This is a genomic window from Dyadobacter sediminis, assembly GCF_005860765.1.
Classification (GTDB): domain Bacteria; phylum Bacteroidota; class Bacteroidia; order Cytophagales; family Spirosomataceae; genus Dyadobacter; species Dyadobacter sediminis.
Genome location: NZ_VCEI01000011.1, coordinates 115,344 through 173,014 on the forward strand (window position 1 = coordinate 115,344; position 57,671 = coordinate 173,014).

Below are 57,671 nucleotides of genomic sequence, written 5' to 3' on the forward strand. Positions count from 1 at the left end.
GTGGACGGCGTGACATTTACCCGTGAAGTCTTTTCTTCATTTCCGGATCAGGTCATTGTTGTGCGGCTGACTGCCGGCAAGCCGGGAAAACTGACTTTTTCAGCATTCTATTCCACGCTCCATAAACAGCCGAAAATTGAAATAGCGCCTGACGGAGAACTGACGCTTGCCGCCACGGCAGCGGATCATGAAGGCGTTAAGGGAATGGTGAAATTCAAGGCCATTACGCGCATCCAAACGGATGGCGGCAGCGTTTCGGCGAATGACAGCTCGCTTGTTGTGAAGGAAGCGGATGCTGCGACTATCTACATTTCTGTTGCGACCAGTTTTAAAAATTATCAGGATGTCAGCGGCGATGAGCATGCATTGGCCGGTGGGTATCTGAAAAAGGCCGCTGCCAAATCCTATGCCTCTATGCTGAAAACGCATGTTGCTGCCTACCAGAACTATTTCAGCCGCGTCAGGCTGGACCTTGGCACAACCGATGCGGCGAACTTTCCTGTTGATGAACGCATCAAGAATTTCCGTCAGGCAAATGACCCTGCGCTGGTTGCATTGTACTATCAGTATGGCCGTTATCTGCTGATTTCCAGTTCGCAGCCCGGCGGGCAGCCGGCCAATCTGCAGGGAATCTGGAACAACAAGATGCAGCCGCCGTGGGACAGCAAATACACGATCAACATCAATGCGCAGATGAATTACTGGCCGGCTGAAAAAACCAATCTTTCGGAACTGCACGAGCCTTTTCTGAAAATGGTTACCGAGCTTTCCGAAACCGGACGGGAAACGGCGAAAGTAATGTACGGCGCAAGAGGCTGGATGGCGCATCACAATACCGACATCTGGCGGGCAACCGGCGCGATCGACGGGGCGTTCTGGGGCATGTGGATCGCAGGCGGCGGCTGGACAAGCCAGCATTTGTGGGAGCATTACCTGTATACCGGCGACAAAAATTTTCTTGCCAGAATATATCCGGTACTGAAAGGTTCGGCCACATTTTACGCAGATTATCTCGTAGAGCATCCCAAGTATCACTGGCTTGTGACCAATCCGGGCAGTTCACCCGAAAATGCACCCGCCGCGCACGAAGGCTCGTCGCTGGATGCCGGTACGACCATGGATAACCAGATTGCCTTTGATGTTTTCAGTTCGGCGATACGGGCAGCGGAAATCCTGAAAAAAGATGCTGCTTTTACGGACACGCTCCGGCAGATGCGCAAGCGGCTGCCGCCCATGCATGTCGGACAATACGGGCAGTTGCAGGAGTGGCTCGACGATGTGGACGATCCGGAAGACCAGCACCGCCACGTTTCCCATTTGTACGGATTGTTCCCGGCGGTACAGATTTCTCCATACCGCACACCCGAACTGTTTGCAGCAGCCCGCACTACGCTGACGCACCGCGGCGATGTGTCCACAGGTTGGAGCATGGGCTGGAAAGTAAACTGGTGGGCACGGTTGCAGGATGGAAACCATGCTTACAAACTGATTCAGGATCAACTGAGCCCGCCAAGCAAGCGGGGCGGCGGTACTTACAACAACCTTTTTGATGCGCATCCGCCTTTTCAGATCGATGGCAATTTTGGATGCACGTCCGGCATTACCGAAATGCTCATGCAAAGTGCCGACGGCGCACTGCATCTGCTGCCTGCGCTGCCCGATGTATGGCCGGGCGGAAGCATCGGCGGACTGCTGGCGCAAGGCGGCTTCGAGCTGGTGAATATGCAGTGGAGCGGGTCCAGACTGACGAAAGCAGAAATACGGTCCAAGCTCGGAGGGAACCTTCGATTGCGCGTACCCAATGCATTGAAGCTGGCGAACGGCGGAACGCTGCAAAAAGCCTCCGGTGAAAATCCGAATGCATTTTACAAAACGGAAGTAACCGCCGAACCGGTTGTTTCACCCAAAGCAACCAAAGTACAGCCGGCACTTAAGGAGACACTGCTTTATGATCTGCCTACGCAGGCCGGGAAAGTATATCGTTTTGTAGCTGAATGACTTTTGTCTGAAAATCAATTCACCCTTTTTTCGCTGAAACCATGCAAAGATTTTTCCTGCCCGCCATCAGTATGCTGCTGTTTGCTGTCACCGCTTTGGCGCAAAAAACGCCAATGGAAATGCCGGAAGGGTATGACACCTTGCGGGAAGGCGCTGCCGCCGGTAAGATCGATACGGTAAGTTACCCGTCGAAAACGGTCGGCAATGCGCGGAAAGCGTTGGTTTACACGCCTCCCGGTTTTTCCAGGAAGAAAAAGTATCCGGTGCTGTATTTGTTGCATGGCATTGGCGGCGATGAAAAGGAATGGCTGAAAGGCGGAAACCCGAAGTTGATTCTGGATAACCTGTATGCCGAAAAGAAGATTGAACCGATGATCGTGGTGATGCCCAATGGCCGCGCCATGAAAGATGACCGGGCTACGGGCAATATCATGGCAGCCGACAAGGTCGAAGCTTTTGCCACGTTCGAAAAAGATCTGCTGACAGACCTGATCCCTTTTATCGAGAAGAAATATCCGGCACTCACCGACCGCGAACACCGCGCGATCGCGGGATTGTCCATGGGCGGCGGTCAGTCGCTGAACTTTGGATTGGGAAATCCGGACCGGTTTGCGTGGGTAGGAGGGTTTTCCTCTGCCCCCAATACCAGAAAGCCCGAAGAATTGATGCCCGATCCGGAAGATGCAAAAAAGAAGCTGAAACTGCTCTGGCTGTCCTGCGGTGACAGCGACCGGCTGATCACGTTCAGCAAGCGCACGCACGATTATCTGTTTGAGCATGAGGTTCCGCATGTGTATTATGTGGAACCCGGCGGACATGATTTCAAGGTATGGAAAAATGGTCTGTACATGTTTTCGCAGTTTTTGTTCAAACCGGTGGATGTGGCTTCCTTGCCCGGGTACACTATATTAGGAACGCCGGCTTCAACAAATATCCGGTCGGCACAATACCCGCAGATCCTGCCCGATAACCGCGTTGTGTTCCGTACCAAAGCCCCGAATGCGCAGAAAGTGCAGGTCGATCTCGGCAAGAAATACGATATGGTGAAAGATACGGCCGGTTTCTGGACAGTGACAACGGATTCGGTCGGAAAGGGCTTTCATTACTACTCACTGCTGATCGACGGCGTAGCGGTTGCAGATCCCGCAAGCGAGACGTTCTACGGAATGGGACGAATGGCCAGCGGCATTGAAATACCTTACCGGAAAGGCGGCTACTATGCACTGCGCGACGTGCCGCACGGCGAAATCAGGATCCGGCCGTATTTTTCCAAAGCTACCAACTCTTGGCGGGAAATGTATGTCTACACACCGCCGGGCTACGACGCTGCAGCAGAAAAATATCCGGTATTGTACCTTTTACACGGCGGAGGCGAAGATCAGCGTGGCTGGGCTACACAAGGAAAAACCGGCCTGATCCTCGATAACCTGATTGCCGCAGGCAAAGCAAAACCCATGCTGATCGCCATGCTGGACGGGAACATCGGAATGGCCGGAGGCATTGCGGGTTTTAACGAGAACGCTTTGAAAATGTTTGAAAATGAGCTGAAAGCCGGTGCGGTTCCTTTTGTGGAAAGTAACTTCCGTGCAGAAACCGGTCCGCAAAACCGGGCATTGGCCGGACTTTCAATGGGCGGGCTGCAGACGTTGTATGCAGGTGTTAAAAACAACGATCTATTCGCCTATCTGGGCGTGTTCAGTTCCGGCTGGTTTGGCAACAATGCAACCCTGTCGGCATCACATTACGACTATGCAAAAACAAATGCGGCAACGATCAATTCCAATCTCAGGCAGTTCTGGATATCCATGGGCGGCGAGGAAGATATAGCCTACAAAAACTGCAAAATCATGCTCTCCAGATATGATGAAATGGGGATCAAGTACAAATACAGCGAATATCCGGGCGGCCATACCTGGCCGGTCTGGCGGCACGATCTGTTTGAATTTTCGCAGTTGCTTTTTAAATAAATATAGCTTAAAGGTATTACTTCTATCAAAAAACAATGAAAAAATCAACTGTACTGAGTATGCTGATCTTTGGTTTTGGCCTGCCGGTTATGCTGCCGCATGCTGTAAACGGACAAGCTAAAAAGACTCTAAAAGAGGCTTACAAAGATTATTTTCCGATCGGTGTGGCGGTGTCTCCAAGAAGCCTGACCGGCCCTGACGCTGAACTGATTACCCGGCAATTCAGCAGCGTGACGCCGGAGAATGCCATGAAAATGGGCCCCATCCATCCCGAAGAAAACCGTTACAACTGGCAGGATGCGGATGCAATTGTGGCTTTTGCGCAAAAGAACGGCATGAAAGTACGAGGCCATACCTTATGCTGGCATAACCAAGCGCCCAAATGGTTTTTTACAGACACGGAAGGAAAACAGGTAAGCCGAGAACAGCTGCTGGAACGTCTGAAAAAGCATATTGATGAAGTAGCCGGCCGGTACAAAGGCAAAGTATATGCGTGGGATGTCGTAAACGAGGCTGTGCCGGACACCAGCACAAGCATTTACCGGAAGTCGAAATTTTATGAAATCATCGGGGAAGATTACATTGAAAAAGCATTTGAATATGCCCATGCCGCTGACCCGGATGCCAGGCTGTTTTACAATGATTACAATACCGAAAACGCCGAAAAAAGGGAGAAGATATTTCAGCTTCTGAAAAAACTCAAGTCTAAAAATGTTCCGGTTCACGGCGTGGGGCTGCAGGGGCACTGGTCTATTAATGAACCTACTGCGGCGGAACTGGAAAAATCCATTTCGCAGTTTGCCAGTCTGGGACTGGAAGTGCAGATTACGGAACTGGATGTTTCCGTGCATCCGAAAGAACATGAGCGGCGTGAAAAAAAAGCATCGGACAATGGTGTACTGACGCCCGAAATGGTCACCAAACAAACCGCCCAGTACAAAATGCTTTTTGATGTTTTCAGAAAATACAAAGGCACGCTCACCGGCGTTACGTTCTGGAATGTGTCCGACAAAACCACTTGGCTGGACAACTTTCCGGTGCCCGGACGCAAGGATTATCCGTTGTTGTTTGATCAGGACTACCAATCCAAACCGGCATTTGACAAGGTAATCGACTTTTAGATGCAGTTCGAATTGCGCCCAGTTTTTACGGAATTATGCATGAAAATTACCCAGCTATTCCGTAAAAATCCTTTAACCCTGTCTGGCAATTAAATAGCTTCCAGTCTGTAATAATCAAAAAATATCATAAATTTATTATGGCCTGTTTACTGAGTCCGCCACGATGGAGTCAGGTTCTATTTGGGTCTGCGTTTTATCAAGACTGCTTGAATCCATGCTTTCACTGATGCCATCATCATGCTTGCTGCTGTTGCATGAAGCCTGACCTAAAAGCAAACCTGCGCCCACCAAGAGAAATAATATTTTGCTGAGTTTCATCATTGTTTTTATGTTTAGATGGCTGGATATTAATTATATAAATATTATTCCATTACCGGTTCAGCCAGCAGGAGTAATATTACATAGCTGAATATTTCTTGGGCTTTAAACCGGTATACTGCTCGAACACTCTTGCAAAATGACTGAGGTTGGTAAATCCAAGCTGATAGCCAACTTCCGAGACCGTCAGCCGTTTTTCTCTGAGTAATTGTGCTGCTTTTTGCATTCTGCTCCACTGGTAATACTCAAAAACGCCTTTACCGAATGTCTGTTTAAAAAGCTTCCGCAGTTTGGGTTCGCTCATGCCTGCTTCTCGCGCCAGTGCTGCAATATGGGGCGGCTGATCCGAATGCATTTGCAAATGAGCCTTTACGGCATACAAGGCTTTAATGTCTTGGATGTGCATGGCGCTGGCGGGAACGGCCTCGCGCTGCATCAGTATCGCAAAGATATAACAAAGCAGTTCCTCGCATTTCAGCCTGTAATATTGCCTTTCCATGCTTTCCGGAACCGGCTGATGAAGGAAGTCGCTGGCGGCATTGATGATTTCCGGGGAAATGCCTGATTCCAATACAAAGTTTTCCCGGGCTTCCAGAACGCTTGCTACAACCGGATGATCAATATGCCCGAACAACTGGTTGAGGTATTTTCTGGATGCGGCAATTGTCACACTTCCGAATGCAGTATGGGAAGGCATGGCCATAATGGTGGAAACAGCATGCCTGCAGATCAGCATATGGGCTTGTTCGGCCCGTAACGGTTCTTCCGGAAGTACCGGCGAAGGAAAAATTCCGCCCAGCATGAAAATAACGTCTTCCTGACCTTCGGCCAGTTCATTGGTCCGCTCAATAAAAATAGCCTCTTTGAGATGATAGTTCCGGATCATCATGCGGAGGTCGCTTCCCCATGAAAATCCTGTCAGATAACCCGCTCCTTTACTTTCGGGAATATGGATAAACCGTCCGTTTACGGTGGCGCCTATAGCCATCGCAAATTCCTGCGTGATTCCGGTTCCTTTGTCTGTAATAGCTATTTTCATTTACGACTTTTTTTTGTAACAGTTGTGGCTATTTTATACTCAAAAGTATGCAGAATTTTGTCAGAGTTATAAAAACAACAGAACAGAGAAGCATATGTTACTGGAAAATAAACAAGTGGCCATAATAGGCGGCGGCCCGGGCGGTCTGACGCTCGCCAGACTTTTACAGCAGCAAGGCTGCATGGTGAATGTGTATGAACGCGATAGCGGACCGTATGTGCGCCAGCAAGGTGCTACGCTGGACCTGCATTACGAATCCGGGTTAAGAGCATTGGCCGAAGCCGGACTGATGGAAGCATTCAGGAAAAATTTCAGACCCGGTGCAGAAAGGGTTACCATCACGGATAACCATGCAGTAATTCACTATACCGAGCGCAACGAAGCGCCTGTTCAGGATTTAGAAAATGAACAGGCACGACCGGAAATTGACCGTGGCCCGCTCCGTGACTTGCTCATTGCATCCCTGAAAGAAAATACCGTGGTGTGGAATTCAAGATTTGAAGCACTCCAGGCGAATGGAAAGGGCTGGGATATAATTTTTGAAAACGGGACTACGGTTTACGCGGACCTCGTCGTTGCGTCCGACGGAGCCAATTCCAGAGTCAGAAAGTACATAACCGATATAGCGCGTATCTATTCCGGTGTTACCATTATCGAAGGCAATCTTTACAATGCTGCCGTCCATGCGCCGCATTTGTGGGAACTTACGAATGGAGGAAAAGTTTTTGCACACTGGAACGGCAAAACGATTGTCCTGAGTGCAAAAGGCGAAGGTTCGCTTTCCTTTTATACGATTACGGAAGAGCCGGAAGATCTGCTAAAAACATCCGGCATTGATTTTACCGACCGCACGCAGGTTTTCAGCTGGTTCCGGCAGCGCTTCGCCGACTGGAGCGGGGACTGGCACGAAGTATTCTCTTCCAGTGATTCCTACTTTGTTGCCCGTCCGCAATATTACTTTCCCAAAGATCAGTCGTGGCAAACGGTTCCGAACCTGACTGTCATCGGCGATGCGGCACATCAAACGCCGCCTTCCGGGGACGGCGTCAATCAGGCGATGCTTGATGCGCTGGAATTATACCAAGTACTTTGCCTGCAGGATTTTACATCCGTGCAGGAAGCACTTGCCTCGTATGAAAAAGAAATGCTCAGCAGAACTTCGGTAACGACGGAAGATGCTTCACAGCTCATACAATCCATGCTTTCGGAGAACAGTTTCCAGATTATGCTTGATTTCTTTGACAAGATAAAGGCAAGTATGTAACGGTGCTATTTCCCTGAGCTGGATAGTATGATTGCTAGCGCCCGCGATTTTCACGCCCGTTGTACCGTCGGCAACCGAGCCCGAAATTTTCAGGGCAGCGGCCTGAAGGTGAAAAATCAAAAAGAGAGAAAATAAAGGTTCTGGTTACAGCTTCCTGTTTTGGAGTGAACAGCACCGGAAATCAAACGGTCTTCAGGTACAGGCTTTCAAGTTCATTGGCAGAGATGGAAGCAGCCTCAATCACCGACTGCAGGTTGCCTTCCTTCATGATCCCGATCCGGCTGGCGACTTCTTTGGCCCTGAAAATATCATGGGTCGCCATCAGGATCGCCGTACCGTTTCCGGCAAGAGACCGGATGATCCGGGAAAATTCATTGGACGCTTTCGGGTCAAGGCCGCTGGTGGGTTCATCAAGCAGCAGTACTTTGGCTTTTTTAGCCACGGCAATGGCAATGCCTACTTTCTGCCGCATGCCTTTGGAGTAACCCGCCAGCCTTTGACCGAATGCCTTCGATTGCAGGCCTGCAGTTGCAAGCAGTTCGCCCAGTTCCTTTTCTGAATAATCAAAACCTGCCAGTGATGAAAAATATTTCAGGTTTTCAAGTCCGGTCAGGTTCGGGTAAAGCATGACTGTTTCCGGAATGTAGGCCAGGTACTTTTTGATTTCCTGGGGGTGTCCGGCAACGGATATGCCGTTAATCAATGCTGTACCTTCGGTTGGCTCTGTAAATCCCAGAAACAAATTGATCGTTGTGGTTTTTCCGGCTCCGTTCTGGCCGAGCAATGCAAAGATTTCTCCGGGTTGTATTTTCAGGTTCAGGCTGTTCAGGGCCGTGTGGCTTCCGTATCTTTTGGTAAGGTTTATGGCTTCAAGCATTTGGAATGTCTTTGATCTGGATAAAGTTTCTTTGAAATAAAATCAGGGCAATCACCAGTGTACCCGCTGCCCAGCACAGGATTGCCAACAGGCCGCTGCGTACGGATTCATCGGTATACCGGACTGGCTCATAAGCCGGATAGCCCGCCCAGTCAATGCTTTCCGTTGGCGTTTCTTCAAAGATGAACGGATAAAAATATTCACGGATCTGCCGGTGATGCACTTTTACGGATTGCAGGTAGCGGATATGGCTGGTGAGGTCTGTATTGGCAATCTTGTTCAGGGACTGCTGTGCCGCAATGACCGGGTTGAAACCGCCCATGCGTTCAGAAAGCGTTTGTCTTTGCCGTAATTTGTCAAAAAGCTTTTCAGAGGAACGGGCAGACTCCATGTCTCCCGAAAACTGCATGGCATAGTACCAGCCCGGCGAATAGCTGTCATCCGGTACCGGGTACTTGCGGTACTGCGGATACACGGCATAAAACTTTTCCATGGTCGGTTTTTTAGGTTCATCCCATTTGGCATGATAACCTTCCCGTTGCCGGATGGCTGTTTCTGTCGCTTCCGGCACGGGTATGCTGTTGTTGACCCAAATGTTTGCTGCTCCCGGAAAAAGGATGGCCAGGAAAATCCAGATGCAGACCAGCGCAGTGGCGTTAAACGCCGAGCTTTTCCCAAGGGCAACGACCATCATGGAAATCATAAACCAGAACAGTACATAAAGCATCAGCACGCTCAGCAGCTTAAAGGTCTGCAGGGAAACAGGAAGCTGCAATGTAATCGCAGCCATTGCAAATACCAGCAGCGTAATGACCAGAATGGTAATCAGTCGGACCAGCAGTTTGCCCGCAATGGCTGCACGGATGCTTCTGGTCGTAGTCCGGACCATTTTCCATACGCCGTTTTCCTGTTCTTCCGAAAACGCGTTGTAAGTGAATGCAATAATCAGCAGCGGGAAAAGGAATAAAAAGACAAAGGATGCATCCAGGTTTCCGGCCAGCAAGGTAAGCGGGTTGGTCAGTTCGGAGTCGTAAAGCTGCCCTTCAATGGCCAGCATCTTGACTTTCAGCGTAAAAGGATTTACATCCCGTTGTCCGATCGAGAATTCAGCCCAGGGCGAAGCAGGATGGGTGGTGTAAAAAAACGGATAATAGGCCGTGGTTCCGGCGGCTTTCCCTGTTCCGTGTTCAACGATCTGCTGCAGATGGATTTTCTGGACGGCCGGTACCGAAGCAATGGTCTGCCGCTGACGGTTGATTACATGATGGCCATGGTAAAAGCTGTAAATGCCGATGAGCAGCAAGCTGGCAGCTCCGGTCAGCACGGTATTTCCCAGCAGGAAATTCTTGATTTCCAGTAGTAACACTTTCAGGTGGATGTTCATAATTGATACGCACGTTTGGAAGAAACATAGGTCAATGCGCCAAAACCTGCTGCTACCCAAAGCAGGAGCGCAGCCAGACTGAGGCTGGCATCAGAAAGGTTTCTGCTGACAGGTACCGGCTGGAAAGTAAAATCGGGTTGTTTCTGCCAGTTTTCCGCGCTGACTTTCTGCTTGCTGTCGTTCTGGTATTTGATCCGGGTCAGATGGATTTCGTTGAGTTTTTTTGTTCTCTCAAACCTGTATTTTTCTGTCTGCTTTTGAAATGCGGTAAAACTGTCGAAGTCGGTACCCGAAAGGTTCATCGAAAGATTGCGGATTGCCAGGTACGGATCAATCAATGCATGAATCGACGATACGGTGTTCTGAGATTTGTAAATGCCGATCAGATTATCAAAATGTTTGTTGAAAATCCCGGATGAAATCGTTTCCCCTTCCTGCATCACAAGCGCACCGTAATTGACCGGGAGCGCAGCGATGGAGTCCACGCCGTACTTCCTTAATGTTGCAGCTTTCAACTGTGAAAAATGCGGATCGTCCGGATCATGCGAGTCGCCCTGTTTGCTGACATCTGCTTCAATGGCCTGTTCAAAAGCAATCTTGTCTGGAGCCGTATGCAGGCTGCTGCCGAGCGTCTGGGCGGTTTTCGGAATCACAATAAAAAACAGCATCCAGATGAGGACAAGCGTCATCAAAGCGTTTTTGGAAGATTTGCTTAGGGCCGATACGGTTACAACCAGCATGGTAATGATCAGGAAGTAAAGGGCATATAAAATGGTCAGCAGTACGATGCGCGTCAAAGCATCCGCGTTGATTCCGCCCGCAATGAGCAGGTTTCCTGCCATCAGGCATAAAAGCAGCAGGGGTAAGAACAAAATCCAGACAACGCCAGTGATCCCGGCAGTTTTACCCAGAAGGATGTCCAGAAAGGATGCCCGCTGGCAAAGCATTATTTTCAGCACGCCATTCTGTTTGAGCCCGGCCACGGTCTGAAAACCGATGAAAATGATAAAAAGCGGCACGAGCAGCTGCAACACCATGGCCATACTCAGTTCGCCAAACCGCAGCATACCGTTGGAAAAGCCCGCCTCGCTCATGTTTATCGTATTTTGTCTGTGTGCTTCCAGAAACACCGCATTGCCCACGTAGCTGTCCAGCCCGAAATCAAAAAAGCTGAGCGGCGATTTCTCTCTGAAAACCATATAGCCGTAATGCGCTACCCGGTGCGGATGCCGGTTGGGCTGGTTCATCCATTGGTCAAGTACCTCCTGATGAGCCGTTTTTTGCTGATGATTGAATTTTCGGACATACTGCCAGCCGGTAAAGGTCGCCAGCAGGCTTACGAGCAGTAAAACAGTAAAAAGTGCCAGCGGGATTTTACTTCTGAAGATGGAAGTCCATTCCTGCCGGGCAATGATGGTGATAAAATTGAAATGCATCCTGTATGTAGGTTTGTCTTGCTTTTCGTTGTGACGATCGTCAGAATACCATGAATCATCGGCTGACCAGGTTCGGAAGCGGTCACTCACGTTTGATATGTAAATGCAATAATGTTGCAAATAACAAAACAAAATGTACTTTGCAACAACGTTGCATGAAATTTTCGGATGTTTTCTTTTTACGAAGGCATCTTAAAAGCATCAAACGACTGCTTACCCGCAACTGTGTCAGGAACTTATTTTAAACAGGCTTTTGACAAACGGAGCAATAAAATGTTTTGCTTTCAGACTGAGCATGATTTTCAGATCGTCCCGGGCGGTACTTTCGGAATCCAGAAATGCAAAGATACTGTTGGCGTCTACATGCGTAAACAGATCGCTGAATATCTGGTGGCCCGGATACACATGCTGATCCAGAACCTTCAGGATCGTACTATCGAGCAATTGGTGCTTTTCACTGATATTTTCCTTTTTGAAAAAGGGATGGCCTTTTTCCCGGAATGAAGCCAGTATTTTTGAAACTGTTTTTTGAGTATTCGTGAAAGTGTATCCCGACGAGCCCCTTGTATCGCCGCCGGCCGTACCGATGTTCATGACAGGACCGTTTTTTCTGCTGAACCTGAAATCCGTCATGGGAATAATTCCGAATTCATGTTCAAGAATCTCGTATTCCGTAATCTCAAGCACTTCGTTCAGGTACTGCTTGATTTTGAGGTCGTATGTGCCGTCTTCCAGCAGTTTCTTGGAAAAAACGGTATATTCGATAAAAAGCTGATCCTGCGCGACAGGCAGCACATAAAAAAACGTGGTGCCGTTTTCCTGCGTGGTCCTGAAATCCATCAGGTGCATTTCCGAAGGATTGCCGCTGAACTGCTTCGTTTGGATCATTATTCCTTTGAAATGCTGTAAAAAGTACTGATCCCATGGCTTCAGTTGCGGCTTGCTGAACGTTGAATTAAAGACATATTTCGCCTTGTAAGCAGCATCCCGGGTCTGAACGGTCCCGGCATGGGGTGCGTTTTCTATGGACAGGATTTCGGCCTGGACAAACGTTACCTGCGGGCTTTGACGAAGAAAGGAAAGTACAAACTGATAAAAATCAATGCTCCGGATCATATGGTAAGCATAGTTTCCATTGTTCAGCGGAATTTGCCTTCCTTCATTGGTAAAGAAAAACAGGTTTTTCCAGGAATGATAAAAAACTTCCTGAAAAGGGGATTTCTCATTTGCATGCTGCCAGAAGCACCATGTCCGGTCATTTTTATTTTTGATATCCTTATCGACAATGAGTATGCTTTCATTTTGCCATATGCCTTCACGAAGCCCGCGATAAGCCAGACTGAGCCCGGCCATTCCGCTTCCGGCAAAAATAATATCAAAGTCTTTTGTCTGCATACGTGCTGTGGATCATCGGTATAAAATGGCATTTCAGCAAATATCCATGTTTTGGCATAGATAAGCGATCCGGTTTCCTTTATTAATTGATAATTTCTGCGAATTGTTAATGCCATGTACTTTCCGATTGCTTGCTGCAGGTGCAGGCGGGCCGGTTGCTGCCCGTTCCCGCGCGCATTTTCCATGCTGTTTACAGCCAGAAAGTATTCCGGGAACCGGACGGCGATGCGCCTGATAAATTGTCCGCAAGGAAGTATTGCTGTTCATTTTCGGACATCGTCCATATGAATAAAGCAGCTTTACGCCGTGTAAAGCTGGTTTTGAAAACTGGCACTTCGTTTTACATAAACCCTACATGACGGGACAAAGCCAACCTTTACAAAACTGATATGATCCGGAACTACTTAAAAATAGCCATGCGCAATATGTGGAAAAGCAGGACTTTTTCGCTTGTGAATCTGACCGGCCTGGTAACCGGCATTACTGCCTGTCTGCTAATTCTGCAATATGTGAGCTTCGAGTTAAGTTTTGATCAGTTTCACAAGGACGGATCACGCATTTACCGCATAGCAAACGACCGCTTTCAGCAGGGCAAACGGGTACAGCATGGCACCATTACCTATCCGGCAGTTGGCCCGGCCATGCTGCGCGACTTCAGTGAAGTGGAAAGCGTAACGACGCTGGGCTACGTGGGCACTTTCAATCTGCAGAAAGATAACCGGATTTTACAGGAAAAGGCAATTTATGCAGATAATCAGTTTCTGTCCATGTTTACGTTTCCTTTGCTTGCCGGCGACACAAGAACGGCGCTCAGAGCGCCCCGGTCCATTGTCATTTCCGAAAGCATTGCCAAAAAGTTTTTCAGGATATCTTCTGCAGATTATGCAGGTTTGCTAGGCAAAACCATAAAAGTGGATACTGATAACGAGCCGTATCAGATTACGGCCGTGATGAAGGATTTTCCGGCAGCTTCGCATCTGGAATTTGGCGCTTTGATGTCTTATGAAACGCTGACGAAAACCTGGGGCGAATGGGTAAAAACCAGCTTTGACAATTCGGATATGTGGCATTATGTCAAGCTCCGGCCCGGCGCAGATGTGGCGGCTCTGGAAGAGAAACTGCCGGCTTTCAGCCAGCGTCACTTCAAAGGCGACAAGGTTTCGGGAAGTGTCGAGAAGTTCAGCCTGCAGCCGCTGCACCGTGCGCATCTTTTTTCGGATTTTGAATATGAAATCGGCAAGGTTAATAATGGCAAGGCCGTATGGACAATGCTTGTCATTGCCGCTTTCATTCTCATTATTGCATGGATCAATTACATCAATCTGTCCACGGCGCGTTCGCTTGAACGTGCACGGGAAGTAGGAGTGCGGAAAGTGGCCGGCGCTACTTCTTCGCAGCTTATCTGGCAGTTTATGTCTGAATCCATTGTGCTTAACCTGATTGCTGCGGTACTGGCCGTGGTGCTGACAATCCTCCTGCAGCCAACACTTAATCAGCTTATCGGCAAACCTTTGTCCTTGTCCTTGCTTGCAGGATCGGGATTTGGCGGATATGATCTGCCGGCCATCCTGGGAGCCATTTTCGTTGCGGGCATTTTGCTTTCCGGCTTTTATCCAGCCTTTGCATTATCGGGTTTCAGGGCGATCCAGGTTTTGAAAGGAACATTTAAAAGATCATCACAAGGAATTTGGGTGCGGCAATCGCTTGTGGTGTTTCAGTATACGGCATCCATTATCCTGATCGTCGGGACGTTCATTGTGTTCCGGCAACTGAAATTCATGCGAGAAGAAAAGCTCGGCTTCAATATGGATCAGGTTCTGGTGGTGCGCGGGCCAGAGCTTACGCGCTGGGATTCAACGGCCATAGACCGCATCAATGCATTCAAAACGGAACTGGAACGCATTCCGTCCGTGCAGCTGGCGAGCGCATCCGGCAATATCTTTGGCAACCGGCTTGGGCGCAGCTTTAACATCAAACGTGTGGGTTCCGGTGAAAAACAAGACGTGACGTTCAGTACGATGGCCGTTGACCTTGATTTTTTTGAAACCTATAAAATAAAAAAACTGGCAGGCCGCAACTTTCTGCCTACGGATTCGAATGTCGATGGGAGTAAAGTGAAGCATACCATCCTGAATCTGGCTGCTGTCAGGCTGCTCGGATTCCGGAATGCAGACGAGGCTGTAAACCAGAAGTATGTTGTAAACGGCAGAGAATGGGAAATTGTGGGTGTAGTAAGTGACTTTCACCAGCAATCGCTGAAGCATGTCATTGAGCCGATTTTATTTGCTCCGTTTTACTCCATGGGCGGTTTCTTTTCCATGAAAATAAATGCGCCTCAGGCTAATGCAACCATTCAACAAGTCAGAAAGAAATACGATTCCTTTTTTCCGGGCAATCATTTCAACTACTTTTTCATGGATCAGAAGTTCAACGAGCAATATGAAGATGACCGGGTTTTTGGCAAGGTTTCTACCTTCTTTTCGATGCTGGCTGTCATGATTGCTTCACTGGGCATATTTGGTTTGTCGTCCTACACCATTGCGCAGCGCACCAAGGAAATCGGTGTGCGCAAGGTACTGGGCGCCACGGTAGGAAGTATTGTTGCCATGCTGTCTCAGGATTTTATCAAACTGGTGCTGATTGCCATTGTCATTGGCTCACCGGTTGCCTGGTATGTAACCCGGCAGTGGCTGAATGATTTTGCCTACAAGATCGATATGGAGTGGTGGATGTTTGCAATGGCCGGCATCGTTGCAATCCTGCTGGCCTTTGTCACAGTCAGTTCACAGGCCATCAAAGCCGCATTGACGAACCCTGCAAAGACTTTGAAATCGGAGTAAACCTGATTGATGATCCCGAAGATCCGGTTGAACCGCTATAAACGTTCCTTATTGAACCTGTAATGATCTGGGTAAGTGCAGGAATATCAAAGCTTGTACAAAAATTTCAGGGTTTTGGTGTCGCCAACGGAACATCCGTGGTTACCGTTACACTTTTCAAACAACTGTATTTAGAGTACTTATATAAATTTTCTGTTACGGATTTTTTACCATTCTTTTTTATGATCATCCGGATTTGTACCGGAAAAGCAGTTTTGGTTAAATGGATGGTCGGTTGTTAACAAAATCCATTGTTTACATCCATTACTAAAATCAGTACTTTGGTCATAAAACACATTCATGAACGTGTCAGAATTTTATTGATATTTGCATTCTGAAATGGGCGGTTACAAACTTTAAACGTGCAGGTTATGTCTGTTTTACCCGGTTTTACTTTGCTTGAGTTGCAAACTGTCCGTTTATTTAAAATTTGCCGCAGAGCTCTGAAAACAGGGTTTGTGGCATCTTCCGCCTGGGTGCTGTTTTCCTGTGAAGATTACAGGCCGGCAGAACCGCCCGTAATAAAATACGTGAAAGTCGTCCATGTGGATCGCGATACGATAGTCGCCGTTCCGAATGAAAAGTCAGCTGCTACGGCCAGAATTGCATTTACAGAAACCTTGTCCGATACAGCAATCGTCCGAATTTCGCCGGACATGGCATTCTTACAACATGGTTCCGTCTTTTTGCTTCCGATAACAAACCCGCCTTTAATGTACATTTCCGGCCTTTCTGGCGACTCCCTTTTCTTGCAATACCAGCCATACAATAAACCGGTTTCAGGTGATCTCACCATTGAAATTGAATTTCAGAAATAGGCCTGATGAACGCGGCTTCCAGTTTTGCTGACTTTATCGCAGGATTTCAAACAAACCGCAAATGCTTGGTACGACTTGAATACAGAAGACTGCTCTGGCTCTTTTATCAAATGTTGATCGCTCGCACCATTTGGGTTTGCAACTGACAAATAGTAAATGCGGAATTTGATAATTTTTTAGTTTCTTTTCCTCATATAGGATAATAGCCTTTGATTTTAGCCTAAGTGCGTTTGCTGATTTTGTTGGCGGTTATCTGTCTTTGCAAATTGGACTTGAAGCGGAAATCGTGCATGTCTGATAATTTCAGGTGCTTTGTTATGCGGCCATGCACACGCTTTCGCCACATCCTGAAACTGCTGGATTTCATTTTTTCGCGCATCAGGGTGATTGTCTGCTGTTCACTTAATCCAAATTGTGCTTTGATCACATCAAAAGGCGTCCTGTCTTCCCAGGCCATTTCAATGACACGGTCAATTTCCTCGGGTTTCAAGGTTGTTTTTTGTTCAGGCATGTCTTCGTTAATCTTCATATTGGCAATTATTCAATAAAATGCAGGCAAATGACTTTGATCTGCCGAATTGTTTATAATGGTAAATTACTGTGCCAACATTTTTTAACCAGTAAATAAAAATGGCTGGCGGTGTTTGCTACCGCCAGCCTGAGCTTATACTAAAATATTACAACAAAATGCCTTTTATGAACAGGAAGGCATATCAGTACCCCTCATTTTGTACAATTGCAGGGCTGCTGGTAATCACCGCCAGTGCGGGGATCGGGTAAAGAAGCTGGTATGCCTGTATGGGCGTCGAAATGCCCACAGTACTTTTGCCGGGTCCGGAGACCTTTGCATTCATAACCGTCATCGCACGGTCCGTACGAAGCAGATCAAACCAGCGATGTCCTTCAAACGGCGATTCGAGTCGTTCCTCATTGTAAACGGCTGCCTTGAACGTTTCATAAGTCAAACCGGCCAGATCGCTGAGCCCTGCACGTTTCCGGACCAGATTGACTGCTGCATAAGCATCGGCAACAGGACCTTTGTTGGCTTCATTCAAAGCCTCTGCATACATCAGCAGTATATCGGCGTACCGGATAATGTACCAGTCAGTGCCCGAATCCGCATAGCCACCGCCTGTTTCACGCTCTACATAGCCACGGACATATTTGGCAGCAATGAATGCTCCGCCGAGCGTATAGCCGTCAGCAATATTGTTCCGGCGTACATCGCCTTTGGAGTACGCAGCAGCAATATCGTCGGTCGGTTGGTTAAAGCCATAAGCACCTCCTGACGGAATAGTCACTCCTTCGGAGCCGGTAGGCGCAAAATGATTGGGAAGATTGGAGCCAAGGCCGTTTGCAGCACCTTTGTATTGAGCCTGCCAGATTGCTTCGGCATTTCCCTGCTGTCCGGCTTTGTACAGGTCCGCGTAAACAGGGAGCAGGCTGTACGTGCCTGAGGTAACCACCTTCTTAAATTCGGCAGCGGCCTCAGCGTATTTTTTCTGTGTCAGGTAAACCTGACCGAGCAGGCTTTGCGCTGCGCCTTTTGTAGCCCTGCCTACATTGGTGTCGTCATACGTAGCCGGAACAAGTTCCTGTGCCTTTGCAAGGTCGGCTTCTATGAGCGCGTACACTTCCTGAACCGAAGCGCGGCCTACTTTGTAGCTGGCATCGATATCCGTCACCGGCTCGGTCACCAGGGGAACGCCGCCGAATAACCGCACGAGGTTGAAATAGGCGAGTGCCCTCATGGTCAGCGATTCACCGGTATACTGTTTTTTCAGATTACCCGATACGGGGGAATCCTCGATGCGGGCCAGGATGCTGTTGGTCCTTGCGATCAGGTTGTAGCTGGTTTGCCAGAATGCAGTAAGGTGCTCGTTGTCGGTTGTTTCCCGGAATTCGTCGATGTTTCTTTTTGCATCGTTACCGGATGCACCGGCGACTAGTTCGCTGGTATTGTCGGAGCGTAGGTCCACCAGCAAAGGGTAGTATCCGTTGCCCGAATACACCTGCGATAAAGCCGCATAAGCGCCTACCACCGCCTGGGTGAAGTCGGATTCGGTTTTGAAAAAGTCCGTTTCGCCAATCTGTGAAATGGGTTTTGATTCCAGAAATTCTTCACAGGACGTTCCGGAAAATGCCAGGATAACGAGTGCGACAGCTATTTTTATATTCTTTGAGATCATGTCAATCAATGTTAAAGGTTGATCTGGGTTTAGTGGGATCAGAATCCGAGGTTAAGGCCAAATACAATTGTTCTTGCCATCGGGTAGGTACCATAATCAATACCGGGTGTGAGCGCAGAAGAAATCCAGGGATCTCCTTCGGTGGTATTCACTTCCGGATTGTAGCCGGCGTATTTGGTGAAAGTATGCAGGTTCTGAATGTTCACGTAGGCTCTCGCATTTTTAAGAATCGTGCCGTTGAGAATTTTGCCAAACCGGTAGCCGATGGTAACGTTCCGGATGCGCAGGAATGAAGCGTCGTCCACAAGGTACGATGAAATCGTGCGGTTGTTAGCCGAACTGCCGGCGCCAAACGTTCTGCCATCGCCCGGCTCTTCCGGCGATCTCCAGTAATTGACAGAGATTGTTCCGTTGTTGCGGTAAGCGCTGCGTTTGGTAAGGTTCATTACTTCCACGTCCTGGACGCCCTGCAGGGAAAACCCGAAATCAAAGTTTCCGTATGTGAAGCTGTTTGTCATTCCGTATGTGAATTTCGGAAGGTTATTGCCGATTATGGTCTTGTCAAGATCGTTGATCGTTCCGTCGCCGTTCAGATCCCTGAATCTGGCATCGCCGGCATAGGTATTCGGCAGATGTGCCGAGGCATTTACTTCGTCCTGTGTGTTGTAAACCCCATCATAGATATAACCGTAATAGCTTCCGAGCGGGCTGCCGATCTGGGTAATGTGCGTCAGGGAGTTTTCCTGCGCACGGTTGGCTACGATAATCGGTGTACCGCCCGCTCCAAGTGATTCCACCTTGTTTCGGTTGATGGAAATGTTGGCGTTGGTAGTCCAGGTGAATTTATCCGTCTTGAAATTTCTGGTTTCCAGTGCGATTTCAATGCCTTTGTTGCGAAGACTTCCCAAATTGCGCAATGCAGTTTCATAACCTGTTGAAAGCGGCACAGGAACATTCAGCAGCAGGTCCGAAGTCAGTTTGTTGTAATAGTCGAAGTTCAGGTAAATCCGGTTCTGGAAAAGTCCAAGATCAAGTCCCAGATCCACTTCCTTGGCCTTTTCCCATCCGAGGTTTGCATTGCCCAGCGAACCTTGTGCCAGGCCGCTGGCGATGGAGCCATCGCCTGATCCTAGAATGTAATTGCTGCCGTAGATCAATCCGACAGAGGCATAGTCAGGGATCTGGTTGTTTCCGATCAGACCATAACTGGCACGCAGCTTCAGCTCGCTTACGGCCGCTACATCCGCCATGAATTTTTCCTGGCCGATTCTCCATCCAACCGAAGCAGAAGGGAAGTTGCCCCATTTATTGTCCGAACCGAAGCGGGACGAACCATCACGTCGGAAAGTAGCAGTCAGAAAATACTTCTCTTCAAAGTTGTAAGTCGCCCGGCTGAGGAGTGAAAGCAGCGTCCATTGGGAGCGCAGCGAGCTTCCGCCGGTTACGATGCCCGCATTCAGTGTAGGCACCAGATCGTTCGGGAATGAATTTGCATTGACAGCCGTGGAGTTGAAAGAGGATTTCTGTTCTGTCAACCCGACCAGAACATTCACATTATGCCGGTTGGCGAATGTATTGTTGTAAGTCAGCGTATTTTCATTGATCCAGCTGATGTTAGTAGCCGCATAAGAACGACCGTACGAAGGGTTTACACTGATGAATGACGGTGAAAACTTGTTATTGTTGAACGTATTGACATCACCATTGATACTAGTTTTGAACTGCAGGTTTTTCAAGATATCAATGGTTGTAAACAAGCTGCCGACCGTGCTGAACTGGTTCATCGTGTTTTTGATGCCTTCACCAAAAGCCAGGGCGTTGTTGTAAATAATATTCTGCTCGGTACCATCGTCATAATGCAGCGTATACGATGTAGAATAGGTGCCGTCGGGTTTCAGGGCAGGGTAGATACCCGGCACGGACATGACCGTTGTGGCTACGGCGCCGTAATCCTGAATTCCGCCGGTTGTTGCGATCCGGTTGTTGGTGTAAGACGGGGCAATACGGAAGCCGACTTTCACCCTTTCAGAAGCTTTTGCATCCACGTTCAGACGGAATGCATATTTTTTGAAGCCGGAGTTAATGACAATACCTTCCTGATTCTGATAATTGCCCGAGAGATAATAACGTGCATTCTCCGTTCCGCCTGAGGCAGACAACTGGTAATTTTGCATGGGTGCCCGGCGATAAAGCAGGTCTTGCCAGTCGGTGAACGGGAGTGAAGCCGCATTTTTGAATTCGTCAGGGATTTTGTACTGCGGACCGCTTCTTACCGCGTTGGGGTCGGTCACGTTTCCGCCTGCACGCACCCAATCCGTATTTCGCTGGTCAATCTGCCGTTGCGCGTATTGTGCGTTCGTCATGATCCCGACCTTTTTTGCAATCTCCTGAAAACCGTAGCTCGCATTGAGGCTGATCTGCGCCTTTCCGGCAGCGCCTTGCTTGGTTGTGATGAGTACAACACCATTAGAGCCGCGCGAACCGTAAATGGAAGTTGCGGACGCATCTTTCAATACATCAATGGACTGGATATCACCAGGATTGATACTTGCCAGCGGGTTTACCGGAGACTGATCGCCGATATCACCGCCCTGGGCCGATGCATTGCTGACGGAGTTGTCAAGCGGCACGCCATCCACGACATACAGCGGCTGATTGCCTGCAGTAATGGAACCTGTACCCCTGATCTTCAGAGAAATACCGCCGCCCGGCGCAGCAGAAGTCTGCTGCACTTGTACACCTGCCATTTGGCCGGCCAGGGCTTCTCCAAACGAAACCACTGCACGGTCCTGCAATTGCCGGGAACTGACCGAAGCAACCGAACCCGTCAGGTCCCGCTTGGACTGGCTTCCGTAACCTACAACAACCACTTCATTCAGCGCCTTGTCGCCGGATTCCAGTTGCGGTGAAATAGTGGAACGGTTTCCAACCGGCTCTTCCAAATCACTGTAACCGATATACGTAAACAGAAGGGTGCTGTTTGCGGGCACCTGGATCTTGTAATTTCCACTGGCATCCGAAACGACCCCGTCCGTGCTTTGCTTCACCCGGATGGACACGCCGACCAGCGGCTGACCGGTTGCTTTTTCAGTCACCTGACCGCTCACTGTAACCAGATTAGCCCTGCCGGAAGTTTGTGCCCAGCCTGCAGTACAACAAAAAAACAGGAACAGCACTTTCATGAGTGTTCCCGGCGGCACTCCGCATGCATTGCGGAAATAATTAAAACATTCAGTAAACAATTTTTTTCCCATAGTTCATGGAAGGTTAGTGGTCTAGAAATGAGCAAATCGAAAGGTATCGAAACAAATATAATGTTTTTATTAAATATTACATCTTTTCATAAGAAAAAAATAATATTGTCAAGCTAAAAAGAAAGATAACGGAGGTTTTAGTAAAATTTTCTTTCTATGTAACGCTAAAAAAAGAAAATGCTTCCAGACAAATTTGTCTGGAAGCATCAGGTCTTAGCAGTTGGATAATGTGGTTACGGGCAGGGGCCAGCAGCTTGCTACTTGTATTGCTGCCAGTTTAACGGCTTGTTCATGAATGGCAACTGGTGCTGCTGTGCGTAATCGTTCCTGACTTTCTTCACATCGTTCCACCATTGATCCAGCGGATAGTGCAGCTCCCTGTAAATCAGATAACTTAAATCGGTTGTACGTACGGGCTGGTGATCCTTGATGTCGTCCAGCTGTTGCAGAAACTTCCGGCCGTTGGCTTGTTCCACAAGCGGTTGCCATTCCTTATACCAAATATCCGTAACCAGATGGAGCGTACTGTCGCGCTGTTCTTTCAGTTTGCTCACCAAATCCATGGCCGCATCCAGTTGTCTGATTGCTACAGACGGATTGGTGCCTGCTGCTGATGAAACTTTCTCAAGTATATCGGTTACACGGTTTAAAGTAAGCAGCATTCGCAGGTTCTGTCCGCACAGCGCAGCTACGGATTCCAGTACTTCCAGGTTATACAGCTGCGCTCCGGCACGCGATTTGTTTTCCCGGATCAGTTGAAGTGCGTATTCATTGCGCGGTACCAGCGACTTTGCGACTGAAAAGCGTTGTGCATTAACAGGTTGGATTTTTTTATCGATGGCAAGCGTACCCGGTTCAGGCACCGGCAACAGCGGCAGAGTCTGGTCTCGTTCAGGGTGAACGAACAAGCTGTCGGAATTGCCTTTGATCGGTGCCCGCCACGGTGATTCAATCCAGTCCCAGCTGTCGGTATGAAACTCCGCCTGCACACTCAGAACGCGGTAAACACTGTCCATGTCCTTTTGTACTGGCCCGTAAAACGCATTCATAAACCGGGCAGAGGCATCCGCAGGGGACAAGTTTTTACTGTTCCAGCCCGCAGCCGTACCGGTTGCGTATCCCAGCCAGAAAGTTTCAGGATGCAGCCCTGCATCGGCCCAGCCGGCAATTACCACACCCATGAAAGAGGACAGGTTTTCGGAAAAGGCAGTGTTGATTTCTTTCATCATGTCCGCTACCCGGCCCGACGAGCGGTCGCTTCCATCGGCCATCACAGCCGTTTTGGTATGCAGCGGGTAATAATTGGGAAATAGGGGTTCTGCGCCCTGCGTAGCCGTATAAACAAATTGCCTGATGCCGTGATTTTTATAATCCGATGCAATGGCTTTGTTGTAAACGCCATTGACAAGATGCGATGGCAATGCGGTGATATCTTCTTTTCTTAATGGAAATTCACCCCAGAACAGCACCGTACGGCCTTGTTCATGCAGTCTGTCAGCCATTTTCTTGATAAACCAGGCCAGCAGTTTTCCGTTTCCGCCCAGGCTGTCTGCCATTGCTTTTTCAGATGGCGCTTTTCCTGTATAGTAAGCCTCGTCATTGGAAAGAATGATAAACTTGCTTCCTTTGCTTGCCTGGATCAGTTCGCTGAACATGGCATCCAGTAATTTGAATGTGGCGGGATTGGTAACCGAGAACTGGTAATTGATGTCGTCGATCAGCCGCAGCTTCCGGTATTCGGGATGTTTCAGGATAAAGGAAACGTGAGCCGGAGCGTCGAGAAAAGGCACGAGGTCAACGAAATGTGCTTGGGCAAAGTCGGCCAGCTCCTGGTATTCCGCGGCAGTCAGGGCGTAGGGTTCTACAATGGCGGGTGCGGATTTGTATTGAAAGTGGCCTTCCAGTTTTATGGAAAATGCATTGATCTTGTAAGTGGAAGCCTGCCTGATAATGCGCTTCAGGGCACTCATTTTCTCGAGGTGATGGGCATCATCCCAGTAAATCATCCTGACTTCCACGTTGGGCCAGTCCGTAATTTCGCCTTGCGGAAGCTGTATTCTGGGAGCTTGCTGCCGGAGCAATTGTAAAAATGTCTGAATGCCGTAATACAAACCCTGTGAAGTATTGGCTGTAATGGTGATCCGTTCAGGTTTCATACTGAGCTGATAAGCCTGTCGTGCAAGCGCAGTCCGGTTTGTATCCACACTGGCTCCGATTGCAACAGCTCCTTCACGGACAACTAGCCGGATAGTGTATTTTTCTGTCTGCTCTTTGCCTTGAGTCATTTTAAGAGCAAGACCTGCTTCCTTCAGGCCCTGCTGCAAACTTGTTACCGGCTGTCCTTTTACCGAAGCCGGGTCAAAAGCAAGGGTCCAGCTTTTATCGATTGCAACCATTTTTCCGGTTAATTCTATTTGCTGTGGAAGCGGCAGCAAACCCGTACTTGATTCCGTTTTTGCAGTGGAAGTTGGCTGAGTACTTTTTACCTGCGCATTGCTCCTGAACTGAATAAGCAGGCAACAGCAAATCAGAAGCAAAAGCCGATTTGCAGATCTCATCCTTTGCGGCACCCGTTTCAGGATACTTGCTCTTTCAATGGTGACCGGAAAAGGTGAGTTGATCACAAATTTTTTTTGAAGAATGGTAATGGTGTACAAGGCAGCGTTTTTAGAGGTTAATTATTTGGTTTAGGAACTGTATTCTTCAACAATTCAGGCAGGAATAAAAAAAATATAATGCCTGACTTTTCCGGCTTTGCTTCCGATAGCATACATCATCGTTCATAATGATAAAACCGCAACTGCAATTAATAAGAAAACAATAAATAAACGAAGAAAAAATAAAAGTAAATCAGATAAATATAGAGATAAAGGTGTGATTCATATGAATAAGTAATAAATCGAAAGTAAAAATCTTGCAGATAGAAGCTTATTTGCGTTCAGCTACGTATGCCTGCATCATTTCGGGCGCGCTTTTTCCTTAAAGAAATCAACCGCAATTCCGGACAGTATTTTTCCTTTTTCGTCAGGCATTTCATGGCCGGTATTGGGATACACACACAATTGTCCAAGCCGGAGTGCCTTGTAGAGTGCAATGCTGTGTTCCAGTTTGATCATGTCCCTGTCTCCGCGTATGATGAGTACGGGAATATGGATCCGGGCCAATTTTTCATCCGGTATTTTAATTTCCCTTTCCCACATTTTCTGGTTTTCCTGCCAAAACTTGATCCACTTGTCCGGTTCAGGGTTTATCTTCTGATAATTACCCAGCCACTCCTGGTCATCTTTTACGGCTTCAACGGTATATTCCTTCAGAAGTTCACGTGCTTCCCGGGTTAGTCCGCTTGATCTGGAATTGGAAGCGCCACTTACCACTTTTTTGATTTTATCCGGCCTGTTTGCTGCCAGGAGCAACGACGTGTTTCCGCCCATGCTCCAACCCATTGCATAGGCACTGTCAAGTTTCAACTGGTCGATAAGCTGAGAGCAGTAATCGGCCAGCAGTTCTCCGCTCAGGCTATCGGCATGTTCGGAACGGCCGTGGCCGGGTGCGTCGGGAGTAATTACCCGGAAATGCCGGGATAGTTCGGGTATGATGCCAGCCAGATTTTCGATAGAGCCCAGTCCGGGGTGAAGAAGGAGCAACGGAACGCCCTGTCCGTATTCCTCGTAATAGATTCTTGTGCCGTGTATGGTTAAATACTTTCCGTTGTTGGAACCGTACTTCACAGGTTTTTCTGCCTTTTTGCAGGATGTAAAAAGCAAGCCCGACAGCACAAAGCAAAGGATTGATTTCATCTCGGTTCGTCAGGACGACGTTATTGGTGATGACTTAAATCTGTATGAAACCGTATACGCGTCTTTTTGAAAGTATGTTGAATATCCGGCAAATTTGTCAAGGCCGCTAATGGAACGTGAATGCCGTTTAGGTGTTAATGATTGCTGCCTCAGGCTCCTTTATTCCTGAAAAATTTATTTTGCAACTATTTGGTTGATAACTCAACCTATTATATATTTGCATATAATTCAAATGCAATGACGGACAGAGAAAAACAATTTGAGGAGAAGATTGAGCAGCAAATGGGTGCTCTGGTGATGTTCAATATCAATCGGATTGCGCATTTATTTGCTAAAAAGGGAAACCGTGAGCTGGCAAAAACCGGCTTTTCCTTGCTGATGGAGCAGCTTCCGGTACTGTTTATCGTGCATGCAGCTGATGAGCTTTATTCGCAGCAGGATATTGCCAATGCGATGCAGAAAGACAAGGCAGGCATTCAGCGCTCTATTCAGACGCTGGTGCGTGACGGATACCTGCGGGTAACATCGGATGTTACGGATCGCCGGAAAAACCTGATTGAAATGACCCCCGCAGGTAAGAAAATAATTGAGCAAGTTTCCGAAACCGCCCGTAACATGGATAAGCTGGTAACCGATCAGCTGGAACCCGGAGAAGTGGAAACCTTGACACGATTGCTTAATAAAGTAACAGTTATACTAAAAAGTTAACATTTATGCATATCGTTGATACCTCTACCATAGAGCTGTCAACAGTATTATTTTTTCTTTGATTCTTACCATTATGAAAAGAGTTTTTGTTTTACTGTCTTCCTTGTTCCTGTTGGGAACAGTGTCGGGAAAAGCTCAGTCAAGCTTGTCATTGAAACAATGCATTGATTACGGCCTGGAACATTACGGAACAGTGCGGCTTGCGGATTATCAGAAGCAAACAGCCGATCAGCAGGCACGTCAGGCGTTAGGACTGTATTTGCCACAGGTCAGCGGAACAGGAAATTTTACGGACAATATCAAACTGCAGACTTCGGTGATCCCTGCCGGGATTTTCGGTCCGGAACCAACGCGCATCGCATTTGGTCAGAAATACCAGACCAACGTAAGCGCCACGGCCACACAGGTTATTTATGACAAAGCACTGCTTCTTGGTATAAAGGCCAACAAACCTAATCAGCAGCTCGCCGAACTGAACAGCCGTCAGACCAAGGAAGACGTCATTTATAATATCACCAGCAACTATTACCAGGTATTTGTTGCCAAACAGCAGATCGGGCTTCTGCGCGACAACCTGGAACGTACACAGCAGGTACTCGATGTCCTGAAACTGCAGCGTGACAATGGCGTGATCCAGCCGGTAGATTATACGAACACGGAAGTTACTTACAACAACACTCGTTCGCAGCTTTCGGTTGCGGAAAACGATCTCAACCTTGCGCTGAACCGTCTTAAATATCAGATGGGACTAGCCCAGGACCAGCAGATCATGCTGCCGGATTCTCTGCCTCAGGACCAGGTTCCGGCAGCTGGGAATATGCAGTTTGATGTGAATAATCTGGCCGGCTACCAGCAGGGAGAAACCAATATTGCATTGCAGCGCCTGCAGCTCGAGCGCATTCGTGCCGGTTATCAGCCTACGCTGAGCGCATCGGCCAGTTACGGTACGCTGGCTTTTGCCAATGATTTCGGTGCCGCATTCAGAAACTTCAACGGGTTCGGAAGTGTAGGGCTTTCTTTGAGGGTACCCATTTTTGACGGATTGCAGCGCGATGCGCAGATCAACCAGCAAAAACTGACTGTCATGACGCAGGAGGAACAGCAGCGGCTAAATGCTTCAGCTTATCAGCTCCAGTTCAACAACTCCCAGTCGCAGCTGCAGCGTGCGCAGACTACGGTTCAGAATGACCAGCGTACCGTTCAGCAGGCACAGGAAGTCTACAATATTACCACGCTGCAGTATAAACAAGGTGTAAAAGCACTGAGCGACCTGATCAATGCGGATAATTCTTACCGTCAGGCGCAGTCCAACTATATCAATTCACTGATCGATTTTTATCAGGCCCGCCTCGATCTTGAACAGTCACAGGGCACATTATTATCATTTTACAATCAACTCTGAGTATTCGAACGAACATCATGAAAAAGTCAACCATTTTCGTCGTTGTAGCTATTTTGGCGATTACTGCGCTAATCGGCTTCCGGCTGTCTTCTAATAAAAAGAAGATAGATGAAAAAAAACAGGTCCCGACCAATACCAACGTTGCCATTCCGGTAACCGTTGCCAGGGTTGAAGAAGGTACCGTTACCCAGCAGCTTGTTAAAACTGGAAATCTGATCCCGTTCAAACAGGCAAGTATTACCGCAACCACAGGCGGTCAGGTTGTCAAAGTGAATTATGAACTTGGTTCTTTTGTAAAAGAAGGTGCCGTGCTCGTGCAGCTTGACAATCGTTTGAAAGAGCTTTCCCTGGAAGCTACCAAACTGAGCATTGACAAACTGGACAAGGATGTGAAACGTTATAACACCCTATTGGCCGGCAATGCGACGACCGAAATCCAGGTGAACGAAACAAAATACAATTACGAGAATGCAGTAAACCAGGCAGACCAGATCAGGAAGCAGATTCAGGATGCGAATGTAAAAGCGCCGATCAGCGGACAGATTGTTGCCAAGAATATTGAGCCCGGCGAGTACGTGTCGCCCGGAACGGTTCTTGGAACAGTGCTGGATGTGAACCGTTTGAAAGTAAATGTACTGGTGAACGAAAGCGATGTTTACAGTCTGAAAGTCGGACAAACAATTAACCTTTCTGCGGATGTTTTTCCGGGTAAAAAGTTTAGCGGACGTATTTCGTTTATTTCGCCGCAAGGCACTGACGAGCACAACTATCCGGTCGAAATTACGCTTGCCAACAATGCCGGGCTTAAAGCCGGAACGTTTGTGAATGTGGATTTTTCACGGACTTCCAACCAGAAAGTGTTACAGATCCCGCGCTCGGCGCTGGTTGAAAGTATCAAAAATCCTTATGTATATGTTTTGGAAGGGAATGTAGCCAATCAGCGGAAAATCAAAGTAGGCCGCGATATGGGAGATACGGTTGAAGTATTAGAAGGCCTTTCAGCCGGTGATCAGGTAGTAACTACCGGCCAGCTGAACTTGACAAACGGGAAGACCGTACAAATCACAAAATAAATCAGATAAACTATGTCAGTTACCGAAGTAGCCGTTAAACGGCCGTTGTTGATCCTCACGGTCTTCATTGTACTGATTCTGTTTGGTGCATTGAGTTACAAAGAGCTATCATACAATTTGTTGCCAAAGTTTGAAGCCAATGTCATCAGTGTGGCAACCACTTATCCCGGCGCATCCGCGGATGAAGTGGAAACCAATGTAACAAAACGTGTTGAAGATGCACTTTCATCCCTGGAAGGTCTGGACCGCATGACTTCCACTTCTCAGGAAAGTGCTTCCATCATTGTTATCCAGCTTAAAAACGGGGTGAATACTACCCTTGCACAACAGGATGCACAGCGTAAAGTAGAGCAGATCCTGAACGACCTGCCGGACGAAGCCGAGCGTCCGATTATCAATAAATTTTCAACGGATGAAATTCCGGTACTCCGTATGGGTGTAACCGCGAACCTTGCCCCGACAGCACTTTATGACCTGATAGATGACAACATCAAGCCGCAGCTTTCCAACGTGTCCGGCGTAGGGCAAGTGAATGTGATCGGCGGCAGCGAGCGTGAGATTCAGGTGAATGTAAATCAGGACAAGTTGCGTGCATACGGCATTTCGATCACGCAGGTATCGCAGGCGATTGCAGCAGCAAACACCAGCTACCCGGCCGGATCGGTGGAAACGCGTGAACAGCAGTTCTCGATCCGTTTTGATGCTTCTGTAGAAACCATGGCGCGTTTGCGGAACCTGATTGTTGCGCGTAAAACCAATGGCAGTGAAGTGCAGCTGAAAGATGTGGCCGAAGTGGTGGATGCCACGGTAAAGCCGACGGCTATCAACCACATCAACGCGCAGCCCTCCATCGGTATGCAGATCCAGAAACAATCCGATGCCAATGCGGTGTCGGTCAGTGAACTGACGCGTACCCGGATTGCAGAACTTGAAAAACAGTACAGCAACATCAACCTGAAATTCAACATTGCCAACGATCAGTCGGTGTATACACTGGCTTCTGCCGATGCAGTGGTTTTTGACATGATGCTTGCGATTGTAATCGTATCGATCGTGATGCTGCTGTTTTTGCACAGTTTCCGTTCAGCGATGTTTGTGCTTGTGGCGCTGCCATCTTCCATGATCCCGACTTTTGCGTTGATGTACCTGATGGGATTTTCATTGAACCTGATGACCTTGATGGCCCTTTCGCTGGTAGTCGGTATTCTGGTCGATGACTCCATTGTGGTTCTGGAAAACATCAACCGTCACCTTGAAATGGGTAAGGACAAGCGGAGAGCTGCACTGGAAGGCCGGAGTGAAATCGGCTTTACTGCGCTTGCGATTACCCTTGTGGACGTTGTGGTGTTTGTGCCGCTGGCGATGACAGGCGGTCTGATCGGGAACATCCTGCGTGAGTTTGCGCTGGTGGTTGTATTCTCGACATTGATGAGTTTGATCGTTTCCTTTACTTTGACACCGCTTCTGGCTTCCCGTTTTGGAAAGGTTGAAATTCTGAGCCGCAATTCGCTGTGGGGCCGTCTGAACCTTGGTTTTGAAAATATCATCACGCGAATTACCAACTGGTACGGCCGCGTGCTCGAATCCTCATTGCATCATAAAAGATGGGTTTTTATTGCCGTGCTTGCGATGTTGTTCGGTGCCATTGCACTGGTTCCGGCCGGTTTTATCGGTGCTGCATTTATGCCGCAGGCGGATCAGGGCGAAATGGCAATCAATGTGGAACTGGCTCCGACTGCCTCTATTTACCAGACCAATGCAGTAGCCCAGCGCGCGGAAGAGATTATTATGAAGCATCCGGAAGTGGTGAATGTGTTTTCCAATGTCGGTTACACAAGCAGTGGTATCGCTACGTCCTCCAATGCCAACGTTGCTGACATCAATGTAAAGATTATAGACAAGAAAGAACGGACGATTTCAACTGATGATTTTGGTCAGATGCTGAAAAAAGAAGTAGGGCAGATTCCGGGTGTAAAAGTGACGGTGAGTCCTGTCGGGCTGGTCGGTAACTCGCAGGCGCCGATCCAGATTGCCGTAAAAGGTACAAATCTGAAAGACATTCGTAAAACAGCTGAAACAGTTATGAACGTTGTCAAATCCGTTCCGGGAACACAGGATGTTAAATATTCTGTAAAAGATCCGAAGCCGGAAGTTTCCGTAAATCTGGACCGTGAAAAAATGGCTCAGCTAGGAATCAATGCGGCGGAAGTAGGCGGTGCCTTGCAAAATGCCTTCCGTGGAAATGACCAGTCCAAATTTAAACAGAACGGAAACGAATACGATATTCTGATCAGCCTCGATCAGTTTGACCGCACAAGCGCAAACGATATCAGCCGTTTGACATTCGTAAACAGTCAGGGCAGGACTTTTGAGCTATCGCAGTTTGCCAGTATACAGGAACAGATCGGCGAGAGCGTTCTGGAACGTGTGGACCGGTTGTCCTCGGTTACGGTTAATGCACAGGTTGTAGGCCGTCCGGTCGGAACGGTAGGTGCCGATATTCAGACAAAAATGGGGCAGCAAAAGCTTCCAACTGGCGTAAGTATCCAGTATCTTGGCCAGTTGCAGCAACAATCCGACGCATTCGGAAGCCTTGGCCTTGCCCTGCTGATTGCCATTGTACTGGTGTATTTCATTATGGTGGCGCTTTACGAAAGTATCATTTATCCGTTTGTAGTATTGTTTTCGATTCCGGTGGCGCTTATCGGTGCGTTCCTGGCGCTGGCGCTGACCATGGAAAGCCTTACGGTATTCTCGATTGTGGGTATGATCATGTTGCTGGGTCTGGTGGCCAAGAATGCGATCCTGATCGTGGACTTTACCAATCAGCTGAAGGCGGAAGGAAAAGATGTGGTGCATGCCTTGATCGAAGCCGGAAAAGAGCGTTTACGCCCGATCCTTATGACAACCCTTGCGATGATTCTGGGTATGCTCCCGATTGCTTTGGCCAGCGGTGCCGGTGCGGAAACCAAAAACGGCATGGCTTGGGTAATCATTGGCGGACTTACTTCCTCCATGTTACTGACATTGCTTGTGGTGCCTTCCACGTACCTTGTCATTGACCGCTTAAAAGCACGTTTTACCAGAAAAAAGACCGTTGAAACTGAAACTCTGGAAGTTGTTTAAGTAAAATAATCAGTTCGTTAACATACCGCAAGTTCAAAGCGGAAAACCTGAATGCTCCGGAAAATTTTCCGGAGCATTTTTTATTTAGGATCCTAAAAGCCTTCTGTTCTTTAACTTGATTTTAGCAAGGATTGCGGATGTTTAGTCACAATGCACACATACTATAAAGCATCTGTTCAGGAAATCGCCGTTATATAAATGCTTTGGCTTACTTGATGCTGCTTTCTTTCCTTGCAATTTCCGGCACAAAGGAAAGAGGGGATTGTGCTATCTATTTATCCACTAGAAATTTGGACGCAGTACCGGTTGTTTTAAAAAATCTCGTACAATGCTGCGGGTACTTATTTTCGGGAAGAAGAGGACGCTTTCTTGTCAGACACAAGTATTGTGATTCTTAATCGTACCGTTCAATACATTTGTCCCCCAAACTAAAAATGCCGCTCCTGAAATCAGGAACGGCATTTTGCAGAGAGGAAGAGATTCGAACTCTCGATGCAGTTACCCACATACTACCTTTCCAGGGTAGCTCCTTCAACCACTCGGACACCTCTCTGTGTGGTTTCAAGGGTGCAAATATAGCTTTTTTAGATTTACATGCAAATTATGGACGCATAGAAATCAAAGATTTAATTAAATACTCATTTCTCCGCGCAGTGGTGTTGCCAGCATTCGGGCACACTTTGCGGGGTCATTTTCCCGGCCGAAAACATACATCATCTTGGTAATGGCCGCTTCTGCTGTTATATCGGAGCCGCTGACAACGCCGACCTGCTTTAAAAACCTGCTTGTCTCATAGTGGCCTTGTGCAACACGTCCGCCGTCGCACTGAGACACATTGAACAGAACCATTCCTCGGGAAATAGCTTGTGCAACGGCATCCAGAAACCATTGGTCCGTCGTTGCATTACCCGCCCCGTAAGTTTCCAGAACCACGCCTTTCAGACCTTCCATTTGCAGAATGGAATGTACAACACGGGCATTGATACCTGGAAACATCTTAAGAAAAGCCACATTTGTATCCAGACGTTTTTGAACTTGCAATGTTTTTCCCGGCTCAAAAGGCTTTATATAAGGCCAGTTGTATTCGATGCGTACGCCGGCATTGGCGAGATAAGGATAATTTTCGGAGTGAAAGGCATTGAAATTGGAACTTTCCTGTTTTTTGGAACGGTTTCCGCGAAGCAGCATGGAGTTAAAATAAACACATACTTCCGAAATAACCGGCAAACCCTCGCTGTTACGGGCCGAAGCAAGTTCAAGTGCCGTTATCACATTTTCTCTCGCATCCGATCTGGCGACCCCGATGGGAAGCTGCGCGCCGGTCAGGATGACGGGCTTGTTCAGGTCTTCCAGCAAATAACTCAGCGCCGAAGCGGTATACGCCATGGTATCGGTTCCGTGCAGAATTACAAAGCTGTCATAATGCGTGTATTCATCGGCAATAATGGTGGCGAGTTCGATCCAGATGTCGGGGTTCATGTTGGACGAATCAATCGGCTCGTTCAATGATAGAAAGGTAATGTCGAAATTCAGCCTGCTTATTTCAGGAACTCTTTCAATGATCTGGTCGAAATGAAAGGGTACAAGCTGTTTTTCCTTTACTTCGTACACCATTCCGAGTGTGCCACCCGTATAAATAACCAGTACCGAACCCACTGTAAGTTCCGGCGATGCAGTTGCAATATGGATTTTGTTATAAGTCATTCCGGCAGTACATTCAAGAAAAACAGGTCATTATTTTTTTAGTAAATTCATAGCCGTATGGTCCGTTGCCATGATCAGTTCGGATTTTGGAATCTGTTTCAGATCTGCAACCCGCTGTGCAACAAGGTCGATATACGCGACTTCGTTTCTTTTACCCCGCAACGGCGTCGGGGCCAGATACGGGCTGTCGGTTTCAAGTACGATATGTTCCAGGTCAATAAAAGGAATTACTTTATCCAGTCCGCCGTTCTTGAATGTGGCTACGCCGCCGATCCCGATTTTAAAACCAAGTTCAATGGCTTTGTTCGCTTCTTCCAGTGTTCCGGTAAAACAGTGAAAAATCCCCTTTAACGCACTGTTTCCAAAATCTTCGATCAGCTTCACCGTTTCCCAAAAGGCATTTCTGCTGTGAATGTCGATCCAGAGATTGTGCCTGACGGCCAGTTCGCATTGATACAAAAAAGCTTTTTCCTGCTGCTCCCGAAAAGTTTTGTCCCAGAAAAGATCCATCCCGATTTCGCCGATGGCAATGAACTGGGCTTTGCTTAACCAATCCTCCACAATCTGCAGTTCTTTTTCAAAATCGTCTTTGACGTAAGTAGGGTGGAGGCCGATCATCGGCAGGCATTTGCCCGGAAATCTTTCTGCGAGTGCCATCATGCTGTCAATGGTTGCATGATCACAATTTGGCATCCAGATCTGCTGAATTCCTGCATTCCAGGCCCGTTCGAGCATTTCTTCCCGGTCATCTGCATAATCATCGCTGTAAATATGCGCGTGCGTTTCAATCATTTTTTATTTGTATAAGCAGATCATCATAATAGAATTCTTCGGCATACGATTGGAAAAATTCATGTAATCTGATGTTACGAAGTCAATTTTACTTTTTAAATATAACCGTAGTGCTGTCATTCGTATTCCCTTCCTTTCCATACTGTTTTGCCGGGAAGAAGGTAAATAATCAGCATCAGAACGCTGATACTAACCATATAAAACCAGAAAAAAACAGCAATCAGAGCCAGATCCTTCTGCTTTAGAATGCTGATGGTTGTAAAGGCTGCACCTGTAATTGCCAGGTAATGAATCCAAAGCAGTTTATGCGACAAATCCGGATTCCAGAACATCAGGATCAGCAATGCCGGAACCAGGCATGCTGAAACAATAACGGTGAGCCTCGTTGCCCAGAATGACTGCATGACTCCGTGTATCCATCTTTTGCGCTGTCTCAAAAGTTCGCTCCATGTATTGACCGGCTCCGAAAAATTGAGGATTTTACGGTTAAATGCCACGTCGAAATCGTATCCTTTTCTGACGATTGCCATGAAGAGCGTATAGTCTTCCACAACGGAAAAGCCAATGGATGCATAGCCGCCGATTGCAAAGTAGGCTTCTCTGGTGACGGCCATATTGTTTCCCATTCCCGTAATCGGAATCTTGTTGATGGCAGCCAACCGAATTGTACTCAGCACATAAAGCCATTCCATGGAAATAAAATCGGCCAGAAAATGGCTTTTTTTCATGCGTGTCACACCAACCACAACGCCGGTCTTTTTTCTGAAATGCAAGAGCATCGCTGTAATCCAGGTGGGCTGAACGGCAATGTCGGCATCGCAAAAGAAAAAATACTGGCCTTTTGCCAAATGCGCAAGCTGTTCAAGTACGTTGGCTTTTCCTTTCAGGCCGGGCAGCGTTTCAGTAATTTTCCGGTATATAAAATGGGGTTTGTCGGCAATGTAACGCTTGATAATTTCCGCAGTCTGATCGTCTGAGTCATCATCTCCAATAATAAATTCGATCTTATTTTTACTGAACTCAAGCTCGTGGAGCGATCTCAGGCACCTTTCTATATTTTTCTCTTCATTACGGGCAGCAACTAAAACACTTATTTGAACAATATGATCTGTATTCGGCATTTAACATTTGGTTCTGTTGAGATGGATTCTTCTTCCTGCAAATGCCGTTAATGCATCGGCAATGCTTCAAAGCTATATCCCAGTGTGCTGAAATGTTCCAGAAAAGCGGGAAGTGCATACTGCATGTTGGTCGAAGCTTTGATGCTGTCGTGGAACAAAACAATTGAGCCAGGCCGTGTATACTCAATGGTTTTTTTTAAACAAATTTCAGGAGAAAGTTCTGCGGAAAAATCACCGCTCAGTACATCCCACATAATGATTTTACGTGTTTTCCGTACCTGTCGCGACTGACTTCTGCGGATACGGCCGTATGGCGGCCTGAACAGAACCGTGTCAACCGCAAGCTGCTGTTCGCATTGCGCTATGTTCTGCAGATAAAGTTCATCTTCGGTCTTCCAGCCGTTCAGATGATGAAAGGTATGATTTCCGACTGCGTGTCCGTTTGTGCGTACTTTCTGAAATATTTCCGGGTACTTGCGGACATTGTCGCCGATGCAGAAAAAAGTAGCCTTGGCAGAATACGCATCGAGTGTTTCCAGTACAAATTCGGTAATGCCCGGGATCGGACCGTCATCAAAAGTGAGGAAAATTTTTTTTTCCTTTACCGGTACATGCCAGATAAAACCGGGAAAGAATGCTTTCAGCCAGAAAGGGGAATAATGTAAAAACATTCAGTAAAAAATTAGATCCGGTGCCAAGTTCAGCATAAACAGGAATAAAACGAAAGGAGCTGCCCATTCAGAGCAGCTCCTTTTTTACTAATAATATAGAGGCTGGCTTAATGTTTATTCGTTAAGCATGGGCAAATGTAGGATTGAAAATGGACACTGACTTGGCTTCCAGAAAAGATTGCCCCATCAGATACTCATCGATTGCCCGCGCTGCCTCACGACCTTCACTAATGGCCCAGACAACCAGGGATTGTCCGCGGCGGCAATCGCCCGCAGCAAAAACTTTTTCATTGCTGCTGGATTGATACCCGTTTGTCTTGATATTTCCGCGCTCGTCGAACTCAAGTTCAAGATCCGAAAGCAGTCCTTCCTGTTGCGGATGCAGGAAACCTGCTGCAAGGAACGCAAGGTCACAAGGAATACTTCTTTCGCTTCCGGGCACTTCCTTCATTTGCATCCGGCCTGTTGCAGGATCTTTCTGCCAGTCAAGATCCACAATTTTCAGTTCTTTAAGGTTGCCGTTTTCGTCACCGACAAATTCTTTTGTATTGATAGACCAGTGTCTGTCGCAACCTTCTTCATGCGAAGTGGACGTGCGCAGCATCATCGGCCAGTTTGGCCACGGCGTACTTGCATCGCGTTCTTTCGGCGGAATCGGCATCAGTTCAATCTGTGTAACAGAAGCAGCACCATGACGGCTCGAAGTTCCTACACAGTCAGAGCCTGTATCGCCTCCGCCAATCACTACTACATGCTTGCCTTTGGCGATAATCTGTCCGTTTGCATAAGGTGCGCCACGATGGTCATATTCCGGATTAATTCCTGCCACGCGCTTGTTTTGCTGGCTCAGGAATTCCATCGCAAAATGAACGCCTTTCAGATGACGGCCGTCAATTTTGACATCCCTCGGAACCGTAGATCCCATGGTAAGCAGTACAGCATCAAATTCATCCAGCAGCTCATCCGCTTTTACATCCACGCCCACATTCACGTTGGTCCGAAACTGAACGCCTTCTTCCTGCATCACTGCCAGCCTTCGGTCAATTACATGCTTGTCCAGTTTGAAATCAGGAATGCCGTAACGGACCAGTCCGCCGATTTTATCAGCTCTTTCCATCAGAACAACCGTATGTCCCGCCTGATTAAGCTGATAGGCTGCTGCCAGTCCGGCCGGGCCGGAACCAACGACTGCAATCTTTTTACCGGTACGTGTTTTAGGCATTTTCGGCTTGACAAGATTCAGTTCAAATGCCTTTTCGATGATTGCCTTTTCAATGTATTCAATGGCAACCGGCGGTTTGTTGATGCCCAGTACACACGACGACTCGCACGGAGCCGGGCAAATGCGTCCGGTAAATTCCGGAAAGTTATTCGTAGACGATAAAATTTCGTAAGCAAGAGCCCAGTTTTCATCATAAACGGCGTCGTTGAATTCCGGGATTATATTTCCCAACGGACAACCGTTATGGCAAAAAGGAATTCCGCAGTCCATACAACGGGCTGCCTGCTGTTTGGAACTAGAGTCGTCGGGTGCGTTTTCAATTTCACTGTAATCGTGAAGGCGTTCTTCAACGCTTCTTTTCTTCGGCAACTCCCTTTCAAACTCTAAAAATCCGGTCGGTTTTCCCATTCTTTATATGCTTGTTAAATCGTTATTCTTTGTTAATAATGTTCAAAATCCAGACTGTGACTACTGATGCACAACATCCACGACGATGTCTTTGTAAACAACATTCTTGTCTGCAATCTGCTGGGCAAGCGTAACGCCGCGTCCTTCCAGGGCCTTTTTGAAATCGGAAGGAAGCACTTTTACAAACTGCTTGACCGATTGTTCCCAGTTCTGGATCAGCTGAAATGCAATGTTACTCGTTGTATACTGGAAATGCTTGTCAAGGTATTCGCGCAGAATTCCTTTGTCTTCTTCATTCAGAGGTTCAAGCGTAATCATTTCCATGTTCACTTTTTCACGGAAAGTATTGGCTTTGTCCAGCACATACGCCACGCCGCCCGACATTCCCGCTGCAAAATTGCGTCCGGTTTCTCCAAGAATAATGGCAAGTCCACCGGTCATATATTCCAGACCATGATCGCCGACACCTTCCACAACTACTTTTGCACCGGAATTACGAACGCAGAAACGTTCACCGGCTGTTCCGCGTATGTATGCGTCGCCGGAAGTAGCACCATAGAAAGCCACGTTTCCAATAATGATATTTTCTTCCGGTTTGAATTTTGAATCCCGGTCCGGATACACGATCAGTTCCGCTCCGCAAAGACCTTTTCCGAAATAATCATTGGCATCGCCTTCGAGTTCCAGTCGAAGCCCCGCGGTATTGAATGCGCCAAAGCTCTGTCCGGCTGTACCTCTGAATTTGAAATGGATCTTTCCTTTCGGAAGTCCTTCTCCGCCGTAAATTTTGGAAATCTCGTTGGAAAGCATCGTACCGACCGAGCGGTTCAGATTGTTCAGCGGAAATTCACTATACACTTCTTCCTGATTTTCAAGCGCCGGTTTAGCAACTCTGATCAGATCCAGATCTATAATGCTGTCGATTCCGTGATTTTGTTCTTCCTGTTTGAACTGAGCTACTGAAAGATCGCCTTCTTTATAAAGAATCGCATCAAAGTTGAGATTCTTGTATTTCCAGTGTTTGATGTCATTGCGTAGTTCAAGGTATTGTGCCTGTCCCACCATTTCATTTACCGTACGGAATCCGAGTTGCGCCATGATCTCGCGCAGTTCTTCTGCCATAAAGGTGAACATGTTCACCACATGCTCAGGCTTTCCGGAGAACAGTGCACGCAATTCTTTTAGCTGCGTTGCAACACCCACCGGACAGGTATTCAAATGGCATTTGCGCATCATGATACAACCAGCGGCAACAAGCGCCGCAGTGGCAACGCCCCATTCCTCTGCACCCAGAAGCGCAGCAATCGCAAGGTCGCGTCCGGTTCTCAGCTGTCCGTCGGCCTGTACGGTAACACGTCCACGCAACTTGTTTTTTACAAGCGTCTGATGCGTTTCAGCCAGGCCAAGTTCCCAAGGCAAACCGGCATGACGGATAGAGCTTAAAGGTGATGCGCCCGTTCCGCCGTCATAACCGGAGATCAGGATATGATCCGCGTGTGCTTTGGCCACACCTGAAGCAACTGTACCCACACCGGCTTCCGAAACCAGTTTCACACTGATACGCGCCTGACGATTGGCATTTTTAAGATCAAAAATCAATTGGGCCAAATCCTCGATGGAATAAATATCGTGGTGGGGCGGGGGAGAAATCAGGCCCACGCCCGGTGTGGAATGGCGCGTACGTCCGATCCAGTCGTCCACTTTGAATCCGGGCAGCTGACCGCCTTCACCCGGCTTGGCGCCTTGTGCCGTTTTGATCTGCAGTTCGCTTGCATTGCTCAGATAATGGCTTGTTACGCCAAATCGTCCGGAAGCAACCTGCTTGATCTGCGAGTTCATGCTGTCACCGTTTTCGAGCAGTTTGTAACGCAGCTCGTCTTCACCGCCTTCTCCCGAGTTGGATTTACCCCCGATCCGGTTCATGGCAATGGCGAGCGTAGTATGCGCTTCCCACGAAATAGACCCGAAGGACATCGCACCCGTAGCAAAGCGTTTGAAAATGCTTTCAACCGGTTCCACTTCTTCAATAGGGACCGGAGCACCTTTTTTGAAACGAAGCAAGCCGCGCAGGGTAAGCGCCTTGTGGCTTTGATCGTCAATCAGTTTGGAATATTTTTTAAAAAGCTCGTAGCTGTTTGTTTTGGTCGATTGTTGTAAAAGGTGAACCGACTGCGGGTTGAAAATGTGTGCTTCTCCGCGTTGTTTCCACTGATAAAAACCGCCTACTTCAAGCTTTGGCTTTTCATCCGTTGTCAAATGATAGGCAACTTTGTGACGGACAAGGATTTCTCTGGCAATTTCAGAAATTCCCATACCGCTGATACGCGAGATTGTACCCGTAAAGTAACGGTCAACAACCTCTTTGTTCAGTCCGACACATTCAAATATCTGGGCGCCCTGGTAAGACTGCAGTGTAGAAATTCCCATTTTGGAGAAGATCTTAAGCAATTCCTTATTAACGGCTTTTACATAATTGTAATGCAGTTTTTCATCCGTGAACTCGCCTTCGATCATGTTTTTGCGCTTCATATACGCAATCGTTTCAAAAGCCATGTACGGACAAACCGCCGCGGCACCGTAACCGATCAATGTCGCAAAATGATGCGTTTCCCAAACATCACCGGCTTCAACAAGCAATCCCACTTTTCCCCTCAATCCTTCGCGGATCAGGTGATGATGAATGGTGGCCGTTGCAAGCAGCGACGGAATCGGCGCATGGTCTGAATCGATGGCACGATCGGAAAGGATCAGGATTTCAAATCCGTCTTCAATCGCATCCGTTGCATATCTGCAGATTCTTTCCAGTGCTCTTTCCAATGCTTTTCCGCCCTGATCGGCACGGAAATACGTGTTGATTGTTTTGGCCTGAAAACCATCCTTGTCAACAAAACGCAGTTTATCAAATTCCTGAACCGTAAGTACGGGATGAGGTAATGCGATTTGCCGGCAGTGTTTTGGTGTTTCTGTCAGTATATTTTCCGTACTGCCCACAAACGAGATCAGCGACATAATCGCCCGTTCGCGAATGGAATCAATCGGCGGATTGGTAACCTGTGCAAAAAGCTGTTTGAAATATGCAGACAAATGCTGGCTTTGTTCAGACAATACGGCCAGAGGCACATCGATTCCCATCGAACCGATTGCTTCTGTTCCGGTTTGCGCCATAGGCCCCAGAATCATTCTCAGATCTTCGGAAGTATAACCAAATGCAACCTGACGTTTCAGCAGCGCCGCTTCGTCATAAGCCCGGTAGGTACGGATCGGATGATCAAGCTGATCCACGTGCAGTTTGTTCTCGTCCAGCCACTGCTGATAAGGCTGCGCTGAACAAACGGATGCTTTGACTTCTTCATCCGGAATAATGCGGCCCTGTTCCAGATCCACGATAAACATGCGTCCGGGCTGCAGACGGCCTTTTGTAACCACTCGGGACTGATCAACTTCCAGGACACCCGCTTCAGAAGCCATGATAATGGTATCATCATCCAGCACCCAGTAACGCGAAGGGCGCAGTCCGTTGCGGTCCAGTGTGGCGCCTACCATTTTTCCATCTGTAAAAGAAATGGAAGCCGGTCCGTCCCACGGTTCCATAATGGAAGCATGGTATTCGTAGAAAGCCTTGCGCTGCGGTTCCATCTGATCATTGCCGTCCCATGCTTCGGGGATCAGCATCATCATTACATGCGGCAGCGAACGGCCTGAAAGATGCAGCAGTTCAATGGCATTATCAAGATTGGCAGAGTCGGACTGGTTTCTGTCGCAGATCGGAAGGATCATGTCCATTTCCTCTTTGCTGAAAAACTCGGAAGAGAATGCCTTTTCGCCAGCACGGATCCAGTTTACGTTTCCTTTTACGGTGTTTATCTCGCCATTATGCGCAATGTATCGGAACGGCTGTGCAAGTTCCCACGAAGGAAACGTATTGGTTGAAAAACGCGAGTGTACAACGGCAAGCGCGGAAACAACCGATTCGTTTTCAAGATCGGGGAAATAGTATTTTAACTGGGCAGTTGTAAGCTGTCCTTTATAGGAGATCGTACGGCAGGAAAGCGAAGAATAATAAAAGTTCTTTGCACCGCCTTTCACGGTATCTCTGATAAGTCTGGCGGAAACCTGACGAAGTATATACAGTTTTCTTTCAAATCCGAGGTCATCCGTAATGTCATCAGGACGTTTGATAAAAACCTGTTCAACATGCGGTTCAACGGATAATGAACCTTCGCCAAGCGTGTTGTTCAAAGTAGGCACTTTTCTATATCCGAGCAGCGGCAAACCAAGTTTTTTGATTTTCCGGTTCAGTATATCCCGGCATTCTTCCCTGATTGTTTCATTGGCAGGAAAGAATATCATTCCCACGCCGTATTCTCCGGCAGGAGGCAGCTGAAATCCCAGCTTTGAACATTCTTCAACAAAATATTCGTGAGGAATCTGTATTAAAATTCCGGCACCATCACCGGTATTGGGATCAAATCCGGTAGCACCGCGGTGTTCCATGCGTTCTAACATGTGAATGGCATCTGCCACGATCTGGTGTGACTTACGGCCCTTGATGTTGGCCCGGAAACCTATTCCACATGCATCATGCTCGAATTCCGGGCGGTACATTCCCTGATTTTCTACCATTGGTTCTGACATTTGCGACATTTATCGAAGATTGTAGCGTAATTGATAAATCCGTTTATAGAATCTATATAAATAAGAGATTAAAAAAAAATGCAAAACCCGTTTTATGTTATGAATAGGGTAAAGCCACGCAATATAATCATAAAAAATATTTGGTGAAATAATGAAAACGCAAAATTTTCTTGAATCCCATTTTGCTTTCCTTTTGTCACATTTTATATGGAAATAGTAATAAGCCTACAAGCAAACCACGAGCTGGATTGAACAGATAGTTGTACAGCCCCGGCCAACTATCTAGTAACACAGGGAATACTTGCAGAATTCCTGAGTGCCAAAACAAAATGCCTCACGCAGCAAGGCATGAGGCATTCGGAAAAAATGCATTTGCAAGGTTATTTTTACGGTTCCTTGGATTCGCTGACGCTTTGGTAATCTTCGTCGTCGTAATCGTCATCCCCCGCGCCGAATTCATTTTCAAGATTATTCATAAAAACGGCATCGATTGCCTCTTCTTTGGTTGTCATGATATTGAGGTCAGGAATTTTAAGACCTTCCAGCAGATCAATAAAGTCATCGTCACGGGTAACAATTACAAGCAATCCCAGGTCATTGGTACAAAGACGGTTCACTTTTTTCAATACCGCAGTTCCTGCCGCATCCACTGATTTTACCGTCTGCATGTTGATAATCAGACTATGGTATCCTTCCCGGAAAATGGATCGGGCCGTTTCTTCAAAAGCTGCCGGAACTTCTTTGGCAAATGCAGCTTCTTCCAAATCTATATAAACGTATTGTTCTTTTTTTTCCAGTTTATAATTCATTGCCGTTGTCGTTTAGTCAAAACAATTGTTTTAAAAAATAGGAACAGTTTGTCTGGTTATTGTAATTGATGAAAATCGGTCTAATTTACTATCCCTGATTGCTGCTTATCGTTTTCAGAATAGCATTCTCGATACGCTTCACCGGATTGTCCAAGTTATTTTTCTGAAACCTGTTTCCTGTAACTTTCTCGAAAAGCTCGATATACCGGTCTGAAATAAGCTGGATGCGTTCGTCGGTCATTTCGGGAACAGTCTGTCCATCTTTTCCCTGAAAACCGTTTTCAATCAGCCATTCCCTTACAAATTCCTTGCTAAGCTGTTTTTGTGGAAGTCCTTTCTGCTGATTTTCCCCATAAATGTCCTTGTAAAAGTAGCGTGAGGAATCCGGTGTATGGATTTCGTCGATCAGGTAAACCACATTGTCAAGCTGCCCGAATTCGTATTTGGTATCCACCAGTATCAATCCCTGATCCGCCGCCATTTCTGTTCCTCTTGCAAACAGTGCAAGCGTGTATTTTTCAAGTTGCTCGTATTCATCTTCACTCACAAGTCCTTGTTCCAGAATCTGTTCGCGGGAAATATCTTCATCATGCCCTTCATGCGCTTTGGTTGTCGGCGTGATGATGGGCTGCGGCAACCGGTCATTTTCTTTCAGGCCATCCGGGAGTGAGACACCGCATACCGAACGTTTTCCGGCGGCGTACTCGCGCCATGCATGGCCGGCCAGATAACCTCTCACCACCATTTCTACCGGATAAGCCTGGCATTTCAGGCCAATGCTCACATTGGGGTCCGGAACTTCCAGCAGCCAGTTTGGAACGATGTCAGCCGTTGCATTTAAAAAGTGAGCTGCTATCTGGTTCAGAACCTGTCCCTTATACGGAATGGCTCTTGGAAGAATAACATCGAATGCAGAAATGCGGTCGGTTGCAACCATTACAAGGCGCTTTTCAAAGGAGTAAACATCGCGCACTTTTCCCTTGTAAAATCCGGTCTGACCTGGAAATTGAAAATTGGTTTCTGGTATGCTATTCATTGGTTTAAAGTAAAATTACCATTCTATTTCTTGCTGTTGCCTGTTTTTCTTGTTGTACTGCTTTCTTCGGAGCTGGTAAATATATTGCGATTCGTTCGATTTCATTGCATCCAGTATGGCTCTTGCCTGTTCTTCCGACATATTCATTGCGCGCAGGCTTTTCAGCAATTCTTCCTTTTTTGCATCTTCGGCTACTTCCCGGCTTTCAGGTTTTGGCTCGGGCGGCGTCTGCAAATCAGGCTGTGCTGTATTTTGCTGTACTGCCTTCTGCTTGTTTTTAGCAGTTTGGGGAGCTGGCCGGATACCTGAAAAATGCTTTTTCAGGATAATGTAATTGGATCTTGCCAGATTGTTCCCCGGTTCCAGCAGCAATGCCGTTTTCAAACTTGTCAAGGCACTTGCAGTATCTTTCTGACCTACTTTTATGAGTGCAATCTGGCTGTTCGCAATGGATGCAATGGTGTTGTTTCCTACATCGCGCAGGAGATTGTAATGTTTCAGGGCAAGCTTGTGATTTCCAAGCTTAAAGTACGAATGCGCCAGGTTTAATCTTGCAGCCGGTTCCGAAAAAAGTGATCCGTAAGTAATCTGATTATACAATTCTGCCGATTGTGAAAACCGGGCATGGTTGTATGCCTGCTCTGCGTCCAGCTTTCGCTGATTAGCCTTCGTAATGGAATCAAATGTACGGTTATCCCAAAGCCAGAGCAGGACATAAAGAATAAAAACGGTCATAAAGATTCACTTTGAGGCGTAAAAATAAGAATTGATCCTTACAGTCGGAAAGTTCCGATCGTAATTAAGACGTCAAGCATGAGCAAAATCAGTGCGGCACCCAGAAAATAGTAATACTTGTTACTGACAATAGTGATGGTTCTGGAATCCACAAGGGTTCCTTCTGCTTTGTCAATGTCGTTGATCAGCAGCGGAATATCATTTTTGACATTATTGAGGTCGTAATAATTTCCTCTGGCAGCCGCCGCCATATTTTTGAGAAAAGTTTCATCCATTTTACTGATTACAAGCCGGTCATTTTCATCCATCAACGGTTTTCCGTTCTGCTGAATACTGATCCCGATCTTGGTGCCTACTGCAACGGTGTAAACGCCAATCCCGAATCTTCGCAGGTTATTATAGAGCATGCCGCTGCAGCTGGCCTTGTTTTCGCCATCGGTAAACAGGACCATGAGTTTGGAGCGTCCTGCAGGATCGGCGGCGTTCATCAGTTTGTTGTATGCCAGTTCCGTCGCAGCGCAGATGTTGGTCCCGCTTTTTGGCAGCAGGTCGGTCTGAAGGGATTGTATAAAAAGTTCAAGCGCGCCGCTGTCGTAGGTTAGCGGGGTATGAATAAAAGCTTCATTGGAAAAGATGATGATTCCGATGCGGTTGGTCTTTTCATTCCGGACAAACCGGTTCAGCTCGAATTTCACTTTTTCAAGTCTCGAAGGTGTCACATCCGCGGCATCCATGGATTTGGACAGATCCACAACCAGAAAGATGTCTTTGCCCTTGGCCTGAATGTCACGGTCCGTTTCTCCGAACGACGGGCCGAGCAGGCTGATGATAAGTAAAGTAAAAGTAATGCTTCTTAAAAAAAGTTTTATGATCAGTGTTCTTGCAGTAGTTTGTAACTGCCGCGCAATGCGGACAGTGCGGATAATGTAGGCGGTGTAGACAAGTATGAAAAAAAATATAAATAAAATTTCAGTGGTATCAAACGGGTAATTCCAGTTCATAATGAACGTATTGTGTATTTTAAACTTTTTCAAAAATAGGGCAAATTAAGGTTCTGATAAAGTTTTTTCAGAAAATGTTTGTTTTTCTGAACGGCAACCTTCTATATTTGCAACCCAGAACGGAAAGAAGGAGGGATGGGTGAGTGGCTGAAACCAGTAGTTTGCTAAACTGCCGTACTCGCAAGGGTACCGCGGGTTCGAATCCCGCTTCCTCTACACCGATTCAATAAAGGAAAAGCAACAGGCAAGAAGTGAAAATACAGAAGGCCTGTTAAAGTAAAATAATTTCGGGGAGTGGCGCAGCCCGGTAGCGCATCTGGTTTGGGACCAGAGGGTCGCAGGTTCGAATCCTGTCTCCCCGACAAAAAGTTTAGGCAGTAGGCCGTATGCAGATTGACTGCGAACTGCTGACTGCCTAATTTTTTTTAAAGTGAACGGTCTGGTAGCTCAGCTGGATAGAGCAACTGCCTTCTAAGCAGTAGGTCATGCGTTCGAATCGCATCCGGATCACTATAAAATCAGGCACTTGGCAATTATTTGCTGAGTGCTTTTTTGTTTTTGACAGTACGGTCTGGTAGCTCAGCTGGATAGAGCAACTGCTTCCAAGCAGCAGGTCATGCCGGTCCGCCGGCGCGGTTCGAATCGCATCCGGATCACTATAAAATCTGGCACTTGGCAATTATTTGCTGAGTGCTTTTTTTGTTTTTGACAGTATAGTCTGGTAGCTCAGCTGGATAGAGCAACCGCTTCCAAGCAGCAGGTCATGCCGGTCTGCCGGCGCGGTTCGAATCACATCCGGATCACTAGGAAATCAGGCACTTGGCAATGATTTACTGAGCGCTTTTTTTGTTTTTGACAGTACAATTGTTAAGTAATAAGCTGCTTCCAAGCAGTAGGTCATGCCGGTCCGCCGGCGCGGTTCGAATCGCATCCGGATCACCAAAAAAATCAAGCACTTGGCAATTATTTGCTGAGTGCTTGATTTTTTTGGCCATGGCATTATCAACCACAAACTGCTTTTATTATCACTTTATAAGTGTTTTCCAAATTCTTATAATCTGTAAGCAATGGAGTCATTATTGATGTTCTCTTATCCAGATTTTCTTCACCATATTCCATTTAAATCTTTTCAGATTTATTTAGATAAAAAAAAATTGTAGAAAAAGTTTGTGGATAGTTGCAAACTAATAAGATATATTTTGTAGCTTTATTGTCAGGGATTTAGATGTGGATTGTGAAGCTATCAAGTATCATTTCCATCTGAGCTGTTAAATTGTAGGGTTAATTGTTACAGTGATAAAGGGGGCCTTGTTTCAGGGCTCCTTTTTTGTTTTCTAAGGTTTACGGCAAATTATCCATTCTTCCTAGAATTATTTCAGGTTCTGCGGCATACAAGAGAAAAATCAACGACAAGGTCAATTTAGGTTCACAAAGAACTTTTTTCTTCACAAATCGTTTATATAAATAAGGTAAATAGTTGTATTTCAATTAGTTAAACTTTTTTTAATATCGGTTACTTATCAATGGCAAGTCTACTTTCCTAAGATCCGGTCCATTGACAAACCGGTTCAATTTAATGTCGTTCCAGTCCATAAAATGAAGTTGAAAAGGGAATACATCATGCAAAACAGGGTGGAACCGGACGCATATGATTCCAGCTACTTCTAAGTTATGGCAGGGTTTTAATAGGATTAATTAAATTTTTTTTGGTAACAATCTGGTAGGATGGGGATTTCGTATATGCCAAGGATAGTTCATACAAGTTTTAACACCTGAAAAAACCTACTTGGCACCATAATTAAACCATCTTGTCACACATTTAGTATACTTGGATGAACTTTACTGTACTTTGCGACTGATTAACTACATATAACCTACTTGATTTAACAATTAAAATGAACGTACTCTACATTGATCATGAAATTAACAATCTGAATTCCTTTAAAGCAACTTTCAGAAGAGACGTAAACGTCTACGTGGCAAGTACTACGGATGAAGGATTCCGGATTCTGAACAACAACAAAATCGATATCATCTTCACGGATCATCATATGCCCGAAATGACCGGTCTGGAATTCCTTAAACTGGTTTCCAGCCAGTTTCCTGAAAGCAGGCGCGTTCTGCTTACCGGCAACGCTTATACCGATGAATTCAAGGTTGCTGCCGTTAAAGGATACTTTCACAGTTATCTTAACAAACCCTGGGATGAACTTCAGTTACGCCAGCTGATTGAACGGAATTGATTCGATTTCCGGTGTAGCATACGCAAAAGCGGCAGAATTCTTTTAAAAGGATTCTGCCGCTTTCATTTCTGCTGCAACGATAAGTTGTCAGGAATTATTCAAAACCGTATGCCATAACCCAGTCACTGCTGGAAAACCGGCAAAGTTATGGTAAAGCTTGCGCCTTCGCCTTCCCGGCTTTTTGCTGAAATCGTGCCGTTATGCTTGTCTATAATCTTTTTGGTAATGGAAAGCCCGATCCCGGAACCTTCGTATTTATCCTTGGTATTCAGTCGTTCAAACAGGAAAAAAATCCTTTCGTTATAAACATCGTCAAAGCCGATTCCATTGTCGGAAATCGTTACTGTGCATACTTTGCCGTTGTTTTGCGCTGTTACCGGCATATCGTCGGGATTTGGTACAATCGTACCGGAAATCCGGATAACAGGCGGCTGACCGGCTTTGGAAAACTTGATGGAGTTGCTGATCAGATTTTGAAAAACCTGCTTGATCTGGCCTCTGTTTACCTCTATTTCCGGAAGTTCGTTGACGATTACCGTAGCGTTTCTTTCATTGATCAGGATTTCGTAATCTTCAATAACTTCGTTGACAATTTCCCGCAGGCTGGTCATGGAAAAATGGTTCACATGGGTAGATAGCCGTGAGTAACTCAGAATGTCATTAATCATGGATCGCATCCGTTGTGAAGACGAAATAATCTTGTCGAGGTAATTCAGGCTGTCACCGGTAAGTTCATGGATATGCCGGTTTCGCAGCATGGTTGAAAAAATCAGGATTTTGCGTAAAGGTTCCTGAAGATCGTGCGAAGCAACGGATGCAAATTGCTGAAGATCGTGATTGCTGGTTTCCAGTTCACGGTTGATTTCTTCCAGCCTCTGATTATTCTGTCTAAGAAGCTGCTGGATTTCCTTCTGAAAACTCAGATCGGTTACAATAATGCTGAGCGAGGGACCTTCGTCCAGTTGAAGCGTTGTTACAGAAAGCTGGCATGGAACTTCCTGTCCATCGCGGTCAAGGCAAAGTTCCGATTTATTATCTTCAAGCCAGCCTTTTTCAAACAGGTCTGCATAAGCTTTCCTGTAATCTCCGTGTATAAAAGTCTCGAAATACATGCCGACTACTTTCGATAGCGGCAAATTGATCATGGACGCAAACATGGAATTGCAGTACAGAATAATACCGTCCCGGTTAAGTGTTACGGCACCTTCATTCATCTTCTCTATAAACACGCGGTAAGACTGGTCCGCTGTCTTCAACGTAAAAAGCTGGTGTTCGCCGTCAGGGTCTTTAACTACCAGCGCATCCACTTGTCCCGAGCGGATTGCGTTAATGGTATCCGTTGCTTCTTCCAGTTGCCAGAGAAGTTCTTCGTTTTCTTTTAAAAGCTGCTCGTAGGTCTTTGAAGTGTTCATGATTATATCGCAATTCCAAGGCCGTTAAGCACCTTTAATGTGTCAGACATGTCTCCGATCAAGCGTTTTTCCGGAAGCGGCAAACGTTTGATCAGCAAAGGTAAAGCAATGATCTGCTCTTGTTCTGCAATGGATTTTTGCTGGTAAACGTCAATGATTTCCAGTGAATAGCTGTCCGGAATGTACTTGTCGCAGATTTCTTTTATATTAACAATGGCGCGCAGTGAATTGATGGATGCGCCGGTTACATACAGGCGGAGGACATAAAAGTCGCTGTCTTCCGGATAGTCCTCATCCTGTGAAAGTTCTGGGTGCTTGCTCATTCCGGTTTCTTTGCAGGACGAATATTCAATCCAACCAGCACCTTTTCCTTGTTGGAAAGGTCACCGATGATTTTACGGATTGGCTCCGGGACTTTTTTGACAAGGGTCGGAATGGCCAGAATCTGGTCGCCTTCGGCAAGCTGTGGATGCACAAGCAAATCGATGACTTCAATCACATACTTGTCTTTCAGGTATTCTTCACAATATTTTTTCAGATTTTCCAGTGCAGCAACCGATTTGGCCGTTTTGCCCGCAATGTATAACCTCAATTCCCATATTTCTCCGGTGTCTTCCATTCAGCTTGTTATTGGCTCACTTAAATTTTAATTCTATTGTATTCCTCCCCGTTTCTGAAGAATTTCCTGCCGGTTCTGCTCCATTACTTTTCTGGTCAGTTCTTCTTCAACGTATGTTTTGTTCAGCTCGTCCTGCATGGAATCGAACTCTTCCCGGAGACTGGCTATTTTGGACTCAAGAACCGTTCTCTTTCTTTCAATTTCTTTATCCTTTCTTGAGACTGCATGAGTGCGTATTACATTTTCCGTTTTTTCGGCAAGCTGCTGTTCTTCTCTCGCTGATCCGGTCAGAATGCCGTCCCGGCCCATATACACATCCACAAGATCCAGCCCGGAATCGGAAATCACAAACTCGCGGACTTGATTCGAGTGCTTCATGCCGCGCGATTTCATGACATACAGCCCGCGGTTGCGTTCTCCGTTAAATTCAATGTCCCGCACAAGCAGCCATGCATCCACAAGGGAGGAAATGCTTTCGTCTGTCTGTTCAGAAATGTTGTCGTTCAGGGAAAGCGCAGTGAACATAACCGTAATATCCGCACCTTGTAAAAAATCAATAAGCCGTATGAGGACACTTTTTACTTCACTTACAGATCCGACGGATACCAGATTGGTAATCGGGTCCAGGATAACGACACTTGGATCAAAATCCAGAACTTGTTTGGTTATCGATAGCAGATGCATTTCCAGTCCATTGATCGTAGGCCGGGAGGCAAGCAGCCGGAGCATATGGTTATCTACATGGGCTTGCAGGTCAATGCCGATGGAATGCATGTTGCGGATAATCTGTTTGGGCGATTCTTCAAAGGCAAAATAAATGCAGCGCTCGCCACTGACACAGGTCTGATTTGCAAAACTGCCTGCCAGGCTTGTTTTTCCTGTTCCTGCTGTTCCGGATACAAGTACACTGCTTCCCCGAAAAAAGCCTTTACCGCCCAGCATACTGTCCAGTCCCGAAACACCCGAACTGATGCGTTCGGACGAAACATCATGCGATAAACCGAGCGAAGTAACCGGAACCACGGAGATCCCGTCTTCGTCAATAAGAAAAGGATACTCGTTTGTTCCGTGTACAGAGCCGCGGTATTTGACAATCCGTAAAAGCCTTGTGGAAATTTTATTTTCCACACGATGATCCAGCAGAATAACGCAGTCGGAGACATATTCTTCCAGGCCATGCCTTGTCAGCGTGCCTTCTCCTTTTTCACCGGTAATAATAGTGGTCACTTTTTTATCTTTCAGCCATTCGAATAGCCTTCTGAGTTCAGCCCGTATGATAGCCTGATTGGTCAGTCCGGAAAACAGACTTTCTATGGTATCCAGCACAACGCGCTTGGCGCCTATGCTGTCAATGGCATGTCCAAGCCGGATAAAAAGGCCGTCCAGATCGTATTCGCCTGTTTCTTCGATCTCGCTGCGTTCCAGATGCACATGGTCCAGCCGAATCATCCTTTCCTGCTGCAGTTTTTCCAGATCAAAGCCTAGTGATGCCACATTAATTGTAAGTTCTTCTGTTTTTTCCTCAAAGGCCATGAATACGCCGGGCTCGTTGTACATAAGCGCGCCATGAACCAGGAATTCCATTGAAAAAACTGTTTTTCCGCATCCCGCAGATCCGCATACAAGCGTGGGTCTTCCTTGCGGCAAGCCGCCGCCCGTGATTTCGTCAAGTCCTTTTATACCGGTGCATGCCTTGGGTAAAGACGGTAGCAAAGGCTTTGATTCAGAGGGTTCAATAATCATTAAAATGTTGTTTCGGAAGTTATAATTTGAAGTGTTTGTTCAGAATTCCGGACAAATAGCGTTCCTGCAAAGTCCGTGCATCGAAGTCGTTTGATGTGGCTGAAATTACTGTTCTGTAAAGTATACTGCCTGATTTAATTGGGAGTATCGAGGAACTGTGCAGCCAGCTCGGAACCCATGCTGTTGAATTCCTCAAATGTGCTTGGCTTGGCAATAAAAAGGTTTACGCCTGCTTCATAGGCCTTTTCAATCAATGAAACATTGGAGGAAGTCGAGATCATTACAACCGGAACCGCAGAAAGGCTGGGGTCGGACCGGATGGCTGCAATGGTTTCCAGCCCGTTCATTTTAGGCATGTTCATATCCATTAATATGAGTGAGGCCGGCGACTGCGATTTTTGCTGAATAAGGCTTAACAGTTCGATCCCGTTTTCAGCTTCAAAAATCTCGATCTGCTGACCCGCGGATTCCAGTGCTTCTCTTATAAAAAACCGGTCATCTTCATCATCGTCTGCAAGATATACAATATTGGTTTTTTTCATTTGCTGTTGCTCAATCACAACTTGGTTTTATTGGTATAGGTTACCTACCATTGTACCGCTACATGCCGGAGCGTAATGGCAGTTGGCAATAAAGGTAATAGAAAATCTAAAAGGCGATATGATAAATGTCTGTGAAAATATCCGGAACGGATTGCAGGTGTAGTCGGAATGGAATAAATCAACGGCGTAAAAGCGTACAAATGCGATAGGAGTGTAGAGCAGGAACCGCTATGCTGATCCATACCGGAAAACGCATGGTGTTATATTACCTGTCCGGAAGAGCAGTGAAGTTTGCAGCATGAATTGTATTAACGCCGGATCATGTAGACAAACAATGAATGTACTACACGATCCGGCCGTTAAATAATAAAACAGGAAAATCAGTTGGAATCGGTATTTATATAAGACAGCCTTAAATCTTCTACCTCGTGCTGTAATAACCAATTGCGGAAATCAGACACATTATGGGGCAGATAATGCACAATATGGCCATTTGTTAGCATGATTGTAAATACTTCGAAAGCCTGGATAAATTTTTTCAGTTGGTCTACACAGAATTCGAATCCCGGGAAGTAATAGTTAGTTGCCATTTCTGAGTCTGTTATTTTTGGGCTAATTGCTAGAATGTATTCGAGTGTAACAAAAATACACTACGAACATGCAAGAAACATGCCGGAAAATAAATTGTATAAAATAAATTGTATTATTTTGATTCGTTAAAGAAATGTTTCATACCCCTGAAAAGGTATTAAGTATCAATTTTGTAGAAACAATTCTATTATTTTGTAAAAGTACAATCTGAGGCTAAATATTAAAATGACAACTGCCTATTTTTTAAAATAAATTTCACCAATGCCTTGCTTACGCTTCAAAGAGGTGAAAATTCAACCTTTTACAACTTCCAGACCTTTTTCCCTGAATGCTGCATTGATCTGGTTGTCGAGGTCTTTATCAGTAATGAGTTTATGGATCATAGCCAGGCTTCCAAAACGGATATAGCTGTCTTTTCCGATTTTGGACGAATCACAGAGTAGAAATATTTCATTGGCGTTCCTGACAAAAGCAGACGTGATTGTTGCTTCCAGTTCACTGTGTGCTGTCAGTCCTTTTTCTGCCGAAAGGCCGTCTACGCCAATGAATGCCTTCTGCGCATGGTACTGATCGATGTGCTGAACGGCTCTTTCACCATGTACAGCCTGGCGCTGTTTGTCAAATTCGCCGCCGATCAGGTTTATACTGATGCCCGGAGCATCAAACAATTCGGCCAGAACGGGCAATGAATTGGTAATTACCTTTAACCGGTTCCTGTTTTTGAGGTGCCGGCACATCTTAAACACCGTACTGCCGCAATCGAGAAAGATGATGTCACCATCCTGAACGAATGCCGCGGCCAATTTCCCGATCGCTTCCTTGTTGTTTTCATTTGATCCGGACTTGCCCGTAAAGCTGGTCAGCACCGGATCGTCAACTTTCATTGCGCCGCCATGTGTCCGGATCAGCAAGCCTTCATCCGAAATGTCACCCAGATCGCGGCGGATTGTGGCCGGTGACATGGACAGCTTTTCGGAAAGTTGAAATACGGATAAGCTGCCCGCTTCATTTACCGCTGATACAATTTTCTTTTTTCGTTCTTGAAAACTCATAACATTTTTCTAAATTTGATCAAAAATAATCAAATATGATCAATAATGATGATCAGATGATTGTTTTTTACAGCTGTACGGCAATAAATCTGTGGCCAAATAGATCGTTTCAATCCATTTTAACAATTTAAACAACCAACAACATGCAAGGTTTGATGATACTGGTAGCCGGGCCATACCGCTCCGGCACAAATGATGATCCGGAATTAATGCAAAAAAACCTGTCCCGGCTGGAATCCGTTACGCTGGATCTTTTCCGTGCCGGCCATCTTCCGGTAATCGGGGAGTGGCTCGCATTGCCGCTGCTGCATCTTGCGGGTTCCAAGCGACCGGGCGATGCGCCTTATAATGAAATTCTGTATCCGGTGGCCGAACGGCTTCTTCAGAAGTGTGATGCCGTTTTTCGGATGAATGGTGAATCCAAAGGTGCTGACGAGGATGTGCGCATCGCAAAGGAACGGGGGCTGCCTATATTTTTCAATCTTTCCGAAGTTCCCGGATGTGCCTGAGCTGTTGCTCTTTCGGATAAAATCTTTTCTTTTTGCATTGCCTGGAATTCCGGCCGTACTTTAATATCAGGAAGGAACAGGATAATATTGTACGTTAGCAATCTGTAAAATGAAAAGAAATGACACTCAGCGGAGAACAAAAGAATTTGCTTGAATTTGTGAAGGAATGTCACGGTGAACAAAAGCGCAAGTATTCGATGGCGCCGTACTGGACGCATGTTTATTCAGTGGCAGACATTGCGTCGTTCTATGTAAAAGATGCCGGCGTTGTCGAAATTGCGCTTTGCCATGACCTTTTTGAAGATACATTTTGTAACGAGAAGGTGTTAACAGCCCGATTGAGAGAAATAGGGTATGGCCCTTCCATGACGGAAACGATTATCCTCGGGGTTACTGAATTAACCGATGTTTACGTCAAGGAAAAGTATCCGGAACTCAACAGAAAAGAAAGAAAGCACAAAGAGGCCATACGGCTCGGACAGATCGGTAAACTGGCGCAATCAGTTAAATATGCGGATCTGACGGATAATGCAACGTCCATAGTAGCCGGAGATCCCGGTTTTGCAAGGATTTACCTACGGGAAAAGATCGACATACTGAATCAGATGCGCCAGGGAAACATCAACCTGCTGATTGATTGCTGCTACACGCTGAAGTCCTGTCTGAAACAACTGGATATGGAACTTAAAGGTGTCCGGAAACAGTCGTAATATAGGTTTAAATTTGGTTAAGAGATCAATTAGTATTAAACTCGTCCTATTAATTGCCAGATTACAGCATAATGAGCTGCATTTTTGGGATAATCCAAAATTTTAATATCAACTTTCTACTTAGTTTGAAAATCCTCCGTTTTGGTATTCCGCTGATGATTGCCTTGCATGCATGCTTTTCTGATGTACTAATTGAATTCAAGTCCAATTCCTTAAACTCTTAATCCAATAATGAAACGTAGAGATGCCATTAAAGATTTATCGCTTTTGCCGCTGGCCGGAAGCGTAATTCTTCCCAAAAAATCTGTCCCGGAAACAAGAAGTGCTGAAATTGCTGCAAGCAAGGAAATTTATCAGGCCATCGGCGTTGAACCGATTATCAACTGCAGAGGAACTTTTACCATCATCGGCGGCTCTATCGAAAGGCCGGAAGTACGTGCGGCCATGGATGCGGCAGCTCAGGTTTTTGTACAATATGATGAACTTGCATTGGGTGCCGGAAAACGTCTTGCCGAACTGACAGGAGCGGAGTGGGGGCTTGTTTCTGCCGGTTGTGCCGCTGGCATGAAGCACGTTACCGTTGCTTGCGTAACAGGCGGAAACCCGGAAAAGCTGATCCGTATACCGGATCTCTCCGGATTTGAAAAAACAGAAGTGATCGTTCCGGATTATTCACGCAACGTTTATGATCATGCCCTTCGGAATGTAGGTGTAAAGTTGATTACGGTAAGTTCCATTGAAGAACTCAGTAATGCCATCAGTTCACGTACGGCTATGATTTATCTGATGGCCGGCGAACCTTCCATGAGTGGCCCGATGTCCCTGGAAGTAATTTCCAAAATTGCAAAGCAAAAGAAAATTCCTGTCATGGTGGATGCAGCGGCGGAAGATCTTACGATTCCCAACGTGCATTTGAAAATGGGTGCCGACGTAGTGGTATACAGCGGTGGAAAAGCATTATGCGGGCCTCAATGCGCCGGACTTGTGCTCGGAAGAAAGGATTTGCTGATGTCGGCATGGCAGGCAAGCGCCCCGCATCATGGCCCGGGCCGTGACAACAAGGTCGGAAGAGAAGAAACGATGGGAATGGTTGCCGCTGTAGAAGCGTGGACAAAAAGGGATCATGCCGGTGAATGGAAAAGATGGCTTTCATGGCTGGATGTAATTTCCAAAAAGGTATCCGGAATTGAGTCTGTAAAAACAACGGTTGTCGAACCCAAGCAGCTTTCCAATCGTACACCTCAGCTTCGCATCAGCTGGGATGCATCCAAACTGAATATCACGGGTGAAGAAATTGCGGAACTTTTCGGTCGTACAAAACCCCGCATTGCACTGGGCGGAGGCAGCCGTGAAGGGGAAACTTTTGTTTCCATTACAACCGGACAAATGCAGCCGGGCGATGAAAAAGTAGTTTCGGACCGTTTATTTGAGGTTCTCTCGCAAAAACGCGCACCGGTAAAATCGGAAATGGCAGCAGCGGGTGTTTCGCTGAAAGGCCATTGGGATGCCGATATTGAATTTTTTTCAAGTACAAGCAAACACAAACTGATTATTGAACAGGACGGCAATTGGCTGGAAGGTTCGCATGAAGGTGAATTCAGCGTTCGGGATCTGCAGGGAACAGTGGAAGGCAATGAATTCAAGATCAAAAGTACGGACCGTCAGCTGGGCGATTCCATTACTTTTATGTTTTCCGGAACTGTTAAAGATGACGTCATGACCGGTTCCATTTATATGGGAGAATATATGACAGCCAAGTTTACAGCCAAGAAATACAAATTCAAGTCGAAAAGGGAAAAGATCATGATCCCTTCCGGACCGCCGCTAGCAACCTAGTTTAATCATGATAAAAGAGCAGAAATTCTGCTCTTTTATCATACAACGGTCATACGCAATTCAAGCAGATACAGCAGTTAACGGAATCTGCTGTATCACATTCTTTTCATGATCACCCAGTGCTGTTACAAAGTCCCGTGCTTCTTTGGCAAGCAGTTCTTTTAAATGTTTGCTTCCGAGTGAATCATAATACCATATCCAGACCATTTCCTCCGAAACAATTGTGAAGTGAAGA

42 protein-coding genes and 4 tRNA genes (2 of these 46 cut by a window edge) are annotated in these 57,671 nt (G+C 46.7%); 16 read left to right on the top strand and 30 right to left on the bottom strand.

The window, feature by feature from the left end; all coding sequences use genetic code 11:
• The 3 genes from FEM55_RS01465 to FEM55_RS01475 all read left to right on the top strand — a co-directional run.
• On the top strand, positions 1 to 1,998 hold the 3' portion of the coding sequence (locus FEM55_RS01465; RefSeq protein ID WP_138279548.1) for a glycoside hydrolase family 95 protein. The gene continues 453 nt to the left of window position 1, outside the view; the window shows 1,998 of its 2,451 coding nt (coding positions 454-2,451); the start codon falls outside the window, past its left edge; its stop codon occupies positions 1,996 to 1,998.
• 41 nt (positions 1,999 to 2,039) lie between these two features.
• Positions 2,040 to 3,965, top strand: coding sequence for an alpha/beta hydrolase-fold protein (locus tag FEM55_RS01470; protein WP_138279549.1), 1,926 nt, complete (start codon positions 2,040 to 2,042; stop codon positions 3,963 to 3,965).
• An 89-nt stretch (positions 3,966 to 4,054) separates the two neighbouring features.
• The gene (locus FEM55_RS01475; RefSeq protein ID WP_229209125.1) at positions 4,055 to 5,086 is read left to right on the top strand and encodes an endo-1,4-beta-xylanase; all 1,032 of its coding nucleotides are present in this window, start codon (positions 4,055 to 4,057) and stop codon (positions 5,084 to 5,086) included.
• Positions 5,087 to 5,221: 135 nt separating this feature from the next.
• Here FEM55_RS01475 and FEM55_RS01480 read toward each other — a convergent pair whose 3' ends face one another.
• Both FEM55_RS01480 and FEM55_RS01485 read right to left on the bottom strand, forming a co-directional pair.
• Positions 5,222 to 5,407 carry a hypothetical protein gene (locus FEM55_RS01480; protein ID WP_138279551.1) on the bottom strand — a complete coding sequence of 62 codons (186 nt, stop codon included), beginning with the start codon at positions 5,405 to 5,407 and terminating at the stop codon, positions 5,222 to 5,224.
• Positions 5,408 to 5,483: 76 nt separating this feature from the next.
• Complete coding sequence (locus FEM55_RS01485; protein ID WP_138279552.1) at positions 5,484 to 6,443, bottom strand: helix-turn-helix transcriptional regulator; 960 nt, start codon at positions 6,441 to 6,443, stop codon at positions 5,484 to 5,486.
• Positions 6,444 to 6,537: 94 nt separating this feature from the next.
• On the opposite strand from FEM55_RS01485, the gene FEM55_RS01490 reads away from it, so the two are divergent.
• Positions 6,538 to 7,707 carry an FAD-dependent oxidoreductase gene (locus FEM55_RS01490; RefSeq protein ID WP_138279553.1) on the top strand — a complete coding sequence of 390 codons (1,170 nt, stop codon included), beginning with the start codon at positions 6,538 to 6,540 and terminating at the stop codon, positions 7,705 to 7,707.
• Between the two features lie 181 nt (positions 7,708 to 7,888).
• Here the strand turns inward: FEM55_RS01490 and FEM55_RS01495 are convergent, their stop codons facing one another.
• The 4 genes from FEM55_RS01495 to FEM55_RS01510 all read right to left on the bottom strand — a co-directional run bounded on the left by FEM55_RS01495 (position 7,889) and on the right by FEM55_RS01510 (position 12,799).
• The gene (locus tag FEM55_RS01495) at positions 7,889 to 8,584 is read right to left on the bottom strand and encodes an ABC transporter ATP-binding protein (protein ID WP_138279554.1); all 696 of its coding nucleotides are present in this window, start codon (positions 8,582 to 8,584) and stop codon (positions 7,889 to 7,891) included.
• Entirely contained in the window at positions 8,577 to 9,968 is a 1,392-nt protein-coding gene (locus FEM55_RS01500) for an ABC transporter permease (RefSeq protein WP_138279555.1), read from the bottom strand. The genes FEM55_RS01495 and FEM55_RS01500 overlap by 8 nt, the downstream gene beginning before the upstream one ends.
• Positions 9,965 to 11,404 (bottom strand): ABC transporter permease, encoded by a 1,440-nt coding sequence (locus FEM55_RS01505; RefSeq protein ID WP_138279556.1) that lies wholly within the window; start codon positions 11,402 to 11,404, stop codon positions 9,965 to 9,967. Before FEM55_RS01505 ends, FEM55_RS01500 begins: the two co-directional genes overlap by 4 nt.
• Before the next feature lie 228 nt (positions 11,405 to 11,632).
• Entirely contained in the window at positions 11,633 to 12,799 is a 1,167-nt protein-coding gene (locus tag FEM55_RS01510) for a lycopene cyclase family protein (RefSeq protein WP_138279557.1), read from the bottom strand.
• A 389-nt stretch (positions 12,800 to 13,188) separates the two neighbouring features.
• Between FEM55_RS01510 and FEM55_RS01515 the strand changes: the two genes are divergently transcribed.
• Positions 13,189 to 15,639 carry an ABC transporter permease gene (locus tag FEM55_RS01515; protein WP_138279558.1) on the top strand — a complete coding sequence of 817 codons (2,451 nt, stop codon included), beginning with the start codon at positions 13,189 to 13,191 and terminating at the stop codon, positions 15,637 to 15,639.
• 535 nt (positions 15,640 to 16,174) lie between these two features.
• On the opposite strand, the gene FEM55_RS24820 is transcribed toward FEM55_RS01515, so the two are convergent.
• The 6 genes from FEM55_RS24820 to FEM55_RS01545 all read right to left on the bottom strand — a co-directional run bounded on the left by FEM55_RS24820 (position 16,175) and on the right by FEM55_RS01545 (position 25,736).
• Complete coding sequence (locus FEM55_RS24820; protein WP_171036433.1) at positions 16,175 to 16,474, bottom strand: hypothetical protein; 300 nt, start codon at positions 16,472 to 16,474, stop codon at positions 16,175 to 16,177.
• A 242-nt stretch (positions 16,475 to 16,716) separates the two neighbouring features.
• Complete coding sequence (locus FEM55_RS01525; protein WP_229209045.1) at positions 16,717 to 17,025, bottom strand: TIGR03643 family protein; 309 nt, start codon at positions 17,023 to 17,025, stop codon at positions 16,717 to 16,719.
• 184 nt (positions 17,026 to 17,209) lie between these two features.
• Positions 17,210 to 18,685 carry a RagB/SusD family nutrient uptake outer membrane protein gene (locus tag FEM55_RS01530; RefSeq protein WP_138279560.1) on the bottom strand — a complete coding sequence of 492 codons (1,476 nt, stop codon included), beginning with the start codon at positions 18,683 to 18,685 and terminating at the stop codon, positions 17,210 to 17,212.
• A 38-nt stretch (positions 18,686 to 18,723) separates the two neighbouring features.
• A complete protein-coding gene (locus FEM55_RS01535) occupies positions 18,724 to 21,939 on the bottom strand; it encodes a SusC/RagA family TonB-linked outer membrane protein (RefSeq protein ID WP_138279561.1) in 3,216 nt (1,071 codons plus the stop codon).
• A 257-nt stretch (positions 21,940 to 22,196) separates the two neighbouring features.
• Positions 22,197 to 24,497, bottom strand: a complete 2,301-nt coding sequence (locus FEM55_RS01540) for a glycoside hydrolase family 20 zincin-like fold domain-containing protein (RefSeq protein ID WP_138279562.1) — start codon at positions 24,495 to 24,497, stop codon at positions 22,197 to 22,199.
• A 399-nt stretch (positions 24,498 to 24,896) separates the two neighbouring features.
• Positions 24,897 to 25,736 (bottom strand): alpha/beta fold hydrolase, encoded by an 840-nt coding sequence (locus tag FEM55_RS01545; protein WP_138279563.1) that lies wholly within the window; start codon positions 25,734 to 25,736, stop codon positions 24,897 to 24,899.
• Positions 25,737 to 25,973: 237 nt separating this feature from the next.
• Between FEM55_RS01545 and FEM55_RS01550 the strand changes: the two genes are divergently transcribed.
• From FEM55_RS01550 to FEM55_RS01565, 4 genes are all read left to right on the top strand, one after another.
• Complete coding sequence (locus tag FEM55_RS01550; RefSeq protein WP_229209046.1) at positions 25,974 to 26,444, top strand: MarR family winged helix-turn-helix transcriptional regulator; 471 nt, start codon at positions 25,974 to 25,976, stop codon at positions 26,442 to 26,444.
• 73 nt (positions 26,445 to 26,517) lie between these two features.
• Positions 26,518 to 27,846, top strand: coding sequence for a TolC family protein (locus tag FEM55_RS01555; RefSeq protein WP_138279564.1), 1,329 nt, complete (start codon positions 26,518 to 26,520; stop codon positions 27,844 to 27,846).
• 17 nt (positions 27,847 to 27,863) lie between these two features.
• Positions 27,864 to 28,919 carry an efflux RND transporter periplasmic adaptor subunit gene (locus tag FEM55_RS01560; protein WP_138279565.1) on the top strand — a complete coding sequence of 352 codons (1,056 nt, stop codon included), beginning with the start codon at positions 27,864 to 27,866 and terminating at the stop codon, positions 28,917 to 28,919.
• Between the two features lie 12 nt (positions 28,920 to 28,931).
• Positions 28,932 to 32,045 carry an efflux RND transporter permease subunit gene (locus tag FEM55_RS01565; RefSeq protein WP_138279566.1) on the top strand — a complete coding sequence of 1,038 codons (3,114 nt, stop codon included), beginning with the start codon at positions 28,932 to 28,934 and terminating at the stop codon, positions 32,043 to 32,045.
• A 466-nt stretch (positions 32,046 to 32,511) separates the two neighbouring features.
• Here the strand turns inward: FEM55_RS01565 and FEM55_RS01570 are convergent.
• The 11 genes from FEM55_RS01570 to FEM55_RS01620 form a co-directional block, all read right to left on the bottom strand.
• Positions 32,512 to 32,598, bottom strand: a tRNA-Ser gene (locus tag FEM55_RS01570).
• A gap of 77 nt (positions 32,599 to 32,675) precedes the next feature.
• Positions 32,676 to 33,749 (bottom strand): asparaginase, encoded by a 1,074-nt coding sequence (locus FEM55_RS01575; protein ID WP_138279567.1) that lies wholly within the window; start codon positions 33,747 to 33,749, stop codon positions 32,676 to 32,678.
• Positions 33,750 to 33,779: 30 nt separating this feature from the next.
• Entirely contained in the window at positions 33,780 to 34,541 is a 762-nt protein-coding gene (locus FEM55_RS01580) for a TatD family hydrolase (RefSeq protein WP_138279568.1), read from the bottom strand.
• Between the two features lie 116 nt (positions 34,542 to 34,657).
• A complete protein-coding gene (locus FEM55_RS01585) occupies positions 34,658 to 35,662 on the bottom strand; it encodes a glycosyltransferase (RefSeq protein ID WP_138279569.1) in 1,005 nt (334 codons plus the stop codon).
• A gap of 47 nt (positions 35,663 to 35,709) precedes the next feature.
• A complete protein-coding gene (locus FEM55_RS01590; RefSeq protein WP_138279570.1) occupies positions 35,710 to 36,333 on the bottom strand; it encodes a polysaccharide deacetylase family protein in 624 nt (207 codons plus the stop codon).
• Between the two features lie 121 nt (positions 36,334 to 36,454).
• A complete protein-coding gene (locus FEM55_RS01595; RefSeq protein ID WP_138279571.1) occupies positions 36,455 to 37,963 on the bottom strand; it encodes a glutamate synthase subunit beta in 1,509 nt (502 codons plus the stop codon).
• A gap of 60 nt (positions 37,964 to 38,023) precedes the next feature.
• Complete coding sequence (gene gltB, locus FEM55_RS01600; RefSeq protein ID WP_138279572.1) at positions 38,024 to 42,607, bottom strand: glutamate synthase large subunit; 4,584 nt, start codon at positions 42,605 to 42,607, stop codon at positions 38,024 to 38,026.
• 377 nt (positions 42,608 to 42,984) lie between these two features.
• Positions 42,985 to 43,407: an STAS domain-containing protein gene (locus tag FEM55_RS01605; RefSeq protein ID WP_138279573.1), complete on the bottom strand. Its 423-nt coding sequence runs from the start codon at positions 43,405 to 43,407 to the stop codon at positions 42,985 to 42,987.
• 88 nt (positions 43,408 to 43,495) lie between these two features.
• Positions 43,496 to 44,443, bottom strand: a complete 948-nt coding sequence (locus FEM55_RS01610; protein ID WP_138279574.1) for a phosphoribosylaminoimidazolesuccinocarboxamide synthase — start codon at positions 44,441 to 44,443, stop codon at positions 43,496 to 43,498.
• Positions 44,444 to 44,458: 15 nt separating this feature from the next.
• Positions 44,459 to 45,178, bottom strand: coding sequence for a hypothetical protein (locus tag FEM55_RS01615; protein WP_138279575.1), 720 nt, complete (start codon positions 45,176 to 45,178; stop codon positions 44,459 to 44,461).
• Positions 45,179 to 45,216: 38 nt separating this feature from the next.
• The gene (locus tag FEM55_RS01620; protein ID WP_138279576.1) at positions 45,217 to 46,179 is read right to left on the bottom strand and encodes a vWA domain-containing protein; all 963 of its coding nucleotides are present in this window, start codon (positions 46,177 to 46,179) and stop codon (positions 45,217 to 45,219) included.
• Between the two features lie 129 nt (positions 46,180 to 46,308).
• Between FEM55_RS01620 and FEM55_RS01625 the strand changes: the two genes are divergently transcribed.
• The 4 genes from FEM55_RS01625 to FEM55_RS01650 all read left to right on the top strand — a co-directional run bounded on the left by FEM55_RS01625 (position 46,309) and on the right by FEM55_RS01650 (position 48,422).
• A tRNA-Ser gene (locus FEM55_RS01625) sits at positions 46,309 to 46,395 on the top strand.
• Positions 46,396 to 46,467: 72 nt separating this feature from the next.
• A tRNA-Pro gene (locus FEM55_RS01630) sits at positions 46,468 to 46,541 on the top strand.
• Positions 46,542 to 46,615: 74 nt separating this feature from the next.
• Positions 46,616 to 46,689: transfer RNA gene (locus FEM55_RS01635), tRNA-Arg, on the top strand.
• Positions 46,690 to 48,074: 1,385 nt separating this feature from the next.
• Positions 48,075 to 48,422 carry a response regulator gene (locus FEM55_RS01650; protein WP_138279577.1) on the top strand — a complete coding sequence of 116 codons (348 nt, stop codon included), beginning with the start codon at positions 48,075 to 48,077 and terminating at the stop codon, positions 48,420 to 48,422.
• A 122-nt stretch (positions 48,423 to 48,544) separates the two neighbouring features.
• Here FEM55_RS01650 and FEM55_RS01655 read toward each other — a convergent pair whose 3' ends face one another.
• The 6 genes from FEM55_RS01655 to FEM55_RS01680 form a co-directional block, all read right to left on the bottom strand.
• Positions 48,545 to 49,834 carry a sensor histidine kinase gene (locus tag FEM55_RS01655; RefSeq protein WP_138279578.1) on the bottom strand — a complete coding sequence of 430 codons (1,290 nt, stop codon included), beginning with the start codon at positions 49,832 to 49,834 and terminating at the stop codon, positions 48,545 to 48,547.
• Positions 49,835 to 49,836: 2 nt separating this feature from the next.
• Positions 49,837 to 50,157, bottom strand: coding sequence for a circadian clock KaiB family protein (locus FEM55_RS01660; RefSeq protein ID WP_138279579.1), 321 nt, complete (start codon positions 50,155 to 50,157; stop codon positions 49,837 to 49,839).
• Positions 50,154 to 50,453, bottom strand: coding sequence for a circadian clock KaiB family protein (locus FEM55_RS01665; RefSeq protein WP_138279580.1), 300 nt, complete (start codon positions 50,451 to 50,453; stop codon positions 50,154 to 50,156). Before FEM55_RS01665 ends, FEM55_RS01660 begins: the two co-directional genes overlap by 4 nt.
• A gap of 33 nt (positions 50,454 to 50,486) precedes the next feature.
• Positions 50,487 to 52,196 carry a circadian clock protein KaiC gene (gene kaiC / locus FEM55_RS01670; RefSeq protein WP_138279581.1) on the bottom strand — a complete coding sequence of 570 codons (1,710 nt, stop codon included), beginning with the start codon at positions 52,194 to 52,196 and terminating at the stop codon, positions 50,487 to 50,489.
• 134 nt (positions 52,197 to 52,330) lie between these two features.
• Positions 52,331 to 52,738 carry a response regulator gene (locus FEM55_RS01675; protein WP_138279582.1) on the bottom strand — a complete coding sequence of 136 codons (408 nt, stop codon included), beginning with the start codon at positions 52,736 to 52,738 and terminating at the stop codon, positions 52,331 to 52,333.
• A gap of 884 nt (positions 52,739 to 53,622) precedes the next feature.
• On the bottom strand, positions 53,623 to 54,381 hold the full coding sequence (locus FEM55_RS01680; protein ID WP_138279583.1) for a DeoR/GlpR family DNA-binding transcription regulator: 759 nt from the start codon (positions 54,379 to 54,381) through the stop codon (positions 53,623 to 53,625).
• Positions 54,382 to 54,590: 209 nt separating this feature from the next.
• Between FEM55_RS01680 and FEM55_RS01685 the strand changes: the two genes are divergently transcribed.
• The 3 genes from FEM55_RS01685 to FEM55_RS01695 all read left to right on the top strand — a co-directional run bounded on the left by FEM55_RS01685 (position 54,591) and on the right by FEM55_RS01695 (position 57,436).
• Positions 54,591 to 54,890: a DUF4406 domain-containing protein gene (locus FEM55_RS01685; RefSeq protein ID WP_229209048.1), complete on the top strand. Its 300-nt coding sequence runs from the start codon at positions 54,591 to 54,593 to the stop codon at positions 54,888 to 54,890.
• A 119-nt stretch (positions 54,891 to 55,009) separates the two neighbouring features.
• Entirely contained in the window at positions 55,010 to 55,600 is a 591-nt protein-coding gene (locus tag FEM55_RS01690) for an HD domain-containing protein (protein WP_138279584.1), read from the top strand.
• A 231-nt stretch (positions 55,601 to 55,831) separates the two neighbouring features.
• Positions 55,832 to 57,436, top strand: coding sequence for an aminotransferase class V-fold PLP-dependent enzyme (locus FEM55_RS01695; RefSeq protein WP_138279585.1), 1,605 nt, complete (start codon positions 55,832 to 55,834; stop codon positions 57,434 to 57,436).
• Between the two features lie 60 nt (positions 57,437 to 57,496).
• On the opposite strand, the gene FEM55_RS01700 is transcribed toward FEM55_RS01695, so the two are convergent.
• Positions 57,497 to 57,671, bottom strand: the 3' portion of a protein-coding gene (locus tag FEM55_RS01700) for a hypothetical protein (RefSeq protein ID WP_138279586.1). Its footprint extends 8 nt past the window's final position; the window shows 175 of its 183 coding nt (coding positions 9-183); the start codon falls outside the window, past its right edge; it ends in the stop codon at positions 57,497 to 57,499.

Coding starts and splice junctions, on each gene's coding strand:
- FEM55_RS01605 (WP_138279573.1), bottom strand. CDS start 43,407: ATGAATTATAAACTGGAAAAAAAAGAACAATACGTTTATATAGATTTG.
- FEM55_RS01470 (WP_138279549.1), top strand. CDS start 2,040: ATGCAAAGATTTTTCCTGCCCGCCATCAGTATGCTGCTGTTTGCTGTC.
- FEM55_RS01505 (WP_138279556.1), bottom strand. CDS start 11,404: ATGCATTTCAATTTTATCACCATCATTGCCCGGCAGGAATGGACTTCC.
- FEM55_RS01685 (WP_229209048.1), top strand. CDS start 54,591: ATGCAAAAAAACCTGTCCCGGCTGGAATCCGTTACGCTGGATCTTTTC.
- FEM55_RS01500 (WP_138279555.1), bottom strand. CDS start 9,968: ATGAACATCCACCTGAAAGTGTTACTACTGGAAATCAAGAATTTCCTG.
- FEM55_RS01585 (WP_138279569.1), bottom strand. CDS start 35,662: ATGCCGAATACAGATCATATTGTTCAAATAAGTGTTTTAGTTGCTGCC.
- FEM55_RS01680 (WP_138279583.1), bottom strand. CDS start 54,381: ATGAGTTTTCAAGAACGAAAAAAGAAAATTGTATCAGCGGTAAATGAA.
- FEM55_RS01555 (WP_138279564.1), top strand. CDS start 26,518: ATGAAAAGAGTTTTTGTTTTACTGTCTTCCTTGTTCCTGTTGGGAACA.
- FEM55_RS01650 (WP_138279577.1), top strand. CDS start 48,075: ATGAACGTACTCTACATTGATCATGAAATTAACAATCTGAATTCCTTT.
- FEM55_RS01535 (WP_138279561.1), bottom strand. CDS start 21,939: ATGGGAAAAAAATTGTTTACTGAATGTTTTAATTATTTCCGCAATGCA.
- FEM55_RS01485 (WP_138279552.1), bottom strand. CDS start 6,443: ATGAAAATAGCTATTACAGACAAAGGAACCGGAATCACGCAGGAATTT.
- FEM55_RS01545 (WP_138279563.1), bottom strand. CDS start 25,736: ATGAAATCAATCCTTTGCTTTGTGCTGTCGGGCTTGCTTTTTACATCC.
- FEM55_RS01480 (WP_138279551.1), bottom strand. CDS start 5,407: ATGATGAAACTCAGCAAAATATTATTTCTCTTGGTGGGCGCAGGTTTG.
- FEM55_RS01525 (WP_229209045.1), bottom strand. CDS start 17,025: ATGAAGATTAACGAAGACATGCCTGAACAAAAAACAACCTTGAAACCC.
- FEM55_RS01540 (WP_138279562.1), bottom strand. CDS start 24,497: ATGAGATCTGCAAATCGGCTTTTGCTTCTGATTTGCTGTTGCCTGCTT.
- FEM55_RS01655 (WP_138279578.1), bottom strand. CDS start 49,834: ATGAACACTTCAAAGACCTACGAGCAGCTTTTAAAAGAAAACGAAGAA.
- FEM55_RS01550 (WP_229209046.1), top strand. CDS start 25,974: ATGACGGACAGAGAAAAACAATTTGAGGAGAAGATTGAGCAGCAAATG.
- FEM55_RS01665 (WP_138279580.1), bottom strand. CDS start 50,453: ATGGAAGACACCGGAGAAATATGGGAATTGAGGTTATACATTGCGGGC.
- FEM55_RS24820 (WP_171036433.1), bottom strand. CDS start 16,474: ATGGTGAGATCACCTGAAACCGGTTTATTGTATGGCTGGTATTGCAAG.
- FEM55_RS01590 (WP_138279570.1), bottom strand. CDS start 36,333: ATGTTTTTACATTATTCCCCTTTCTGGCTGAAAGCATTCTTTCCCGGT.
- FEM55_RS01575 (WP_138279567.1), bottom strand. CDS start 33,749: ATGACTTATAACAAAATCCATATTGCAACTGCATCGCCGGAACTTACA.
- FEM55_RS01690 (WP_138279584.1), top strand. CDS start 55,010: ATGACACTCAGCGGAGAACAAAAGAATTTGCTTGAATTTGTGAAGGAA.
- FEM55_RS01620 (WP_138279576.1), bottom strand. CDS start 46,179: ATGAACTGGAATTACCCGTTTGATACCACTGAAATTTTATTTATATTT.
- FEM55_RS01475 (WP_229209125.1), top strand. CDS start 4,055: ATGCTGCCGCATGCTGTAAACGGACAAGCTAAAAAGACTCTAAAAGAG.
- kaiC (WP_138279581.1), bottom strand. CDS start 52,196: ATGATTATTGAACCCTCTGAATCAAAGCCTTTGCTACCGTCTTTACCC.
- FEM55_RS01595 (WP_138279571.1), bottom strand. CDS start 37,963: ATGGGAAAACCGACCGGATTTTTAGAGTTTGAAAGGGAGTTGCCGAAG.
- FEM55_RS01530 (WP_138279560.1), bottom strand. CDS start 18,685: ATGATCTCAAAGAATATAAAAATAGCTGTCGCACTCGTTATCCTGGCA.
- FEM55_RS01610 (WP_138279574.1), bottom strand. CDS start 44,443: ATGAATAGCATACCAGAAACCAATTTTCAATTTCCAGGTCAGACCGGA.
- FEM55_RS01675 (WP_138279582.1), bottom strand. CDS start 52,738: ATGAAAAAAACCAATATTGTATATCTTGCAGACGATGATGAAGATGAC.
- FEM55_RS01515 (WP_138279558.1), top strand. CDS start 13,189: ATGATCCGGAACTACTTAAAAATAGCCATGCGCAATATGTGGAAAAGC.
- FEM55_RS01510 (WP_138279557.1), bottom strand. CDS start 12,799: ATGCAGACAAAAGACTTTGATATTATTTTTGCCGGAAGCGGAATGGCC.
- FEM55_RS01660 (WP_138279579.1), bottom strand. CDS start 50,157: ATGAGCAAGCACCCAGAACTTTCACAGGATGAGGACTATCCGGAAGAC.
- FEM55_RS01615 (WP_138279575.1), bottom strand. CDS start 45,178: ATGACCGTTTTTATTCTTTATGTCCTGCTCTGGCTTTGGGATAACCGT.
- FEM55_RS01560 (WP_138279565.1), top strand. CDS start 27,864: ATGAAAAAGTCAACCATTTTCGTCGTTGTAGCTATTTTGGCGATTACT.
- FEM55_RS01695 (WP_138279585.1), top strand. CDS start 55,832: ATGAAACGTAGAGATGCCATTAAAGATTTATCGCTTTTGCCGCTGGCC.
- FEM55_RS01495 (WP_138279554.1), bottom strand. CDS start 8,584: ATGCTTGAAGCCATAAACCTTACCAAAAGATACGGAAGCCACACGGCC.
- FEM55_RS01580 (WP_138279568.1), bottom strand. CDS start 34,541: ATGATTGAAACGCACGCGCATATTTACAGCGATGATTATGCAGATGAC.
- gltB (WP_138279572.1), bottom strand. CDS start 42,607: ATGTCGCAAATGTCAGAACCAATGGTAGAAAATCAGGGAATGTACCGC.
- FEM55_RS01565 (WP_138279566.1), top strand. CDS start 28,932: ATGTCAGTTACCGAAGTAGCCGTTAAACGGCCGTTGTTGATCCTCACG.
- FEM55_RS01490 (WP_138279553.1), top strand. CDS start 6,538: ATGTTACTGGAAAATAAACAAGTGGCCATAATAGGCGGCGGCCCGGGC.